The 57,671-nt window shown below is 64.1% G+C and carries 55 protein-coding genes and 1 tRNA gene; 32 read left to right on the top strand and 24 right to left on the bottom strand.

The window, feature by feature from the left end:
- Positions 1–5: 5 nt before the first annotated feature.
- From J1M87_RS11110 to J1M87_RS11070, 9 genes are all read right to left on the bottom strand, one after another.
- Positions 6–785 carry an EAL domain-containing protein gene (locus tag J1M87_RS11110; RefSeq protein ID WP_206489578.1) on the bottom strand — a complete coding sequence of 260 codons (780 nt, stop codon included), beginning with the start codon at positions 783–785 and terminating at the stop codon, positions 6–8.
- A gap of 75 nt (positions 786–860) precedes the next feature.
- Positions 861–2,153 (bottom strand): lipase family protein, encoded by a 1,293-nt coding sequence (locus J1M87_RS11105; protein ID WP_206489577.1) that lies wholly within the window; start codon positions 2,151–2,153, stop codon positions 861–863.
- Between the two features lie 22 nt (positions 2,154–2,175).
- Complete coding sequence (locus J1M87_RS11100; RefSeq protein WP_206489663.1) at positions 2,176–3,768, bottom strand: GMC oxidoreductase; 1,593 nt, start codon at positions 3,766–3,768, stop codon at positions 2,176–2,178.
- 93 nt (positions 3,769–3,861) lie between these two features.
- On the bottom strand, positions 3,862–4,413 hold the full coding sequence (locus J1M87_RS11095) for a TetR/AcrR family transcriptional regulator (protein ID WP_206489576.1): 552 nt from the start codon (positions 4,411–4,413) through the stop codon (positions 3,862–3,864).
- Positions 4,414–4,476: 63 nt separating this feature from the next.
- The gene (locus J1M87_RS11090; protein ID WP_206489575.1) at positions 4,477–5,235 is read right to left on the bottom strand and encodes a 1-acyl-sn-glycerol-3-phosphate acyltransferase; all 759 of its coding nucleotides are present in this window, start codon (positions 5,233–5,235) and stop codon (positions 4,477–4,479) included.
- A 3-nt stretch (positions 5,236–5,238) separates the two neighbouring features.
- The gene (locus J1M87_RS11085) at positions 5,239–5,628 is read right to left on the bottom strand and encodes a hypothetical protein (protein ID WP_206489574.1); all 390 of its coding nucleotides are present in this window, start codon (positions 5,626–5,628) and stop codon (positions 5,239–5,241) included.
- On the bottom strand, positions 5,625–6,782 hold the full coding sequence (locus tag J1M87_RS11080) for an NAD(P)/FAD-dependent oxidoreductase (protein ID WP_206489573.1): 1,158 nt from the start codon (positions 6,780–6,782) through the stop codon (positions 5,625–5,627). The genes J1M87_RS11085 and J1M87_RS11080 overlap by 4 nt, the downstream gene beginning before the upstream one ends.
- Entirely contained in the window at positions 6,779–6,976 is a 198-nt protein-coding gene (locus tag J1M87_RS11075; protein ID WP_206489572.1) for a ferredoxin, read from the bottom strand. Before J1M87_RS11075 ends, J1M87_RS11080 begins: the two co-directional genes overlap by 4 nt.
- Entirely contained in the window at positions 6,976–8,175 is a 1,200-nt protein-coding gene (locus J1M87_RS11070; RefSeq protein ID WP_206489571.1) for a cytochrome P450, read from the bottom strand. The genes J1M87_RS11075 and J1M87_RS11070 overlap by 1 nt, the downstream gene beginning before the upstream one ends.
- Before the next feature lie 154 nt (positions 8,176–8,329).
- Here J1M87_RS11070 and J1M87_RS11065 point away from each other — a divergent pair, with 154 nt between their 5' ends.
- Complete coding sequence (locus tag J1M87_RS11065; RefSeq protein ID WP_206489570.1) at positions 8,330–9,007, top strand: TetR/AcrR family transcriptional regulator; 678 nt, start codon at positions 8,330–8,332, stop codon at positions 9,005–9,007.
- 26 nt (positions 9,008–9,033) lie between these two features.
- Here J1M87_RS11065 and J1M87_RS11060 read toward each other — a convergent pair whose 3' ends face one another.
- A complete protein-coding gene (locus tag J1M87_RS11060; protein ID WP_206489569.1) occupies positions 9,034–11,376 on the bottom strand; it encodes a pyruvate dehydrogenase in 2,343 nt (780 codons plus the stop codon).
- A gap of 218 nt (positions 11,377–11,594) precedes the next feature.
- Here J1M87_RS11060 and J1M87_RS11055 point away from each other — a divergent pair, with 218 nt between their 5' ends.
- Positions 11,595–12,167 carry a hypothetical protein gene (locus J1M87_RS11055; RefSeq protein ID WP_206489568.1) on the top strand — a complete coding sequence of 191 codons (573 nt, stop codon included), beginning with the start codon at positions 11,595–11,597 and terminating at the stop codon, positions 12,165–12,167.
- Here J1M87_RS11055 and J1M87_RS11050 read toward each other — a convergent pair.
- Positions 12,149–12,907 carry a tryptophan-rich sensory protein gene (locus J1M87_RS11050; protein ID WP_206489567.1) on the bottom strand — a complete coding sequence of 253 codons (759 nt, stop codon included), beginning with the start codon at positions 12,905–12,907 and terminating at the stop codon, positions 12,149–12,151. The genes J1M87_RS11055 and J1M87_RS11050 overlap by 19 nt on opposite strands.
- Before the next feature lie 68 nt (positions 12,908–12,975).
- Between J1M87_RS11050 and J1M87_RS28585 the strand changes: the two genes are divergently transcribed.
- From J1M87_RS28585 to J1M87_RS11035, 3 genes are read left to right on the top strand one after another with little or no spacing between them, the layout of a single operon-like run.
- Entirely contained in the window at positions 12,976–14,181 is a 1,206-nt protein-coding gene (locus J1M87_RS28585; RefSeq protein ID WP_206489566.1) for a lipase family protein, read from the top strand.
- The gene (locus J1M87_RS11040; protein ID WP_307830779.1) at positions 14,181–15,035 is read left to right on the top strand and encodes an alpha/beta fold hydrolase; all 855 of its coding nucleotides are present in this window, start codon (positions 14,181–14,183) and stop codon (positions 15,033–15,035) included. Before J1M87_RS28585 ends, J1M87_RS11040 begins: the two co-directional genes overlap by 1 nt.
- Positions 15,025–16,122 carry a M20 family metallopeptidase gene (locus J1M87_RS11035; protein ID WP_206489564.1) on the top strand — a complete coding sequence of 366 codons (1,098 nt, stop codon included), beginning with the start codon at positions 15,025–15,027 and terminating at the stop codon, positions 16,120–16,122. Before J1M87_RS11040 ends, J1M87_RS11035 begins: the two co-directional genes overlap by 11 nt.
- Here J1M87_RS11035 and J1M87_RS11030 read toward each other — a convergent pair.
- The gene (locus tag J1M87_RS11030; RefSeq protein WP_206489563.1) at positions 16,083–17,108 is read right to left on the bottom strand and encodes a LacI family DNA-binding transcriptional regulator; all 1,026 of its coding nucleotides are present in this window, start codon (positions 17,106–17,108) and stop codon (positions 16,083–16,085) included. The genes J1M87_RS11035 and J1M87_RS11030 overlap by 40 nt on opposite strands.
- 203 nt (positions 17,109–17,311) lie before the next feature.
- Between J1M87_RS11030 and J1M87_RS11025 the strand changes: the two genes are divergently transcribed.
- From J1M87_RS11025 to J1M87_RS10990, 8 genes are read left to right on the top strand one after another with little or no spacing between them, the layout of a single operon-like run.
- Positions 17,312–18,178: a BtpA/SgcQ family protein gene (locus J1M87_RS11025; RefSeq protein ID WP_307830778.1), complete on the top strand. Its 867-nt coding sequence runs from the start codon at positions 17,312–17,314 to the stop codon at positions 18,176–18,178.
- A gap of 3 nt (positions 18,179–18,181) precedes the next feature.
- Complete coding sequence (locus J1M87_RS11020; RefSeq protein WP_206489562.1) at positions 18,182–19,078, top strand: carbohydrate kinase family protein; 897 nt, start codon at positions 18,182–18,184, stop codon at positions 19,076–19,078.
- Complete coding sequence (locus J1M87_RS11015) at positions 19,075–20,088, top strand: substrate-binding domain-containing protein (protein WP_206489561.1); 1,014 nt, start codon at positions 19,075–19,077, stop codon at positions 20,086–20,088. Before J1M87_RS11020 ends, J1M87_RS11015 begins: the two co-directional genes overlap by 4 nt.
- Positions 20,089–20,092: 4 nt before the next feature.
- Positions 20,093–20,875, top strand: a complete 783-nt coding sequence (locus J1M87_RS11010; RefSeq protein ID WP_206489560.1) for an ATP-binding cassette domain-containing protein — start codon at positions 20,093–20,095, stop codon at positions 20,873–20,875.
- A complete protein-coding gene (locus J1M87_RS11005; protein ID WP_206489559.1) occupies positions 20,872–21,906 on the top strand; it encodes an ABC transporter permease in 1,035 nt (344 codons plus the stop codon). Before J1M87_RS11010 ends, J1M87_RS11005 begins: the two co-directional genes overlap by 4 nt.
- Entirely contained in the window at positions 21,903–22,931 is a 1,029-nt protein-coding gene (locus J1M87_RS11000; RefSeq protein WP_206489558.1) for a phosphotriesterase, read from the top strand. The genes J1M87_RS11005 and J1M87_RS11000 overlap by 4 nt, the downstream gene beginning before the upstream one ends.
- A 9-nt stretch (positions 22,932–22,940) precedes the next feature.
- Positions 22,941–23,693 (top strand): glutamine amidotransferase, encoded by a 753-nt coding sequence (locus tag J1M87_RS10995; protein ID WP_206489557.1) that lies wholly within the window; start codon positions 22,941–22,943, stop codon positions 23,691–23,693.
- Positions 23,690–24,316: a TenA family protein gene (locus J1M87_RS10990; RefSeq protein WP_206489556.1), complete on the top strand. Its 627-nt coding sequence runs from the start codon at positions 23,690–23,692 to the stop codon at positions 24,314–24,316. The genes J1M87_RS10995 and J1M87_RS10990 overlap by 4 nt, the downstream gene beginning before the upstream one ends.
- 112 nt (positions 24,317–24,428) lie before the next feature.
- Here J1M87_RS10990 and J1M87_RS10985 read toward each other — a convergent pair whose 3' ends face one another.
- From J1M87_RS10985 to dcd, 8 genes are all read right to left on the bottom strand, one after another.
- A complete protein-coding gene (locus J1M87_RS10985; RefSeq protein WP_206489555.1) occupies positions 24,429–25,136 on the bottom strand; it encodes a phosphotransferase enzyme family protein in 708 nt (235 codons plus the stop codon).
- A gap of 222 nt (positions 25,137–25,358) precedes the next feature.
- Positions 25,359–26,474, bottom strand: a complete 1,116-nt coding sequence (locus tag J1M87_RS10980; protein ID WP_206489554.1) for a fused (3R)-hydroxyacyl-ACP dehydratase subunits HadA/HadB — start codon at positions 26,472–26,474, stop codon at positions 25,359–25,361.
- A gap of 48 nt (positions 26,475–26,522) precedes the next feature.
- Positions 26,523–27,491 (bottom strand): Hsp70 family protein, encoded by a 969-nt coding sequence (locus J1M87_RS10975; protein ID WP_241256644.1) that lies wholly within the window; start codon positions 27,489–27,491, stop codon positions 26,523–26,525.
- Between the two features lie 140 nt (positions 27,492–27,631).
- Positions 27,632–27,919, bottom strand: a complete 288-nt coding sequence (locus J1M87_RS10970) for an ANTAR domain-containing protein (RefSeq protein ID WP_206489553.1) — start codon at positions 27,917–27,919, stop codon at positions 27,632–27,634.
- A gap of 150 nt (positions 27,920–28,069) precedes the next feature.
- Positions 28,070–29,164 carry a hypothetical protein gene (locus tag J1M87_RS10965; protein WP_206489552.1) on the bottom strand — a complete coding sequence of 365 codons (1,095 nt, stop codon included), beginning with the start codon at positions 29,162–29,164 and terminating at the stop codon, positions 28,070–28,072.
- Between the two features lie 80 nt (positions 29,165–29,244).
- Entirely contained in the window at positions 29,245–30,687 is a 1,443-nt protein-coding gene (locus J1M87_RS10960; protein WP_206489551.1) for a CYTH and CHAD domain-containing protein, read from the bottom strand.
- 56 nt (positions 30,688–30,743) lie between these two features.
- Positions 30,744–32,360, bottom strand: a complete 1,617-nt coding sequence (locus J1M87_RS10955) for an Hsp70 family protein (protein ID WP_206489550.1) — start codon at positions 32,358–32,360, stop codon at positions 30,744–30,746.
- A gap of 107 nt (positions 32,361–32,467) precedes the next feature.
- Positions 32,468–33,046, bottom strand: a complete 579-nt coding sequence (dcd, locus tag J1M87_RS10950; RefSeq protein ID WP_206489549.1) for a dCTP deaminase — start codon at positions 33,044–33,046, stop codon at positions 32,468–32,470.
- A gap of 140 nt (positions 33,047–33,186) precedes the next feature.
- On the opposite strand from dcd, the gene J1M87_RS28580 reads away from it, so the two are divergent.
- From J1M87_RS28580 to J1M87_RS10925, 6 genes are all read left to right on the top strand, one after another.
- Positions 33,187–33,900: a hypothetical protein gene (locus J1M87_RS28580; protein WP_241256643.1), complete on the top strand. Its 714-nt coding sequence runs from the start codon at positions 33,187–33,189 to the stop codon at positions 33,898–33,900.
- Positions 33,897–36,026, top strand: a complete 2,130-nt coding sequence (locus J1M87_RS10945; protein WP_307830777.1) for an Rv1355c family protein — start codon at positions 33,897–33,899, stop codon at positions 36,024–36,026. Before J1M87_RS28580 ends, J1M87_RS10945 begins: the two co-directional genes overlap by 4 nt.
- Before the next feature lie 117 nt (positions 36,027–36,143).
- Positions 36,144–37,925 carry an EAL domain-containing protein gene (locus tag J1M87_RS10940; protein WP_206489660.1) on the top strand — a complete coding sequence of 594 codons (1,782 nt, stop codon included), beginning with the start codon at positions 36,144–36,146 and terminating at the stop codon, positions 37,923–37,925.
- A 31-nt stretch (positions 37,926–37,956) separates the two neighbouring features.
- Positions 37,957–38,030: transfer RNA gene (locus J1M87_RS10935), tRNA-Gly, on the top strand.
- A gap of 318 nt (positions 38,031–38,348) precedes the next feature.
- Positions 38,349–39,194: a glycoside hydrolase family 16 protein gene (locus J1M87_RS10930; protein ID WP_241256641.1), complete on the top strand. Its 846-nt coding sequence runs from the start codon at positions 38,349–38,351 to the stop codon at positions 39,192–39,194.
- 181 nt (positions 39,195–39,375) lie between these two features.
- Positions 39,376–40,332 (top strand): triacylglycerol lipase, encoded by a 957-nt coding sequence (locus tag J1M87_RS10925; RefSeq protein WP_206489547.1) that lies wholly within the window; start codon positions 39,376–39,378, stop codon positions 40,330–40,332.
- Positions 40,333–40,335: 3 nt separating this feature from the next.
- Here the strand turns inward: J1M87_RS10925 and J1M87_RS10920 are convergent, their stop codons facing one another.
- Positions 40,336–41,523: a CdaR family transcriptional regulator gene (locus tag J1M87_RS10920; RefSeq protein ID WP_206489546.1), complete on the bottom strand. Its 1,188-nt coding sequence runs from the start codon at positions 41,521–41,523 to the stop codon at positions 40,336–40,338.
- A gap of 240 nt (positions 41,524–41,763) precedes the next feature.
- Between J1M87_RS10920 and J1M87_RS10915 the strand changes: the two genes are divergently transcribed.
- The 5 genes from J1M87_RS10915 (at position 41,764) to J1M87_RS10895 (ending at position 47,121) form a co-directional block, all read left to right on the top strand.
- The gene (locus J1M87_RS10915; RefSeq protein WP_241256766.1) at positions 41,764–43,434 is read left to right on the top strand and encodes an aldehyde dehydrogenase family protein; all 1,671 of its coding nucleotides are present in this window, start codon (positions 41,764–41,766) and stop codon (positions 43,432–43,434) included.
- Between the two features lie 30 nt (positions 43,435–43,464).
- On the top strand, positions 43,465–45,051 hold the full coding sequence (locus J1M87_RS10910; protein ID WP_206489658.1) for a GMC family oxidoreductase: 1,587 nt from the start codon (positions 43,465–43,467) through the stop codon (positions 45,049–45,051).
- A gap of 150 nt (positions 45,052–45,201) precedes the next feature.
- Positions 45,202–45,900: a hypothetical protein gene (locus tag J1M87_RS10905; RefSeq protein ID WP_206489544.1), complete on the top strand. Its 699-nt coding sequence runs from the start codon at positions 45,202–45,204 to the stop codon at positions 45,898–45,900.
- A gap of 88 nt (positions 45,901–45,988) precedes the next feature.
- Positions 45,989–46,459, top strand: a complete 471-nt coding sequence (locus J1M87_RS10900) for a hypothetical protein (RefSeq protein WP_206489543.1) — start codon at positions 45,989–45,991, stop codon at positions 46,457–46,459.
- Positions 46,456–47,121 (top strand): methyltransferase domain-containing protein, encoded by a 666-nt coding sequence (locus tag J1M87_RS10895; protein WP_206489542.1) that lies wholly within the window; start codon positions 46,456–46,458, stop codon positions 47,119–47,121. The genes J1M87_RS10900 and J1M87_RS10895 overlap by 4 nt, the downstream gene beginning before the upstream one ends.
- Here the strand turns inward: J1M87_RS10895 and J1M87_RS10890 are convergent.
- Positions 47,108–48,469, bottom strand: a complete 1,362-nt coding sequence (locus J1M87_RS10890; RefSeq protein WP_374222376.1) for a hypothetical protein — start codon at positions 48,467–48,469, stop codon at positions 47,108–47,110. The two genes, J1M87_RS10895 and J1M87_RS10890, sit on opposite strands and share 14 nt — an antisense overlap.
- 33 nt (positions 48,470–48,502) lie before the next feature.
- On the opposite strand from J1M87_RS10890, the gene J1M87_RS10885 reads away from it, so the two are divergent.
- From J1M87_RS10885 to J1M87_RS10865, 5 genes are all read left to right on the top strand, one after another.
- On the top strand, positions 48,503–49,300 hold the full coding sequence (locus J1M87_RS10885; protein WP_206489541.1) for an S-methyl-5'-thioadenosine phosphorylase: 798 nt from the start codon (positions 48,503–48,505) through the stop codon (positions 49,298–49,300).
- A complete protein-coding gene (locus J1M87_RS10880; RefSeq protein WP_206489540.1) occupies positions 49,297–50,355 on the top strand; it encodes an NAD(P)-dependent oxidoreductase in 1,059 nt (352 codons plus the stop codon). Before J1M87_RS10885 ends, J1M87_RS10880 begins: the two co-directional genes overlap by 4 nt.
- Positions 50,348–51,001: a glycosyltransferase family 2 protein gene (locus tag J1M87_RS10875; protein ID WP_206489539.1), complete on the top strand. Its 654-nt coding sequence runs from the start codon at positions 50,348–50,350 to the stop codon at positions 50,999–51,001. Before J1M87_RS10880 ends, J1M87_RS10875 begins: the two co-directional genes overlap by 8 nt.
- Positions 50,998–51,648, top strand: a complete 651-nt coding sequence (locus J1M87_RS10870) for a DUF2064 domain-containing protein (protein ID WP_206489538.1) — start codon at positions 50,998–51,000, stop codon at positions 51,646–51,648. The genes J1M87_RS10875 and J1M87_RS10870 overlap by 4 nt, the downstream gene beginning before the upstream one ends.
- Before the next feature lie 195 nt (positions 51,649–51,843).
- Entirely contained in the window at positions 51,844–52,005 is a 162-nt protein-coding gene (locus J1M87_RS10865; RefSeq protein ID WP_206489537.1) for a hypothetical protein, read from the top strand.
- A 5-nt stretch (positions 52,006–52,010) separates the two neighbouring features.
- Here the strand turns inward: J1M87_RS10865 and J1M87_RS10860 are convergent, their stop codons facing one another.
- The gene (locus tag J1M87_RS10860; protein ID WP_206489536.1) at positions 52,011–52,445 is read right to left on the bottom strand and encodes a MarR family winged helix-turn-helix transcriptional regulator; all 435 of its coding nucleotides are present in this window, start codon (positions 52,443–52,445) and stop codon (positions 52,011–52,013) included.
- Positions 52,446–52,536: 91 nt separating this feature from the next.
- Here J1M87_RS10860 and J1M87_RS10855 point away from each other — a divergent pair, with 91 nt between their 5' ends.
- The 3 genes from J1M87_RS10855 to J1M87_RS10845 all read left to right on the top strand — a co-directional run bounded on the left by J1M87_RS10855 (position 52,537) and on the right by J1M87_RS10845 (position 56,247).
- On the top strand, positions 52,537–53,694 hold the full coding sequence (locus tag J1M87_RS10855) for a DUF4185 domain-containing protein (RefSeq protein ID WP_206489535.1): 1,158 nt from the start codon (positions 52,537–52,539) through the stop codon (positions 53,692–53,694).
- 13 nt (positions 53,695–53,707) lie between these two features.
- Positions 53,708–54,331: a bifunctional 2-polyprenyl-6-hydroxyphenol methylase/3-demethylubiquinol 3-O-methyltransferase UbiG gene (locus J1M87_RS10850; protein ID WP_206489534.1), complete on the top strand. Its 624-nt coding sequence runs from the start codon at positions 53,708–53,710 to the stop codon at positions 54,329–54,331.
- A gap of 80 nt (positions 54,332–54,411) precedes the next feature.
- The gene (locus tag J1M87_RS10845; protein ID WP_206489533.1) at positions 54,412–56,247 is read left to right on the top strand and encodes an acyl-CoA dehydrogenase; all 1,836 of its coding nucleotides are present in this window, start codon (positions 54,412–54,414) and stop codon (positions 56,245–56,247) included.
- Between the two features lie 213 nt (positions 56,248–56,460).
- Here J1M87_RS10845 and J1M87_RS10840 read toward each other — a convergent pair whose 3' ends face one another.
- A complete protein-coding gene (locus tag J1M87_RS10840; RefSeq protein WP_206489532.1) occupies positions 56,461–57,447 on the bottom strand; it encodes a hypothetical protein in 987 nt (328 codons plus the stop codon).
- Positions 57,448–57,671: the final 224 nt, after the last annotated feature.

The following is a 57,671-nucleotide window of genomic DNA, read 5'->3' as shown; positions in this document are numbered from 1 at the left end:
CGCGCTCACCGCGGCTGACTGCACCCGATTTCGCCGCTGTCAGCCGCCGGCTCTGGGCGGCCGGTTCGGTAACCCTGCAGCAGATCGGCCCCGATCATCCTGGCCGTCTCGAGATCCTCGTCGGTCTCGATGCCCTCGAACACACACCTCGCATCGGTCCTTCGTGCGAACTCGAGCACCAGTTCGGCCAGGGCCGACTTCGCTCGATTGCCTTTCATATCGTGCACGACGAACGCATCCAGTTTGATCATCTCCGGCTCGAGCACCACCAGCTGCCGCGCACCGGCGTACGCAGAGCCCACATCGTCGACGGCTATCGACACCCCGCCGCGCCGGAGTTCGGCCAGCACATCGACCACGGCGTCCTCGTCGTCGAGGGCAGCATGCTCGGTGATCTCGATGACCAGTGGTCGACGCGCACCGAAGTCGATCAGCAGATCGACGAATGTCGAATCGTCCAACAGCGTTGCTGCGCTGAGATTCACCGCAACGAAGCGGCCCTGCGGCAGACGCGCGGATTCCTTCAATGCGTTGACGACGGCCGATCTGTCGAGAGCAGGGCCGAGGCCGCAGTGGGCTGCATCGGCGAACCATTCTTCGGTGTCGCCGCCACCGGGAGGAAAGCGAGACAGGGCCTCGTATCCTTCCACGGCACCGTCGTGCCCACGGACGATCGGTTGAAAGACGATACTCGGACCACCGCCGGCAATGACCGCCTCCACCCGCCGCCTCGAGCGCAACAGCGTCGAATGCAGCGGTGTCGAGGCACCCTTAGTCGACAACACGGTTCCGTAGTGCAATGACCGGACTCAGTGCCGGCCCGGCCACCGTGAGAGAGCCCTCGGCGCGCTGCTCGACAGTCAGTCGAGCGAACATGTCGCCATGGGGACGTCGGCGAACCTGTCCATCAAGAACGTCGCAGCCTCGCCGCCGTACCCGTCGATCAACTGCGGGCCGAAGTGGTTGGGTATCACAGCACCCTGCAGTATCGGAGGTAGCGGATTGGTGCGGAACTCGACCGAAGCGCCTCGTCCACACCAGTCCTGGGCCAATTGTCTGGCCTGACCGTACGGAACGGTGTCGTCGTTGAGACCGCTGGTGATCAGCACCGGTGCATTCGGAGTGCTGCGACCGATCCGCTGCGCATCGAGAATGGGTCCCGCCTGTGGGATGGTGGCCAGGTTCGCGAGCATCGACTGACCGTTCGATGTCAGTGTCTCGGTGCGTAGAAACGGATACTTCAGGATGGTGTCGCCGATGCACTGAGTCGACAGATCCGCGAGTACCGCCTTGCCGTGGTCGGTCAACCGCTCGTCCAGTAGAGGCAACAGGCTGGGGTCTCGCTCCACGAAACCGTTGAGCGCGTAGCCGATCACGCCTCCGATCAACGTTCCGTCGACGGTCTTCAACACCTCGAGCAGATCAGCTGTCGGCGCTCCGGCCCAGGTGCCCTTGATATTCAGCCCGGGCGCATACTCCGACGCGAGTTCGGCTGCAGCGGCTGCGGCTCCGCCGCCCTGCGAGTAGCCCCAGATCCCGACCGGTGCGTCGGCGTCGCCGGCCAATTCGTTCGCGGCGCGAGCACCGTCGAGAACCGCATGTGCCTGCTCGACGCGGTTGACGTAGGTATGAATTCCCGGTGTTCCCAGCCCGATGTAGTCGGTGACGAACACATTGGCCCCCATCGACCCCCACAGCGTCGAGGACAGCAGTTCCTGATTGAACGAGATCGACAGTGGTTGCGCCACAGCGTTGATCGTGGTGGGGAAGGCCCTTGAAGGCGCGCACTGATCGCCCTGTCCTACCGTGCCCGGTGCGACGACGATGGTCGGCCGTGGGCCCGCTCCGCGCCACGGCACCGCGGTCTCGATGAACGTTCCCGACACTCCCACCGGCGTATCGTCCTGTGTCCGTGAGGTGTACAGCACTCGCTGGGCCTGGACGGGATAGCCGCCGTCCGGGCCGGGGAGCGCGGCGAACAACGACATCGGCTGTGTCCGCAATACCGCGCCGGGGTCGTCGACGAGCTGGGCCGGAGGAATATAGAAATCGTCGACGGGATCCGCCTGCGCCGCCGAGGCTCCGAGCACGCTCGACGAGCATACGAGGACAGCGGTGGCGGCGACGCCGATCAAGGTGCGATACAGCTGCATTGGAGTCCTTCTGCAGAGGGGATTAGAAAACGGAACCGACGTCGCGGGCGACTATGTTGTCCAGCGCACGCTCGGCCAGCGCAGCGATGGTCATCGACGGGTTGCAGGCCGCGGTGTTGCCGGGCATCAGGGCCCCGTCGAGAACGTACAGACCGGGTTGGCCGTGTACGCGCCCGTCGAGATCGCACACCGGTCCCATGTTCGCCCCGCCCAGTGGGTGCCAGGTGGAGGGGAAAATCGCGTTGGTGTCGGTCAGGATGCTGCCCGGGCCCGCGATGCGCCGAACCGACGGGTCGATGGAACCGTTCTGGATGACCGAGTCTCCCTCGACCGGCCAATGCAACTGAGCGCAATCGCGCGCGGAGTCGTAAGCGAAGTGCCCACGTCCGTCGCTGACGCCGTAGCCCACGATCATGGTGCTGCGAGCATCGAATCCCAACGACGGTATCGATGCCTGAATGACGGTGTGTGCAGTGCGTGGGTCGTCCCAGTTGAGGCTGCCGAACACCACCGGACCACCTTGGGGTGTACCGAATTCCTGCTCGAGACTCGACCACACGTAGATTCGATCGGCATTGGTGCCCCACCCTTGCCCCAGCTCGTCGGGCATATCGGGGATCGAACCGTTGGCTCCGGCTTTGACGAGCAGCTTCGTGGTGTTCAAGCTACCGGCCGCCATGATCAGCGCACCGGTGGTCAGGATCTTGTTCTCCAACACCGTTCCGTCGGAATCGATCCTGTCGACGTGCACGGTCCATCGGCCGTCGTCGGCGCGTTCGACGCTCGTGACATTGTGTTGTGTCGCGACTGTGGCGAGTCCGGTCGCCTCGGCTGCCGCGATGTAGGTGACATCGACCGAATGCTTGCCGCCGTTGTTCACCCCGAATGCACCGGTACCGTCGGTGTACGACGGTTTCACCAGCCCGTGGATCTCGTCGAGGGCGTAGTTCCAGTCGATCGGCATCGGGATCTTCGATACGGGCAGACCCGCTCTACGTGCGTTGGCTGCGAACACTCGCGCCGCTCGGTAGTTGGGTGAATCGATCAGCTCGTCGGGGGCCAGCTCGAGCTGCAGCATCTGTGCCACTCGCGGGTAGTACGTGCTGTGCAACGTGGGCCAGTCCAGACCGGCGGGGAAGAACTCCTCGAACACCGGCTGCGCGGGTTCCAACGTCATTCCCTGGTAGACCAGCGATCCACCGCCGACACCCGCGGCGCACAGTGCAGTCATGTTCTCGCCGGGAACCGCCTCGAGCAGGCCCACGTACGGATCGAACGGGACCGGCTTTCCGAACAAGTTGGGGCTAGAGCCGTACCACAGGACGCGCTTGTCCGGTGCCAGTGGATTGGGAAAGGTGTCGGAGTTCGGCCCTGAGGGCCAGCGACGTCCTCGCTCCAGCACCAGGACGGGAACGCCTGCACTGGCCAGGCGCAACGCCGCGACGCCACCACCGAAGCCGGATCCGATGATGACCACGCGATGGTCCTCGCGGGTCAGTGGAATCTGCGTCCTTGCACCGGTGGCGGCCCGGGCCACGCCGGTACCCGATACCGCGGCGGCCAGACCGGCTGCTGCGGTGGCACCCAGAAACGAACGGCGACTGAAATTCGACAACTTTCCCCCCATGATTTCGGACCGCGCATCGAGACCCGGGTCACATACATGCGCGGTGCAAAACTAGACAGCACAGCGCAGAAGTGTCAAGTTTCAGCCGAACGGCAGGACCGGAACCAGCCAGCGTCGAAGATAACGACGAAGTCCGTCGTCCTCCTGAATGACAGGATCGTCGAAAAGGATCACCGCCAGCCCGTTTCGCACCAGCACCGCTTCGATACCGTCGAACAGGGACGAATCGAATCCCGGATTGCGTTCGATGTAGCCGTCGAGAAACTGACGCACCACCGGCACGGCTCGATCCATCATGTCCGAATCGAAGATTGGGTTCGCGTTGTCCGAGCGCAACAACGAGCTCAGGACCGGCTCACCGCGAATCAGGCTGCGAGCGGCGACAATCGTCTCGACGACGAACTCCGACGCAGTCTCGGTCTGATCGGCCTTGTCCCTGATCCCGCCGATGACGTCGACGACGAGCCCCACCATGGCCTCGGAGACCATGTCCTCGCGCGTGGTGAAGATCGAATACACCGTCTGCCGCGTCACCCCGGCAGAGCGAGCAGCGGCCGCGATGGTGACACTCTCGAAGCCGGACTCGGCAATCAACTCGAGCGTCGCATCCAGAATCTTGCGCTTCGACCGCATGGTCCGATTATGACCCCTCAGGCGAACGGGGCTCACGCACTACGCAGAGCACAGGCGTAGCCATCATCCGATGATGGGTCGCCGATCCTCGGTCATCTCGTCGAGTTCGGCCTGCATCACCACGTGCACCCGCGCGGCGAACTCCTCGACCGTCTCGTCGGCACCCGGACGCATAGGCTCCAATACCGAGGTCGTGAGTTTCGTGGGCAACGGCAGGTACGGCAGCATTCCGACCATACCGAGATTGAGACCCCAGGGAATCGACAACGACAACGGCAATGTCTCGAGCCTGAACGCTCGGTCCAACCCGAGCGCCTTCGCCAAGCGCCTCCCACTGTCGAGTACCAGCAGGGACTCGCCCGCTCCTGCAGTGACCACGGGCACGATCGGCACCCCCGCCTCCACAGCCAACCGGGCAAAGCCCGTGCGCCCGTCGAAGAGGATTTCGTTGCGGTGCCTCCAGTCCTTGAGCGCATCGACATCGCCCCCGGGAAACACCAGTACGTTGTTGCCCTGCTCGAACGCATCGAGTGCCGTCTGCATGCCCGCGAGCCGAGCGCCGAAGGGCTCGATCAATTTCTCGACGTGCAGCGTCCACGCGATCTGGTGTGTCAGCGTGATCAACTCACGATCGACACCCAATTCGTCGTACGCGGCGGCGAACGCGAACACGTTGAGATCGATGACGCCGCCGAACCCATGGTTGGCGACGAACAACACCGGGGTGTCCGGAACCGGGTGCGCCACCGACACTTCGAGTCGGTGATAGAAGCGCACGGCATCGACGCTCGCTGCTCGCAACGCCCGCGCGGCCCAGTGCACTGCCTACCGCCGATCCAGTTGCAGGTCGGCAACGGCACCGGCGATCGCGAAGCCCCCTGCGATCGCACAACCGGCCGTCCTCGTTCGTTGCGGCAGGTGCGCGGTGAGTGCGAATGCTGCGGTGTCCCACACATCGACCGCCACCCCCGCCCGCAGCAGCGGCCGCACCGCCGCCGGGGCATATCGGGTTGCGGCAAAGAGCCCGCCGCCGATGTAGATCTCACGAATTCCGAAGGTGCGCGCGGCAGCTCGGGTGGTTGCCACCGCCGCGTCGGAACCGGCGAGGAGTTCGTTGGCCCTGGTGGGGGCGATCATGTGGGCGATCCCGATCGCAGCGCGGCCCAGCCCGACGATGTCGGGAAGTCGCCGAACAAGTGTGTTGCCGATTGTCATGAGTGAATTCCTTGGTTGGTGGCGGCAACGCTGCCGCGGGTAAGCCGCCGGAGCAGGCCGACAGGTTTCTTGATACCGAAGGCCACGACGGTGGTGCGCCCGTCGCGGTGATTCCATTGCAGCAGGGCCGATCCCTGCTGCACCGAACCTTCGAGCACGGTCGGCTTCCCGTCGAGAGGAAGTGGTCCGACGACTTTGATGGACAATCCGAGGATCTCGGTCCAGAAGTAGTCGTCGGTGGGTGCACACGCGGGCTCGATACCGAGCGCCGAGGCCGCAGCAACCTTTCCCTGAGCGACAGCATTGGACCAGAACGGGGCTCGACCGGGGCCGGTGCGAGAGTAGGCTACATCTCCGGCCGCAAAAACTCCGGAACATGCTGTCGCACAGCGTTCGTCGATAGCAACACCTCGATCGTCCGCGATACCGGCCCCGGCCAGCCATGCTGTTTCCGGCACATCGCCTGCGCAGGTGACCACCAGATCGGCCTCGAGTGTGCGGCCCGCGAACTCGACGCCGGTGACCGGTCTGCCCGACAGCGAAACCGGGCTCTCCGTCCGAACGAACCGGACCGACGCGTCCTCGGCACGCGCGGAGATCGCGTCGGACAGAAAAGAACCCAGCAGGCGCTTCAGCGGCGGGTCGACGTCGACGACGGTGACCTCGATACCGCGGGAAACGCACGCACTGGCGACCTCCATGCCGAGGAAGCCTGCGCCGATGATGATCGCCGTACTCGCCGCCTCCAGCTTCGGGCGTAGCGCCCGCACATCATCGAATGTCCGCAACACCGTCTCGCCCGCCTGATCCGGACCGGCTATGCGGCGTGCGGCCGCTCCGCTGGCCACGATCAACGAGTCGTAGGGAACGTGGGTGCCGCCGGCGGTGGATACCGTGCGCGATTCGGTATCCACCGACACCGCGCGATCGCCGATCGTGGTGATGTCGAGATCAGAGAGATCCCACGTTTCGGCCTCTGCTGCTTCACCTTTGAGCACATGCTTCGACAACGGGGGCCGGGCGTAGCAACCGTCCGCATCCGCACCGATCATGGTGAGCGGGCCACCGTGCCCGCGGGCACGCAGTTCACGGGCGGCAGTGCACCCCGCGATCGAATCTCCGACGATGACGATCCCTCGGCCCGAAGAGCTCACGCCTGTTCTCGCAGTGCCGCAACGGGGCACACGCCGACCGCAGACCGAGCCGAGGACGCCAGATCCTCGGGAATCTCCTTGCCCTCGAACGCGTAGTGCAATTCGCCTTCGTCATCGAGCTCGAACACCTTCGGTGCCTGCTCCGCGCAGATACCATGGCCCTCGCACCGATCCCAGTCGACGTCGACCCTCATCACTGTGTCCCTTCTGCCGCCACCAACTCCAGTGGCAATCGTTCGTATCGATGAATGATGTTGTTGACAGCCCGTTTCGGCGTGCCCGCAGGCACTATTCGGTCGACTCGACGCGCGAGCACCTGCAGCATGGTCTGCGCTTCCAGTCGTGCCAGACCTTGTCCCGCGCAGCCGTGCACGCCGGATCCGAAGCCCAGTTGGCGTGCAGCATCCCGGGTGATATCGAACTCGTCGGGACGATCCCACTCGCGCTCATCACGATTGGCCGACGCGTAGACGACCACGACGCGGGCACCTCGCGGCACTGTCGATCCGGCGATCTCGACATCACGCATTGCTCGACGCGAGAACGCCCTGATCGGCGACTCGTAGCGCACGACCTCGTTGACGGCATTGGGAATCAGGTCCGGGTTCTGCCGTACTGCCTGCCACTGGTCCGGGTGCCGAGCGAAAAGATCCAGGGCACCGGAGATCGCTCCGATAGTGGTGTCGAGCGAGGGACCGAGGTAGTCGACCATCAGCGCAGGGCACGCGGACTTGGCGATCTTGTTCTCGTCGGCGGCCTCGAGGACGTCGGCACCCATGCTCCCCGGAATGACCGATCGTTCTCTGACCACCCGCCTCGAGAACGACAACATTTCTGCGGCACCCCTCGCGGCTGTGATCGAGTGCCGATTGACGGGTCCGAGGGAGTCGAATGTCGCTCCGGCCCATCGAAGCAGATCCTCGCGGCCGTCCTCGGGCCACCCGACCAGATCCGGGACGATCGACATCGGCAACGCCGTCGCAAGATCGTCCACACCGTCGACCGATCGTTTGTGCAGCGCGGCATCGACGATGCTCTCCGCCTTCTCCTCGACCGCCTGCCTCATCTTTCGTACGGCCTTCGGGGTGAGTCGGTGGGCCAGCACCGAACGCTTGCTCGAGTGCTCCTCGCCGTCACTGTTGAGGGTCGTCCCACGGCCCAGCCGGTTGGCCACGGGATTGAGCGCGACTCCATCGCCGGAGATGAAGGTCTCGTCGTCGAGCAGCACCTGCTTGCACTCTGCGTAGCGCGAGATGGCGAACACCTGCTGTTTCGGGAGCCACACCACCGGGCCGAGCGCACGCAGTCGCGCGTAGTGCGGATACGGATCGAGGATCGCGTCGGTGGAGTAGATGTCGGTGGGATACCGCGGTATCGAAACAGTGGTTTTCATCAAGTCCTCGATGCAGCCCGTTGGGGGTGACGGTCTTCGAATAATGACGATATCGTCACCCATGACGCTGTCGACAGTCAAGGACATTGACGAAATCGTCATAATTTCGCGACTAGGCTTTTCCTCAACAAACCTCATCGAGTAGGAGCAGATCGTGGTCGAAGGCAGCCGTGTCGCGCGCCGGAAAGCACGCACAAGGGCCGCGCTGGTGCGAGCTGCACAGGGATTCCTGGCAACGGGAAACACCAACGCACCCGTCCTGGACATCACCCAGGCAGCCGACGTCAGCAACGGGTCCTTCTACAACTACTTCGACAGCAAGGAAGAGCTGTGGCAGGCGGCCATCGACTCCGCCCTGGAATCGGTGGGCGACTACCTCGACTCACTGACCGTCGATCTGCACGACCCGGTCGAGAAATTCACCCAGTCGTTTCGACTTTCCGGACGCCTGTTCCGGCTCGAGCCGGAACTGAGCAGGGTGTTACTCAACTCCGAAGCCGCCGCAGTCGCCGCAGATGGGGGCCTCGCACCACGTTCGCGCCGCGACATCGAATCGGCAACAGCCCAGGGAAAATTCGATGTCGAGGACGCCGATCTCGCGCTCGCCTTGGTGGCCGGTGCCCTGCTGTCCATGGGCCGACTGCTTCTGGAGCAACCCGACCGCGACGAGGAATCGACAGTCGACCGCACCACCCAGCGAGTTCTACGCGCCCTCGGAGTATCCGCCGACGAGGCCGAAACCCTCTGCAGCCGAGAGCTTCCTACCTCGTACACCGGCGGTGTGCATGCCGCGCTCGATCTCACCACGACCGCGGACGGCGCACCCCACTGAAGAAGGTCGAGGAGCGAACGTAGGCGCTACCGACCGGTGACATCCAAGGCAGCGCCAACGATCGAATCCGTGTCGATGTGATGATGCCTGTACACCTCGTCCAACGATCCCACCTGACCGAATGTACTGACGCCCAACGACGTCGATGCCACTCGGTTGACGCCCGCCAGGAATGCCAAGGTATGGGGATGACCGTCGAGCACGGTCACCATCGGTGTCGCCCGATCTGCGGGCAACAGCTGATCGAGAATCCACGATTCGGCGTCCCCGTGACCTCGGCGCGCCTGCACGGCCCGATAGAGTTGGCCGGGGCTGGTGATACACAGGACATCCGCCACGACGTCGATCTGCTCCAAACGTGCTGCCGCGTCCAGAGCTTCGGGCATCAGCGCACCCATCGCCGCGATCGTCACGGTGGCACCGTCACGCCGAACGAGCGGGTAGCCGCATGCCACCACCTGCCGACGCCTGCGTTCACGCGCAGCCGGATCGCTGGGCACGTCGGCGAGGGTCTGATCGACCGGCCGGGTCGACAGGCGCAGGTACGCCGAGGTGCCGTCGGGGCGGCCCAGCTTGGCGATACTCGCCAGCAAGGTCCATTCGACGTCGATGGCGAACGCCGGCTCGTAGGAGATGCATCCCGGCTGCTCCAGACCGATCGACGGAGTTTTGATCGATTGATGCGCTCCGCCTTCCGCGGCCAGGGTGACACCCGACGGCGTACCGACGAGGATCGACTGACCACCGGCATAGATGCCGTACGACCACGGCTCGAGGGCACGTTCGAGGAACGGGTCGTACATCACCCCGATCGGGAACAGCGGCTCACCCCACCGACTCCACGTCGCACCCAGCTCGCCCATCAGCCCGACGAGATTGGTCTCGGCGATACCGAGTTCCATGTGTTGCCCGGAGGGGCCTTCACGCCAATGCATGATGGTTTCGGCATCGTCACCGAACCAATCGTGCCGCTCCGAGGACGACCACACTCCGACCTTGTTGACCCAGCCACCGAGGTTGGTGGTGGAGCTGACATCGGGGCTGACCGTGACAACGCGTCGAGCAGCATCGGGCGCCTCACGGGTGAGGTCGAGCAGCGTGCGACCGAGCGCGGCCTGCGTCGTGGCCGTGCCCTTCGGAGTACGGCCGATATCAGTGGGGACTGCGGGCGGCGTCGCCGAGGGCACCGGCTCACGGCGGAGACGTTCGGCGGTGTCGGCGCACAGCCGACCGGCCGCGGTGCCCTCGCCGAATCGACCCCACGGTGACGCAGCGTCCATGCCGAGAGTCTCTGCAAGAGAGCGATATTCATCGGCTGTCAGCAGCGACGAGTGGTTCTGAGGATGCCCCTGGGTGGGGAGCCCGAACCCCTTTACCGTGTAGGCGATGACGACGGTGGGACGAGTATCGTCGATCTGCGCGTACGCCTCACGCAATGCGTCGAGATCGTGACCACCGAGGTTGCGAATCGCCTCGGTGAGCATCACGTCGTCGAGATCGCCGATGAGTTCGGCGATCGCTTCGGCATCGGAACTCTTGCCGGGCAATCGATCACGTAACTCGGTCGCCGAACAACGCAGCAGCCTCTGATACTCGGGATTGGGCATGTCGAGGATGCGTCGACGGAGGGCGTCACCACCGCTACGTGCGAACAGGTTCTCGAGCAGCCGTCCGAACCTGACGGTGATGACCTGCCAGCCTGCCGCGTCGAACATCTTCTCCAGACGCCGCGCCGCGATGTTCGGTACCACTCGGTCGAGCGATTGACGATTGAGGTCGACGATCCAGACGATTTCTCCCAGTTCGCCGATGCCGGGATCGATGACGGCCTCCCAGACGGCTCCTTCATCCAACTCGGCGTCGCCGACGAGCGAATACTGCCGGCCGCGAAACCCACTCGGGGTGTCTTCGGAAAATGCCGAGTCGACGAAACGACGCGATATCGCACCCCAGATAGGAGCCGTGGCACCGATGCCCACCGACCCCGTCGAATAGTCGACTGCATCGGGATCTTTGGCACGCGAGGGATAGGACTGCAGACCGCCGTACGAGCGCAGCGTCGTCAGATACTTCTCGTCCAGCTCACCGAGCAGGTAATTGATGGCGTGCAGCACCGGCGACGCATGCGGTTTGACCGACACGCGGTCTGCTGCGGTCAGCTGCTCGAACCACAGCGACGTCATGATCGTGACCATCGAGGCGCAGGACGCCTGGTGCCCACCGACCTTCAACCCCGTCGGATTGGGGCGGATTCGATTGGCGTGGTGAATCATCGACGTCGAGAGCCACAGCACGCGTTCGGAGATCTCGTGCAGGGTTTCGCGCCCACCGGCGGCCGAATCGTCTGCGGTCGAGCTGAGACTGGTCATGGCCGAAGACTCCTGAAGTTGGCGACGAAAGGGCCCATCGAGTGGACGAGACAGGACCGGATGTGGCCCCGTCACCCCCTCAGGCGAGCGTTCGGATTGCGAAGCGCCGAGTCGGTCGCGGCTGGGAACGCGGCCGGTTCCAGTCGACCAGAGGCTCACCTGCTGCGCAACAGTGACCGATCGGATTGTGCACCCTGCACACATTGCACACCCATTCGGTGATCGCTTCTTGTCGTCCTGATCATTCGGATCGATCGCTTCGGCGGGAAGCGGACTCGACAACCGCCTCGAACGCGTCGACGATCAACGCCACCAGGGCGTCCAATTCGACATCCGGTGATTCGAAGAAGGCCTCCGCGGTGCGATCGAGAAATCCCGTCCACCCGGAGATCGCAGCACCGACGAGCGCGGGCCTGCCGAAGCGCGCTCTCGACCCCGGCCTCGCCGAACTCTTCCTCGCGGACCACGCCCAGGTACAGCGCACGGTGGTCTCGCAGAAATTCGATATGCCGTCGAACGAAGCCCTCGAGCCGAGTCCGTACGGTCTGCTCCTCGGGCTGCGGTCCCTGAGCCTGGGCCAACTTGCCCAGCACATGAGCCGATCGAGACGACTGCACCCGAACGTCCCCGGATCGACCGAACTGCGGGCCGACATCGCGGCGGCGATACCTCTCGTCCGGCCCGACGGCCATGTCGCCTGGCGCGCCACTGATTCCGATGCGCAGGCGCGCGACTCTCTGTCAAGCTTCCTGCACACGCAATGGGGTCGCTACTACACCGAGACGGTCTGAAACCCACTCGATCGCAACCTCGTTCCCACGGTCGATACCGCGACTATTGCGGCCGCGAGGACTGCAGTCCACCCGACAGTGGCGTCGGTCAGCTCGCCGGACAAACGTCCCTGTGCCAGCCACCCCAGCCCCCACACGATCGACAGCGTCGGGGCGATCGCGCCGCTCGAATACCGGACCAACAACACTCCGACTGCCGCTGCCACAACCAGCACGACGACCGCCCAAACCCTCGCACCGTCGGTGATTCCCAGGCTTACCAACCACGCCGAGATATTCGCGATGGTGGCCACACACACCCACCCCAGATAGAGACCCATGGTGCCGTCGGTGATCACCGCATCGGCGAGACCCTCCGGTGTGCGCTGCTGCAACAGCACGAACACACGGACGAGAACGGCGAGCAACGCGACGATGACCACCACACTGAGCCACACCTGCCCGAGCTGAATTGCGAGAATCCACGCCGCATTGAGCAGCATCGACGCGACGATCGGCGCGCGCAAGGCGTCGTGCCGCGCAGTTCGGCCCGGCAGGAACTGCCAGACGGCGTAGACGATCAGGCCCGTGTAGATCACCGACCAGATGGAGAACGCCGGGCCCGCGGGTGCCACCAACGTCGAGGTAGCGCTCAACGCCCCGCCTGCGGCCTCGGCAATGGGCGTCCCGATCCACGCTCCCGAACCCAGAAACGACACGACCACGGCCGCCACGGCACTGACCATTACCACTGTCTTCATGGGTGAACAGATCCCCGGAATGATTCTGGCGCAAACCGGCGAGAGCTCGATTCTGGTAAACACACGTTGTGCACATCTCCGCTCGCTCACTGTCTGCTGCTGCCCTCTGCTGCGTCGTGGCGGCCGCCGGAGTGGGCTGCAGTTCCACACCGGAGTCCGCGCCGACGCCATCCGACACGTCCACCCCACCGGCTCCTCGGTACGACCTGACGGGGACGCCCGGCACCGTTCTCGAATCCGAGGACTTCGGCGAGCGATCCACCGAGCTCGCCGATACCGATGCCACGCTGTACCGAGTGGTCTACGAATCGACATCGGGTGTCGACAATTCCCCCACCGCGGTATCGGGTGTGGTCGCCGTACCGGCGGGCACACCGCCGGAAGGGGGTTGGCCGATCGTCGTCTACGGGCACGGCACCACCGGAGTGCAGGCCGATTGCGGCCCCACCCTGTACCCGGATCTGCTCGGCTATCAATTCGCCGTGGAGGACTTCACCGCGCTCGGTTACGTGACCGTGTTGCCCGACTACCAAGGTCTGGGCACCGGCGGTGGCACCCACCCGTATCTCGAGCCGCGCACCTCCGGCCACAACATGATCGACGCCGCCCGCGCCGCCCACAACGCGTTGCCCGACACGTCCACGCGCTGGGCTGCCGTCGGCCTCTCGCAGGGCGGCCAAGCAGCATGGGCTGCAAACGAACTCGCCGCATCCTACGGCCAAGGCTTGGATCTGGTGGCGTCGGTGTCGCTGTCTCCGCCGACAGACCTCACGCCCCTGGTTCGGTCCGGGATGGACGGAACACTGACCAGGCCGCAGAAAGAACTGTTGCCGTACCTGCTCTACGGCGCACAGCAGGTGGACCCGACGGTCGATCCGAAGGACTACAGCGGCAGCGTCGCCGAGGCCAACAGCGAACTCCTGCTCACCTGCCAAGGCGGAGACACCGACGCCAAGGAGAGCGCCGTACAGGCGATGGCCCCTGACGAGTTCGCCGCCGACTCCGAGCAAGCCGAGCAGAAGCTGCTCGACCTCGTCGGACGCTACACACTCCCGCAGGTGCCGACCCAGTTCCCGATGTTCGTGGCCTACGGTGCGCAGGACGACATCGTGCTACCGCAGTGGACTGCCGCCGGCGTCGAAAGGGCTTGCGCTCTGGGAGATCCGATCGTCGCTCAAGAGCAGCCCGAACAGGGCCACGATGTCAGCGACAAGGCAGCCATGGAATTTCTCGCGGCCGAGTTCGCCGGCCAATCGGTGCCGAGCACATGCTGATGGGCGGCTCCGATTCGGCGCGGATCACCGAGTACATCCATGACGGTCTGGTGTTCGACGTCATCGACCAGGGACCTCTCGACGGCCCGGTTGTGGTGCTGCTGCACGGCTTTCCCGAACGGGCGGCATCGTGGTCGGCGGTGATGTCCATACTCAACGAGGCCGGATACCGCACTGTCGCACCGGACCAGCGCGGCTACTCGCCGCGGGCCCGGCCCAGGAGTCGGTGGGACTACCGCGTCGGCGCATTGGTGGGTGACGTCGTCGCCCTGATCGACGCCATCGGCCGCCCGGTCCATCTGGCCGGGCACGACTGGGGAGCGATGGTCGCCTGGGTCACCGCGGGCCGGCACCCGGAGCTGGTGTCCTCACTGACTGCGTTCTCGGTTCCGCATCCTGGTGCCATGATGACGGCTCTGCTCGGCTCGAAGCAGATTCTGCACTCCTGGTACTTCGCGTTCTTCCAGTTGCCGATACTGCCCGAGAAATGGATGACACGACCGGGACGCAACGCCGAAAGATGGTACGAGAAGAGCGGAATGACCGAATCCGAGCTGGAAACTACGCAGGCGGACATAATCGACTACGGGGCACTGCCTTTCGCGGTCACCTGGTATCGGGGAATACCGTTCTCGAGTCCCGGCATCGGACGCCTGCGCATCACCGTGCCCACCTCGATGGTCTGGAGCGACGGTGACATCTTCATCGGCCGGTCAGCCGTCGAGCGGACCCAACGGTACGTCGACGCGACATACACGATGACGGTGCTGCCCGGCGTCTCGCACTGGATCCCGACACATGCACCGGATGCGGCTGCCGCCGCCGTGCGGTCGAGTGCCTCCCATGACGCTTGATCCCGCCGCTGCCGTCGGCATGCTCACCGAGCTGGTCACTCAGCGCACTGTCTCCGGCGACCCGAAGCCCCAGCGCTCGGCGATGGATGCCGTCGTATCCGTTCTGAACGCGCGCACGGCCGCGATCACCGTCGACGGGGATCGAGACGGCCCGCATCCGTGGCTGTTGATCACCAATGACGCCCACCCGAAAGCGCAGCGGCTGATGTTCGCCTGCCACGTCGATACCGTTCCAGCGGGCGATCTTTCGAATTGGCAGTTCGATCCGTTCGCCGCCGATGTGGAGAACGGCGTGTTGCGTGGCCGGGGTACATCCGATATGAAGGCGGGCCTGGTGGCGGCAACGGCCGCTGTGCTCGACGCATTCGAAGGCGGCGTTCCCGCGGCACTGTTGCTCACCAGCGACGAGGAGATCGGCTCGCTCGGAGCTCTCGCCGCGCGGCACGCCGTCGAGGAGTGCTCGGTGGGCGCGGTCGTCGTACCCGAAGCAACAGGCAACCGAGTACACCTGGGGCATCGCGGTGCACTGTGGCTCGATATCACCACCAAAGGCGTTGCTGCACATGGCAGTACACCCCAGCGCGGCGAAAGTGCCATCATGAAGCTCGTCGACGTCCTGGCTCGAGCACGTGACGAGCTCCCCGTGGCGACCGACGCATTCCTGGGCACCGAGACGTTCAATGTGGGTTTGATCGACGGCGGGTCCGCCCCCAACATCGTTCCCGATACCGCGCACGTCGTCGTCGATCATCGAACTGTCGGCGACGGCTCGGAACTGCTGTCGTGGTGGCGCGAGCAACCCGAGGTCGATCGGGTCGACGCTCGAATCGACCTGCCGGGAGTCCGGACCGACGGCGGCAATATCTGGATCTCCGAATTGCCGCATTCCGTTGCGCGCGAGCCGGTCACCTATTTCACCGACGCCTCGATCATCGCTGCAGCCGCTCCGGGCGCACCGATCGTCGTATGGGGCCCGGGCACACCGGCCCTGATGCACGCCGCAGACGAGACAGTGGCTATCGACGAGCTCGATGCAGCGATCGCCGCCTACAGTGCGGTGACTCGGGCCTGGCCGACCGTCGATTGACGGATCACCAACTCCGGCTGCAGAGCGATGTGTGCGGTCCCGGTCTCGTCACTGTTCATCGCCTGATCCAGCAGCCGAGTAGCCTCCGCCGCGATGCGCTCCTGCGGCTGACGGATGGTGGTCAACGGCGGATTACTCAACGCCGAGAACGGAATATCGTCGAATCCGGTCACCATGACATCGGCCGGAACCGACAGCCCGAGCGCCTGACAACTCTGCAGGACACCGAGCGCGATCAGGTCGTCTGCGCACACCACCGCATCGGGTCGTGACGTGGCCTCGAGTATCGACCGGGACGACTCGCGTCCCCAGTCGATCGAGTAGTCACCCAACAGCGTCCACTCGTCTCGGGTCTCGATACCGACCCGCTGTGCATGTCGAAAGAACCCAGCTCGCCGCAACTCTGTCGACGAGTTCGTCAACTCGGAGCTGATGAAGGCAGCACTCCGAACTTCCAGCGCAACGAGGTGATCCATCAGTAGGGCCTGTGCGGCGTCGTCGTCGACGCCGACCCAGTCGGTGTGGGTGTCGAGCGCGAAGCGGTCGAGCTGAACGACAGGAATGGCACGCGCGGACGTGCGCACGGCCTCGGCGGACCGCTCGCCGTGGCACGGGCTGATGATGATGCCGTCGACCTGACGCGATACCAGACTGCGCAGCCGTTGTGCTTCGACGTCCGGATCGGATCGAGAATCGCAGAGGAACAACTGCAGTCCACGCTGCGAGAGGACGTGTTCGACGTTGACGACGAGCGAGGTGAAGAACGGGTTGGCGATGCTCGGCACCACCATCCCGATGGTGTCGGTCCTGTTGCGGCGCAGAGAGCTAGCGATGATGTTGCCCGAATAGCCGAGCTCCTCGGCTGCCTGCCGGATGGTCGCGGCGACGTCCTCCGAGACTGGACGTGAGCCCGAGAGCGCCCTGGACACTGTGGCCGTCGAAACGCCCGCGCGCTCCGCAACGTCGCGAATGGTTGCTTTACGCATCCGACTCCTACTCTCACTGTGGACCCGAGGCTATCGAACCGTTCGGTCGCTTGCGGCGCTGTTTACACAATAGAGGTAATCGTTTACATAAACGAATTGAGAATTCCTTGACACGGACCGGTGTCGATCCCTTACGGTGCATACATACAAGGCAATCGATTACATCGCCTGTCGCCGAGGTCTACACCCGAGGAGCCCCCTACGTGAGCACGTCCCCGTCGGACCGAAACCCAGCCCCCTCGCTGGGTGTCTTTCCGAGCAAGCCGTCGGCACTGGCCGAGATGTTCGCCTCGACACCGGCGCTCATCGGTGCCATCCACCTGCCCGCACTGCCTGGCAGCCCGCACTACAAGGGCCGGCCGGTCGACGAGATCTCCGAGTTCGCCCTGGCCGAGGCACACGCCTACATCGACAACGGGTTCGATGGCGTGATCGTCGAGAACCATTGGGACATACCCTTTCTCAAGCCGGGCGAACACGGTTACGAAACCGCGGCCAGCATGGGTGTCGTGACTGCCGCCGTCGTCGGCGATTTCGGCAGCCGCGTCGGCGTGAGCATCCTGTCCAATGCCGGTGAATGCGGCGTGGCCGCAGCATGGGCGGCAGGCGCAAGCTTCGTCCGGGTCAACCAGTGGGCCAACGCCTATATCGCCAACGAGGGATTCATCGAGGGCCAGGCCGCCAGAACCACGCGCTTCCGGCACCGTATCGGTGCCGACCCCGTCAAGATCTTCGCGGATGTGCACGTCAAACACGGTGCGCACGCCATTGTGGCAGACCGCACCATCGCAGAACAGACCGAGGACGCCGAGTTCTTCGACGCCGATGTCCTCATCGCCACCGGTTCACGCACGGGCGACGCCGCCTCCGTGGACGAGGTCTCGGTGATCAAGAACAACACCACACTCCCCGTCATCATCGGATCCGGCATCACCGCCGCCAACGTGGGCGAGCTGATGAAGGAATGCGACGGGGCCATCATCGCCTCCTCGGTGAAGGACAACGCCCGCTGGTGGGGTCGCGTCGCAGGCGAGAAGGTCCGCGCCGTCGCCACCGCCGCAGGGAAGTAGCAGATGATCGTCTTCTTCGGCTACGCCAACAACGATGTGACGGTTCACGTTCCCCATGTACCGGTACTCGGAGAGCGGGTGCAGGCAACCGCCATCGACGCCATCGACGGCGGCATGACCGCAAACGCCGCGGTCGCTGCAGCCCGCATGGGTGCCCGCGTCGCCTTCGCCGGCGCAGTCGGCCCCGATGCCAGGTCCAGCGAATTCCTCGCCGGCCTCGAACGCGACGGAGTCGATACCAGCTGGTCACCGCGCGATGCATTTCTCTCCACCGCAGTCGTTCTCATCGCCGACGGTGGCGACCGTTCGATCATCAGCCAGGACGATCCCAACGACACTCGACGCCTGGCCTCCGTCCTGACCACGCTCTCCGCCGACGGCGGACGGCTGTTCGTCGACGGCTACCGAGCGGCGATGCTCCCACCCGAGCTACCCGACAATGTCAGCCTGGCCATCGACCTCGACGGATGCGACGATCGCGATGCCGCATTGCATGCCTTCGCCCTCGCCGATCACGTCATCGTCGGACGCAGCCTGTGGCAGAACAGCTTCGGCATAGACGCCGAACGGTGGTCGACGCTGACCGCCCAGTACGACACCCACCTCGTCGTCACCGACGGCGAACACGGGTGGACGCTGGTGACACCCTCGGGTGAGACGATCACCGAACCCGCTGTACCGGTCGACGTCGTCGACGCCGTCGGTGCCGGAGACTGCTTCTGCGGCACCTACATCGCCTTCATCGACGCAGGCGAACCCCCGGCTCGGGCAGCCCGACTCGCCGGAGTCTCGGCAGCTCTGGCCTGCGCGACCGCCGGACCACGCGGATGCCCCAGCATCACCGAACTGAACAATTTCACCGCCACCCCCGCCACTGTCGACCTTCAGGAGATCCGATGATCAAACGCGCACTCCCCCTCGTTCTCGGTGCAGCACTCGCCCTCACCCTCACGTCCTGCGACTCCGCCTCCACCAGCGACACCACGGGCGGCACTGACTCGGCCGCGTCCTCCATTCCTGGGCCTTCTCGGGTCGCTGACACGTGCGAGGGCAAGACCGGCAGCCTCAAGGTCGGCCTGGTGACGATCAATCTGCAGGCACTGTTCTTCAACCAGATCAACAGCGCTGCACAGAGGGTGGCCGACGAAGCCGGCGTCGACCTCCAGATCATCAGCGGCAACGACGATTCCGTCACGCAGGCCAATGCCTTCGACAACCTCATCGCCTCCGATGTCGACGCCATCATCGTCGCCGCGATCGACACCGACGGCATCAAGCCCTCCGTCGCCAAGGCCGCCGCGGCCGGAATCCCGGTGGTGGCCGTCGATGCCATCGTCGATGCACCTGGTATCTCGACCCAGGTGGGCACTGCGAACGCCGAGGGAGGTGCTCAGATCGGCGACAAGCTGGCCGAGCTCGCGAACGACACCGGGACCGTCGGCATCGTCAGTGCGCTCAACAGCACCATCCAGCTCGAACGCCAGAAGGGCTTCACCGACACCGTCACCGCCGCCGGCATGACCGTGGGAACCGTGGTCGACGGCCGCAACATTCAGGAAAACGCGCAGACCGCAGCGGAGAACCTACTCACCGGCAACCCGGACATGGAGTACGTCTATGCCACCGGCGAACCCGCGCTGATCGGCCTGGTCGCCGCAGTGAACAGCCAAAACGCACAGGACCGAATCAAGGCCGTCGGCTGGGACCTGTCGGATCAAGCCGTCGCTGCACTGCAGGCGGGTTGGCTCGAAGGCGTCGTACAGCAGAACACCTTCGAGTTCGGATACGAAGCAATGAACTCCGCCATCGACCTGAGCTGCGGAGGCACCGTGCCCGCAGACATTCCGGTCCCGACGCAGATAGTCACCCCAGCCAACGTTGGCGACTACATGTACTACCTGGAGAAGTAGCTCTATGGCACAACATGATCCGACCACACCACTGATCGAACTATCGGGAATCACCAAATCGTACGGCCCGGTGAAATCGTTGCAGGGAGTCGATCTTCGGCTCTCCCGCGGCGAAGTACTCGGAGTCGTCGGAGACAACGGCGCCGGCAAGTCGACGCTCATGAAAATCCTTGCCGGCGCCGTTCAACACGACGGTGGTGAGATGCGAGTCAACGGACAACCGGTTCGTTTCTCGACGCCACTGGATGCACAACAGCAGAAGATCGGGATCGTCTATCAGGACCTGGCGTTGTGCGACACCCTCGACGTCGCGAGCAACCTGTTTCTCGGACGGGAACCTCGCAAAGGACCGTTCCTGGACCGTCACGGCATGCACGAACGCGCCGCGAAGATCCTCGCGGACCTGCACGTGAAGGTGAAGTCCACGTACCAGGAGATCGGACAACTCTCGGGCGGACAGCGGCAGACGGTCGCCATCGCCCGCGCCGTGTCGTTCCGACCCGACGTGTTGATCCTCGACGAACCGACCGCCGCACTGGCTGTCGCCGAAGTGGAATCAGTGCTCAAACTGATCACGGACGTTGCCGCCCAAGGCGTCGGCGTCATTCTGGTGACGCACCGCCTGCAGGATCTGTTCCGAGTCTGCGACCGCATCACCGTCATGTACGAGGGGCAGAGCGTGGACGACGAACCGATCGGGGATCTGAACATCGAGTCGCTCGTCGGCTTGATCACTCGCACTCCGGTTCCCCAGCGTTCACCGTCCACGACGGAAGGCCGACCATGATCACTGTCGACAAGACCGCCCAGCCGAGCGTCACGAAACTCGCTGCGCGGCCCTCACTGTGGCAGCAAACCAACAAGCCGACGCTGGCCATGCTGGCGGTCACGGTGGCGGTCGCCATCGTCTTCTCGGTCACGACGTCGTCGTTCCTGACGTTCACCAACATTTCCAACCTCGCGACGCAGATCGCACCGGTCCTGATCATCGCCGTCGCGATGACGTTCGTGATCACCACCGGCCAGATCGACCTCTCCGTCGGTGCAACAGTCGCCTTCGTCGCCGCAATGAGCGCCGAACTCATCTCTGCCGGCGTCGACTCCTCGGTCGTTTTCGTCGCAGCACCGCTGATGGGCGCGGCATGGGGACTGGTCAACGGTTGGCTCGCGGCGTATCAAGGTATTCCGCCGTTCATCGTCACCCTCGCCACGCTGTCCATCATCCGCGGCATCGCGCTGTATCGAACCGAAGGCTTCTCTGTTCCCATTCCCCCGAGCACTGCCTTCGCGAAACTCGGGACCGCATCCTGGCTGGGATTCTCGGCGAGTGCTTGGGTTGCGCTGGCCGTGGTGATCATCGGCGCAGTCACTCTGGGCCGCACCCGTTTCGGCCGCTACGTCACTGGCATCGGCTCCAACGTCGAGTCCGTTCGACGCTCCGGTGTCAACACCCGCCGAGTGCTGATGATGACGCTGGTGTTCACCGGTCTGGCTGCCGGTATCGCCGGCCTGCTCATCGCCGCACGGCTCGGATCCGGCTCCGCCAACTCCGCCAACGGTTTCGAACTCACCGTCATCACAGCGGTTGTACTCGGCGGCACCAACCTGTTCGGCGGGCGGGGCACTGTGATCGGTACTGTGATCGGTGCCGTTCTCACCGGCATCATCGCCAACGGACTGACCCTGCTGGGTGTCAGCCCCTTCCTGACCCCCATCATCACCGGAATCGTTCTGCTCGTGGCCATCTGGATCAACATGCGTGGGCAGTCGCTGGCGTCGCTGTTCAAGCACCTACAGAACGCACCGGGTAGACAGTGATAGTCCAGACGGTCACCGGATCGGTCGATTCCAGCGAACTGGGGCTGGTTCTGCCGCACGAGCATCTGCACAACGATGCCTCGGTGGCCTACTCCGAATCACCCGATCCTACGGTGGCGCAGCTACTCTCCGGACCGATCTCGGCCCAGCACGCCTGGCTTCTGCACGACAACCCGTATCACAGCGCAGACAATTGCCGAGTGGACGACGCGGTGGCCGTGCTGTCCGACCTGAAAGCGTTCGCCGACAACGGTGGCTCGACGATCGTCGATCTGACACCGCCGGGGATCGGGCGTCGACCCGAGATCTTGGAACGGTACTCCCGCGAATCGGGCGTCCGAGTCGTCATGGGCTCGGGGTGGTATCTCGAGCCCACACACCCCGCCGAGGTCGCATCTCTCGGCGTCGACGATCTCGCGTCGGGGCTGATCGCCGAGTTCACCTGCAATGACGGACCGAGACCCGGCGTGATCGGAGAGATCGGGGTCTCGCCCTCGTTCACCACCGCCGAGGCGAAGGCGCTGCGCGCCGCATGCGTCGCCCAACGAGAGGTCGATGTACCCCTGTTCGTTCACCTTCCCGGCTGGCAACGGCGTGGGCACGAGGTGCTCGACATCGTCATAGACGAGATGGGTGTCGAGCCGAGTGCCGTGGTGCTCTGCCACATGGACCCGTCGGGCAATGATCCCGATTACCAATGCGCACTGGGTGATCGCGGGGTGTACCTGGAATTCGACATGATCGGCATGCCCTTCGAGTTCCCCGGCGAGGGGCAGTCTCCCTCGCCCGCCGACACCGCTCTTGCGGTCGCCGGTCTCATCGGCGGAGGGTACCGGCGGCAACTACTCCTCAGTCACGACCTGTTCCTCAAATCGATGCTCCGCGCTTTCGGCGGCAACGGTTTGGCCTACGTACCGGTCTCGTTCGCGGCACGACTGGTGCGCAGCGGAATTGATCCACAGCACGTCTCCTCGCTCATGCGAGACAACCCCAGGTCGCTCTTCGAGAGCGCCGGAAAAGGATAGAGAACCACCATGGGCAAGAAAGTTCTGATCGCCGGTGAAAGCTGGATGACCACCTCGACCCACGTCAAAGGCGTCGACGAATTCACCGTGCATTCCTACGTCGAGGGCGTCGGGCCGCTCAAAGATGCTCTGATCTCCCGCGGCCACGAGGTTGTGCACATGCCTGCGCACCTGGTACCGACCCAGTTCCCGGGCAGCGCAGAGGCCCTGGCCGCCTACGACGTCATCGTGCTCTCCGACATCGGAGCCAACTCGATTCAGCTCGCACCCAGCGTCTTCGACCGCTTTCAGGCCGGTGACGATCGACTGGTCGCGCTCCGAGACTGGGTGCACGGCGGCGGTGCGCTGATGATGATCGGCGGATACCTCTCGTTCTCGGGATTCCAGGCCCGAGCAGCGTTTCGACAGACCGCACTCGCAGACGTACTGCCGGTGACGATGCTCGCCGAGGACGATCGCGTGGAGACCCCCGGCGGCATGGTGCCCGTGGTGGTCGATGGCACGCACCCCATCGTGAGCGCAAGTGGTACCGAATGGCCCGCACTGCTGGGCTACAACAGGGTGATTGCCAAGGAGGGAGTTGCCGTACCCGCCACCATCAACGGTGATCCGCTCGTCGCGGCGGCCTCCTACGGCCAGGGTCGCTCGGCCGTCTTCACCTCCGACTGCTCGCCGCACTGGGCACCGCCGGAGTTCTGCGAGCAGTGGCCTGGATACACCGATCTGTTCGACGGCCTGATCTCGTGGTTGTCCCAGAAGTGAGTCGATCCACCGAACTGATTGCGCGGCAACAGCACAACCTCGATGCCGCGCGATCGGTCCGCTTCGTCACCGACTCGATCGACGGCACGTTGAGCGAGGACCACTTTCGGAGATACCTGGTGATCGAGGAAGCGTTCGTGCTCACCGCGGTGCGCATCCTCGGCCTCGTGGTTGCGGAATCGGAATCGCTCGACGAGGCAACCGATCACGTGATGTCGCTGTCGAACCTCGTCGGCGAACAACGCACATACTTCGCCGGGTTGCGTGCACAGTTTCCGTACGACGGTGACGCGCAGACGTTGATCCAGAACTCATCGGTGCTGTCGAACTACGCACTGGGTCTCGCTCGGCGAGAAGGCAGAGCCGCCGCTCTGGTGGCGATGTTCGCCGCGGAGACCCTGTACCTCTCCTGGTGCCGCACAGCACTCGACAACTCGGTCGATCGCGAACCGGCACTGCAGGAGTGGATCGAAATGCACACCCGCCCCGCCTTCGTGGCGCAGGTCGACGCCCTCGCCCGCGAGGTCGACCTCATGGACGGTGTGGACGATGCAACACTGGACGAGTGGTTCGCAGGGATGCTGGCCGCCGAGAACGACTTCCACAACACTGTGAGTGTATAAAGCGCTGACTCGATGGAGTACGGCGTCGTTTCACGGGCAATCGCTTGTCTTAGGAGGTCTCCCGTGCGCCACGATAGCGTCGGCAAAGGTCGTAACGTGTTGCAGAGGGGGACTATTGGATAAATCCTTCGACGAGAGACCGTGCATAAGTCGGCTCGACCGACCAGCAGGTGGCGATCTCCCAGGCCAGCGCCGCCCGCTTCTGCCTATCGGATTCGGGTAAGTCGAACAGCGGGTCGTCGACTCGGGCTTCGTCCCAGTCGATCAGCACGCAGCGGCCCCGTGTATCGATGAGTGCGTTTCTCGAACCGAAATCTCCATGGACCACCGATGTGGACTCCCTCAGATGTAGCACCGACGTCCATGCCCCACGTACTGCATCGACGAGCACATCTGGCATACCGTCCAGGTTCACCTCACCGCCCGCCGAATCGACGAGCAAGTCCCGCGCGCTCGCAGAGCCCGGGCGTTGCGGCCAGCCGGAAGTGGCCCTGTGGACTCGACCGATCGAGCGCACGAGCCGAGGGTCCTCCGCCGACGGCTCGCGCCCGTCGATGTAGTGATAGACGTGCCAACCGTCGACGTCGACATCGCCACCAGCCGATGGAATCAGGTCCGGTACCTCGATGCCCATATCTCTCAGATGTCGAAGCAGTGCCCACTCCCACGCGCGCGATGGCTGAGATCTGCGTGAGCGTCGTGCGATGACCTTCCCGACATCCTCGAGGTGCCCCGTCCATACCTCGGTCCGCGCACCGTTGGTCTCACGTCCACCGATACTGATTCCAGGCCAGTGCATATGGAGCTCGCCGACGTCCACCCCACACCTCCGATTCGACGGTCGAGAAGTTTTCCAACTCGACCATCGCACGTGCGACGACCCCGAAGAACCGATCCGAATCTACGCTGATCCTGCGGGCCACCCGTTCTGCATCTTCGTGGGGGCGTGAACGCGCCACATCCACGCCCCTCGTCGCAATCCGCACCGACCGACCGGGGCGTGAAATCCCGACTCACCTGCGCATCGGCCGAGGAGTTGAACTCAGGCCAATTGAACTGTGGCCGTTGCGCGGTGACCGAAGATTCGCTTGCCCTCGAACGTTGCGCCGATCGAGACCACGGCCGTACGGGACTCCTCGTCCTTCGACTTGATCTTGCCGCTGAAGACGATCTCGGCGGGCTTGTGAGTGCCGACCGGAATGGGGGTGGTGAAGCGAACCGTGTAGTCCTTCACTGCACCTGGGTCGCCGAGCCACTCGCTGATGAAGCCGCCGCCTACGCCCATCGTGAGCATGCCGTGGGCCAGCACATCCTCGAGGTCGATCAGCTTGGCGAAACCTTCGTTCCAGTGAATCGGGTTCGCGTCACCGGCGACGCCCGCGTAGTTGACGAGATCGCCACGGGTCAGACGTACCGTACGGGTGGGTAGTTCGTCCCCGACATTCACCTCGTCGAACTTGGGCGTCGGCTGACCACGGTATTCCTCCACGATCAACGGCTCGTGTTCCTGCGGAGTGGAGAGTGTGTCGTGCTCGCTGGCATTGGCGACAGCGGCGTCCATCGACGCACCGAACATCACCAGGTTGCGTGCTGCATCGGCGATGGCCGGATCGACTTCACCGGATCGCCCGACGAGCAGGGTGGTGTAGGTGGTCTGCACCAGTTCGTTCTTCTGATTCGACACGACGTTCTTGGTCACCATCATGTCGCGACCCATGACGGTCTTGAACGAATCGAGCGAGACGTCACACGTGAGCTGGTCGCCGGCCAGGATCGGCTTCTGAAACACCAGCACCTGATCGGTCTGCAGAATCTGGCTGAGGTCGTAACCTTCGGCAATGGACTCGAGCAGCTTCTTCTGCGCGAGGGTGCCGACCAGAGACATGAACGTCAGAGGTGCGACGAGAGCGCTGTGCCCCAGCGCAGCCGCAGCGTCGCCGTCCCAATGGGCGGGGTGGAAGTCCTGGACGGCACGGGCGTACTCGCGAATTTTCTCGCGTCCCACCTCGTAGTAGTCCTCGGTGCGGTAGTGATAACCGACCATGCTCCGCGCGTGCTCTGCCGGGTCGAATGCTTCTTCGTCTGCTGCTGCCGCGCCGGACTCCGTTACCTGCTCTGCCACTGTCGTCCCACCATCTCGTCCCCTGATGTTGATCATTACCCGAGCAACCTACCCAACAACGGCGCTGGTTGGGTAGGTTGGGTGTCAGGCTGAACGGTGTCGCGGGGCGTCACGATAGCCCACCATGCCCACCATCGCGCCGTGCTGTGACGGGCCACCGGCCCGACTCATTGCGCCCCGCGGGTGATGTTGTCGCGCAGCGACCGCATCGACGGCCATCAGGGCAGCACCGTGCGCAGTGAGCGACTCCGGGTTGGCAGGTGCAAAGACCGGCAACAGCAGATCGCGACGAAAGAACCGACGAAGCGACGGGAGATTGGCACAGCCACCGACCATCACCAACGCGTTCACAGCGCAGGGCGCGTCGACTATGACGCTGGCTACCCAATCCTCCAACGAGCGGATGCTGCGCTCGAGAATATCGTCGAATGTATTGCGCCACAACCGGACCGGTCCGCCGACGAAGGGCCCTGCCACCTCGGTCACCCGCAGCCTGGACAGCTGCTCACGCGCCGTCCGAATGGCGACCATCAGGTCGGCTCTGGCACGCTCGGATTCCAACTCGTCCGCTCCGTACGTCGAGAGCAGGTAGCGCGAGATCTGCTCATCGCACCCGATGCCTCCGAACAATGTGGTGCGCACCGAGCTGAATACTCTGCCGTTGGCCGGATCTGCGATGGACATCGTCGTGCCGGACGCACCGATGTCACAGATGGCGACGGTACGAGCACCCTCCAGCTGGCCCGAGCCTCGGAGATACCGCAGCTGGGCACCGAGTTCCGACGCGACCAGCAGACGATCGGCCTCGTACATGGAGAATGCGGACGTTCGGCCGCGGGCACCAGGATCGTCGGGTACAGCCAACACGATGTCGGCTCGCTCGACCGACTGATCGCGTGACATCGAGTCCACCAGATCGAGGGCCACCTGGAGGTGATCCCCCGGATCGAACGAATGGACGATGTGGGCAGACCGCACGGATTCGTCGATCGCATCGACCGCGACACCTCGAGCAGTGGCAGAACCCACCGAGACACCAAGGACTGTTTTCATGATTCCTCGACTCGATTGGCTACTCCGACCAGCCGATAGTAACCTTCTAACCACCCACAAGACAGCAATATGTCGATTATTATGAACTAACGGTTTGTTTTATGAGATCCCACAAGCGGTAGACCGAAATTCGGTCGAAGTCACGCGACGTGATCGAAGGGATCACGGCGGACGGCCAGTAACGATCCCCAATCCTGCTGGGCCGATGTCATGGCCGCACCTGCCACGCCACTGGCCGAGTCCAGACCGCGAGCGGCAGCGACGATGGAACGGGCCGACTGCACCAGCGAAACATCGAAACGGAAGCTGTGCGCCGCCAACTCGGCGAACGCATCCTCGGGGCTACAGCCACGCAGCGCGATGAGGACACCCACCGCCCTGTCGATGGTCGTGCGGGTCGCCAATTCTGCTGCGGGATTGTCGGTCATCGAATACTCACCGTCTACTGGTCGATGCCTCGATGGTAGCGACGCTCGAGCAGAAGTTCAGATGCCGGAGCTGAATTCACACACCTGTCATATGGCCGACTTGTCCGAGTATCAAAATCGCTTGCTCGCAATGAAATAGACGAATCCGAGTCACTCGACCGGGTCCTCCGACGGTTCCGAGACCGTAGAGGTGGCCTCGGTGGTGGCCGGAACATCGGTGGTCGTCGACGGTGGATCGGTGGTCGGCTCCTCGGTCTCGGGTTCCGGATCGACCGTCGGCGTTTCGGTCTCCTCCGAACCACCACCCGAATCGCCACCGCCCGCATCACCACCGCCCGCATCACCACCGCCTGCATCGCCACCCACCGAACCGCCACTGTCCTCACCGGAGTTGCCGTTGTTCGAGTTGCCGCCGCCGACACCACCACCGGGTTTCCGACCACCACCGGACTGACCACCGTCCGATCCACCGCCACCGGCCGAAACCTCCTCGGCCGGCGTCGGGACCGGAGCCGCCGGTGGGGCCTCGCTCCACGAGGCCACCGGAACCGGCCCGAACACAGGTGACTCGAACAGCTCCGTCTCGACAGGCGGGACAGTCGACGGGTCTCCAGGCGAATGCATAACACCTGCTACCGCCTGCGTCGACGACGGCGTTATCGCAGTGCTACCGCTCCGCGGAATCGCGCCAACATCGGTGGTGTCCGCGGTGCCGACCACAGAGTTCTCCGCCGGACCGATCGACGTCAGCGCCCAGACCGTCGCACCGCTGAGCGCAGCGAGAACCGCGACGCCCAATCCGATCACCGCCAGCCGCGCTCCGCGTGCAGGTTCAGCCGGAACGGAATCGGTCGAGTCCCCGTCGTCGGTCCACTCGGACGGCGCTACCGCGATACCGATCAGAGCCGCGGCGGTTCCCAGCGGAAGCTCGCCGTCCAGCCGCGGATCTCCGGCATCCACCACGAGCACGTCGCTGATCTGATGGGCCGTCAATGCAGCGCGCACGATGCCGCACACCAGCAGGCTGTCGCAGACGATCGCCGAGCGAGCGATGAGTAGGTCCTGCTGCGCGGCCTGCACGCGCATGATGCCGAGCATCGTGGTCGCGGCGTCACCGACACCGCCGGGCACCGACGCAACAGCCGCGGTGCGGGCTGCGACCGGTCCGAGTTCGGGGAGGTCGGCCTCGATGAGAACAGCCGAAATCTCGTCGACACCCACGTGTACGCCGAGTGCAATGGACATATGCGTCGACTCCCCCGAATCCGATTCGGACCGAGAGTACACTTCGAGCGCCGAATCGGGCGATCGAACTGTTTTCGGCGTCAGAACTCGAGGTTGCCGGCCTGCTCTCGGGCAGACTCGGCGGCGCGGCGCTCGCGCTCGAAGAGCAGACCGAAGGTGAATCCGTTCTCACCAGCCGTCGAACCGGCCCGCGCGCCGAGCCTGCGCACGATGTCCGCTGCGATCACCGCATCCTGATGCTCGCCGAGAACTTCCTGAATTGTTCTGTAACGCTTGATGTTCGCCTTCGAGACCTTCTTGTCCACGGCCGGGGCGACCAATTCGGCGGCATATCTGGCCCGCTTGGATGCCTTCCTGGCACTATGCAACGCCTCGTCGTCGGTGCCGCGCACCGCGCGTCGAGTGCGATCGATCGCCTTCTTGCCTGCCTTCCGCGCGAGGTTGACCAACACCTTCTCACTGACCTCACCGTCGATCGGTAGCCCACGCGACCATGCCGACAACATCGTCAGCAACGCGAGATAGCGGTCTCCGTCGAGTTCGGCCATCGCCGATTCGCGATAGCGAATCTGTTCGGCCAACAGATCGTTCTCGATACGTGCAGCCACCGGCCCCAGCACCCATTCGGGTGGAAGTTCGCGCAGCGCGGCCGCGAACCGAGCGCGCTGCACCTGGCGGTCTCGAACCTCACCGAGAAGATTTGCGTACCAAGATAGTTCGCTCTCCAGATGAGCCGCCGCCTCGTCCTCGAACAGGCTTCCGAAGACCCGAAGAGTGCTGCGGTACCGCCGGATGGCCACCCTGGTCGAATGGATCGGATCCAACCCTCGGCGCAGATACACATCGCCCGCGACGATCGCCTGCACCTGCTCGTCGAGATAATCCGTCAGCAACCGAACACCGGCATCGGCCGAAATCTCACGCACCACCGAGAGCGCGCGGTGCAATTTCGAAGGATGCGCCGATGGGCGAGCACCGGCGGCACGCAATACTTTGCCCGCCTTCTTCAGAAACGACTCCGAGCCGGCCAGGCCGAGTTCGACTTCGACCTCCCTCCACCGCGGCCCCGTCGCACCACCGATCAGCACCACCGACACCTCGTCATCGGCGATCTCCGCGACCACGCCGCCGTCCGCGTCCGACACGGTATGCACCATGCGACGCGTCGTCAGGGTCGCGACTGCGGACAACGCACCGCCGATCACCGCGCCGCGAAGCACCTCGATCAGCTCGTCCGGCACTGCAGTGTGCACACCACCGCCGAGAGGAAGTCGAATCTCCGTTCGCGCCTTGTCAGCCGGAACCTTTGCGTGCCAGCCGTTGTCGGCATCCCCGGTGCGTCGTCGCACGGTGATTCCTCGGCGCAACAGATCCTGCCCGGTCGTATCGAAGTACTCGCTGACGAGGTGGGTTTCGCTCGTCACCACTGCGCCGTCGGCGGGCACCAGCGACGTGAGCGCGGGCAACTGGAAATCTTCGTCGACGTCGAATTTGTCTTCGCGCTCGGTCTGAATCGACTCCATACCGACTATCCTGCCTCGAGCACCGGTGCCGATGGTGTCGGAAACCCGCAGACCGCTCAGCCCCCAGGCAGACCCAGTTTCGGGAGCGGGAAGTCGAACGTCCGAGTGGGTCGTGTGGTGGTCGTCGATCGTGTCGTCGTTGTCGTTGTCGGCTCGGGCGTGGTGGACGGAGCCGTCGTGGTCTGGACCGAGGTCGTGGTGGACGGAGCGCGCGTGGTGGTCCGCGGCGCCTCCGTCGTCGGCACTGTCGTGGCCGGCCCTGGGGCGGGCCTCTCGCGAACCGTCGAATCGTCTCTCCCCGAGGGTGAGCCGGACGGCGTGAGAGGCAGCGGCGAGGTAGTGGTGGCCACGTCGGTCACCGTGGTGGCCGCCGGAGAGGGCGCAGGGCGACCGTCCGACGTGGGGGCAGCCGTCACGGTCGGGGCCGGCAACGAGGACTCCTCTGGACCGGCTGGCGAACCGTCCGCAGCAGGCACCACCGACTGGGAGCGAGTGGCCTGTGTGGACGGGGTCGGGCTACTCACCACGGGTGACGCGTCCTCGCCGGTGCTCCGCGCCGCGGCAGCAGCGACAGTTCCGGCTGCGCAGAGAACAACCAATGCGGCCAGAGCACGACCGAGATGCCGCGACTTGTGTGCCCGTGCCATGCGCGTGGCCGAGGTTCCGCTGTGCCGCGGGCGCTTGGAGGCCACCGCACTCGCGGTGACAACCGCGGACACATCGGCATCATGCCCGACGGCCGCGATCTGCTCGGTGCGCGCGTCGTCGGTCGACGGCGCAGGCCGGACGCCCAGCATCCGAGCGATCCCAGCGGCACCACGCGCCGCCAACAATTCCGGCTGTTCGGGCACGTAGACCGGTATCGAGACCGCGTCGAACAGTACTTTCCGGACGATCTGCATGTTGGCACCACCACCCACGGCAACGATGGCGTCGACATGTGCGCCGCGTGCTCGGACCTCGTCGAGCACATCGACGGCCATCGAGACGGCCCGGTGTACGGCGTCGCCGATGAGCTCGTCGAGATTGCCACGCCACAAAGAGGCGCGTCCGCCGACGAACGGCCCCCGCACAGAGACACTGCGGAGCAGAGAAAGTTCGTGTTTGCCGACTCGAACGTCCGACACGAGCCGACGGCGCGCGTCCACCGTCAGCGCCTCGGCCGCACCGAACATGCCGATCAGGTGATCTCGCAGTAGCCGATCGCATTCGTCACCGCTGAGTTCACCGGTGCGTCGCGAGGCGAGAACCCGACCGCTGCCCACCTCCACCACGGATACGGAGGTACCGGACGCGCCCACGTCGAACAGTGCCACGCAGAACTCACCGGCCAGCACGCCCGTCTGCTGGAGCGCGACCAATTGGGCACCGAGCTCCGAAACGAGCACGACGCCGTCCGAAAAATCCTGGTCGTATGCCGTCCTCGGCTCGCTTTCGCGCAGCGCGAGTACCGGATAGAAGTGTGCAGAGGCATACTCGTTCGCCAGGTTGTGCACCGAGGTGATGACGGAGTCCCAGGGATCGGGCGCAAGACCGTTGGGTGCAGGCTGCAACGACACTGGTTCGTGCACTTCCAGGACCGCGCCGGAGTGAGCGTCGTCGCTGATCACGCTACGAACACCGCTCGATCCCAACGACGCACCGAGTACGGATGCACCGGTAACCGCGGACATGAGAAATCCTCGCTCTGGTCGACCCCAACCCACGCTGGACGTCCCAGAGTACCGCTACAACCGTCTACAGATCATGTTTTCTCGACAAAAACAAACCATGAGACCAGTTAGTCGACGCTGGACCGTATGAAGTTCAGGTATGCCTTCGACGGCGTCGGGCCGCGCTGCCCCTGATACTTCGAGCCGACGGCGGAGCTGCCGTAGGGATTCTCGGCTGGTGACGAGAGCCGGAACAGACACAGTTGGCCGATCTTCATTCCCGGCCACAGCGTGATCGGGAGATTGGCGACGTTGGACAACTCCAGTGTGATGTGGCCACTGAATCCGGGATCGATGAAGCCCGCCGTCGAGTGAGTGAGCAAGCCCAGCCGTCCGAGCGAACTCTTTCCTTCCAGTCGACCGGCCAGGTAATCCGGCAATGTCGTCAACTCCAGCGTGGAGCCGAGCACGAACTCACCCGGGTGCAGAACGAACGGCTCACCGGCCGCGGGCTCGACCAACGACGTCAACTCGTCCTGCTGCAACGCCGGATCGATGTGCGTGTATCGAGTGTTGTTGAACACACGGAAGAGCTTGTCGAGCCGCACATCGACACTCGACGGCTGAACCATCGACGGGTCGAAAGGTTCGATCGCCAGGTTGCCCTGGTTCACTTCGGCACGGATATCACGGTCGGAGAGCAGCACCACTGCAGGCTACTGGTCCGCCACCGCCTTCCGCGACACACCCGAGTCCCGGAGTCGAGGGAGCGCCCGACAAAAGAAAAGCCGGACAATCGAGCGGTACCACCTTTCACATTCGGGCAACTCCTAAAAGGAAGAGTGAAATGAGAATTCCGTTCGACGTTCCGTCGTACCTGGATCATCGATCCCAATGCCGCATTGTTGCGACCACACCAGAAAAAAATCCGGTGTTGTGGGAACAATTTCTCGACGGCGCGCAAGAAAGTTATACGCGACACGGTGTCACCGCGGCACTGGAAATGTCAGCAATCCGGGACGGAAACACCACCCGGCTGTTCTTCGCGGCACTCGATCGCTCCGGGACGATACTCGGCGGAGTGCGCGTGCAGGGCCCGTATGCCTCAGTCGATCAGGCACACGCGCTCGTCGAATTCGACGAACATCCCCACGGTCGACGCCACGTCCACGCCATGCTCGACGAGCGCATCGACCACGGAGTCGTCGAACTCAAATCGGCGTGGGTCGCTCCCAACGCACCCCGCGGCCGCGCGATCACAGCGATGATCGCCGAATCTCCCGCATACAGCACGGCCCTGCTCGGCGCACGGTATGCATTGGCCACGGCGGCCTCCCACGTTCGTGCTGCCTGGCTGGAAACCGGCGCAGTCATTGCCACACAGATCGAACCGATCCCCTACCCCGACGAGCGGTACCGAACAGAGGTGTTCTGGTGGGACAGGAAAACTCTCGCCTTCGAGGCCGAACTCGCCACCTGGCGTCGGATGCGGCGCAACACCGCCTCGCTGCTCGCCCACCATCGATCGGCAATCGTGCTCCCGCAAGCGGTGGCCTCGTGAGCGAGAAAACCACGATCGATCACCAGTGGCAGCCTGTGATCTTCGACGAGACGGACACCACACAGCGATGCGCACTCGAGGAACTCAGGCGCGACACGAGCCTGACATTCCTCGACGAGCGTGAGACTCAAAGAAATGGTTTGCGGGATCTCCTGCCCAGCCCAGAGCAGAGCCTGCTCGACGAAACAGACCGTTGGATCTATTTTCCCTGGCGAAAAACCGTCGTCGCCGTACTCGGGCCTCGCTCGTTCAGACACCTGAGACTCGACAGAAACAGAAACAAGATAACGCTGGACGAACAGAATGATTTGGGAGATCTCACGATAGGAATCATCGGCCTGAGCGTCGGGCATGCCATTGCCCACACGTTGGCACTCGAAGGAATCTGCGGGACGCTCCGACTGGCAGATTTCGACGAGATAGAACTGTCCAACCTCAATAGAATTCCGGCCTCGATCCTCGATCTCGGCGTCAACAAAGCGATCGTCGCCGCCAGACGCATTGCCGAAATCGATCCCTATCTACGGGTGGAGGTCGTCGAGGAAGGGCTCACCGAGAACACCGTCGCCGAATTCTTCGACGGCCTCGACCTGCTGGTGGAGGAGTGCGACTCACTCGACGTCAAGGTCCTTGCCCGCGAAGAAGCCAGGTCGCGTCGAATCCCGGTGCTGATGGAGACCTCCGACCGCGGGCTACTGGACGTCGAACGCTTCGACCTCGAGCCCGACCGACCGGTGTTCCACGGCGTACTCGGAGAGATCGACTTCTCGAGCCTGCGCGGACTCGGCACACGCGAGAAGATCCCGATCGTGCTCGACCAGCTCGACGCCGCACTGCTCTCGGCCCGCATGGCCGCCTCGATGGTGGAGGTGGGCGAGACGATCGAAACGTGGCCCCAGCTCGGCGGCGACGTTCAACTCGGTGGTGCCACCATCGCTGCTGCCGTTCGACGCCTCGGCACGGGAGCGCACCTGCCGTCCGGGCGGATTCGCATCGATCTCGACACCCACCTCGATGCGCTCGCGACGCCTGCACCGACACGGCGGACGGAACCGGCTCCGCCCGAGCCCTCGGCCGCTGTTCGGCCGAGCTTCGTCGATCCCGACGCACTCGTTCTCCACGCCGCCCAGCGCGCGCCGTCCGGCGGGAACAGTCAACCGTGGACGATCGAGATCGTTGGACGCACCGTCAGGATCGGCGTCGACACATCCCGCACCTCGACGCTCGACATCGCCTACCGAGGTAGTTACGTCGCGGTGGGCGCTGCAGCCTTCAATGCGCGGGTGGCAGCGACCGCTCAGGGCAGATGCGACAGCGCCGAGATCACCGAGCGCGGAGTCGACATCTCGCTGGGTGACGGGCAACCAGGCCCGATCACCGACCGAGGTCTGCTCGACGGCGTCCTCGGCCGCTGCACCAACCGGGAACTGGGCACCGGCGAGCCCCTCGGTACAGACGTCGTCGCCGACCTCGTCGCTGCGGCTGCGGCCGAAGGCGGGCGGCTGGTGTTGCTGAGCGCGCGCGAGGCCGTGGCAGAGGCGGCCGAGATCCTCGGCGAGGCCGACCGCATCCGGTATCTCACCCCGCAACTGCACCGGGAAATGTTCTCCGAGTTGCGCTGGCCAGGAGACCGGGATCCCGATCAGGGGATCGAGGTGTCCAGCTTGGGGATCGACGACGCGGATCTGTCCAAGCTCGAGATCGTCAAACGGCCGGAGGTCATGGCACTGGTCGATGCATGGAACGTCGGTGCGGCATTGGGCAGCGACATGCGTGATCGGGTGCTGTCGAGTTCGGCACTGGCCGTGGTCGTCGTTCCCGGATCGACTGCAGAACATTACATTCGGGGCGGATATGCAACGGAGAACGTATGGGTAACTGCACATTTGCACGGTGTGGCCGTGCAGCCGGTTTCGCCCGCGTTCATCTACGCCCGCACTCCTGAGGAACACCGACAACTGTCCGTTCATCACGCAGAAACGTTGCAGCAGTTGACATCGAGGTTTCGTACGCTCTTCGACCTGAGCGAATCGGAATCGGTCGCGCTGGTGTTGCGGCTCAGTTGCGCCCCGAAAACCGGGATATACAGTCGCAGACTGCCTGTTTCGGCACCCGGATCGGGGTAGAGTCCGGCAAAGACCAGGGGGAACAGTCCTGCCTTGTGTCTGCGAAGAGGCGGGAGTGAGGCACTGCAGAACACACGGACGCTCGAGGTCCTCGTCACCGGCGTCGCAACCGATCTCATGGGAGTCGATGCGGCGACGGTGCGCGAGGCCTACGAATCCGTGCTGCGTCAACTCGTCGACCACCTCGGCATCGACTTCAGCTTCCTCCGACACAACGACTTCGAAGCCAGGGCCACTCTGCTGACCGCAGAATGGCCACCTCGATTGAGCGTGCCGGATCCGGACCCGTTGGCCGTGGTCAAGTTCGAAGACGCCGACTCGGTGTTCAAACTGGCCGAAACACTGACCGAACCGGCAGTGTTTCGGCCGAACCCGGAACAGGAAGGTTACCGCCTTCGCGTCGAGCAGGGCTCGGGACTGTCCGCGACGTCGATGTCGGTGGTGCCGCTGCTGCACTCGGGCCGAACCACCGGAATCCTGGGTTTGATCAAAGTGGGCGACCGAAGCTGGTCCGAGGAAGAACTCAACGCCCTCAAAGCAATTGCGGCGCTGCTCTCACAGTTGCAGTCACGGGTGATCGCCGAGGAACAACTGCGGTTCGCTGCCCTGCACGACGATTTGACCCAGCTACCGAACCGCACTGCCCTCACCCAACACATCCACAACCGACTCGACGTGTCCATGCCCGGCCCTGTCGCCGTGATGCATATCGACCTCGACCGCCTCAAAGCCCTCAACGACTTTCTCGGACACGCTGCCGGGGACCGTTTCCTGAAGACCATCGCCGATCGGTTACGGACCTTCGTCGGCACTACGGCAGGCATCGTCGCCCGACTGAGCGGCGACGAATTCGTCGTCGTACTCGCCGGGCCGTGCTCGGCCCGCGTCGCGACACACCACGCCGAAGTGATCGCCGACGCCATCACCGCCCCCGTCACCCTCGGAGTAGAACGGATCAGCCGCAGCGCAAGCATCGGCCTCGCCTTCGGCGAACCTGGCAGACACACTGCGGAATTGCTTCTGCGGCAGGCCGATCAAGCGGCATTGGTGGCCAAGCGCGCAGGTGGCCACGATATCGCCCTGTTCACCGACGAGATGCACGCCGATTCCAGACTTCGCAACGACGTCGAAATCCACCTACGCGACGCCATCGCAGGCGACTCGCTGACGCTGTACTTCCAGCCCGAGGTGGACCTCGTCTCCGGACGTGTCACCGCGGTCGAAGCGCTGGTTCGGTGGCAGCACCCCACCCGCGGCCTCCTACCCCCGTCCGCATTCATCCCGGTGGCCGAGGAGACGAACCTCGCAGGCGAGCTCGGCCGCTGGGTCCTCGACCGCGCCTGCCGCACGCTCGCCGACTGGCAACGAGAAATACCCGAACTCGACATCTCGATGCGCGTCAACATCTCGCCCGTGCAACTGGTGACCAACGGCTTCGTCGCCACCGTCGCTCGAGCACTGACAGAGTTCTCGATAACCGGTCGACGACTGTGCCTGGAGATCACCGAAGTAGCAGTGGTGCAAGATCTTTCGCGAACCAGGGTGACGCTTCGCGAACTTCGCGAACTCGGCGTGCAAGTAGCCATCGACGACTTCGGCACCGGATACAGCTCACTGTCGCATCTGAAAGAACTACCCGTCGACGCACTCAAGATCGACCGCGCCTTCGTCGCCGAACTCGGCAACGGAGCCACCGGCGACCTCGCCATCGTCCAGTCCATCATCGGCCTCGCCGACGCCTTCGGACTGAACATCATCGCCGAAGGCGTCGAAACTCAGAGCGCCAGACAGACCCTCATCGAACTGGGCTGTACCCGCGCACAGGGATTCCTGTTCTCCAAACCAGTATCAACCGACGCCGCCCTGGCGATACTGCACGGCGTGCGCATCGACATCTGAGCGCCCTGCTAATCTGAACACCGCTTCACACGCCGGTGTAGTTCATTGGTAGAACGCGACCTTCCCAAGGTTGAGAGGCGGGTTCGATTCCCGTCACCGGCTCCACCGCCCGCCCACGCGGGTCGCCCCTCCTGACATCCCCTACCGGCATCCTTCTGCCGGCACCCCTCTGCGGCGCCGCCGCGTCCGCCACGCCCGGATCACGAACACCCTGCCGTCACTGTGGTCACTCCTGAAACAAACCGACCACCGACGAATTTCGGTCGATACCCTTGCTACCGACCAGTAGTGCAGACAAATTCATTCATTGTATTCGCAAGAATTCCTGCATTTGAGAAGAAACTTCTGTCGCCTTCTTTGTCGTGCTACAAAACATTTGTCGACATTTGTTCACACGACATATGACCTGACAGGAACCCCCTCATGCGATCTTTGATGACAATTATTGCGGTCACCCTGACAACGATGGCCGTTGCCGTTTCGTCAGCCACCGCAGCGCCCGCACTCGCAGCACCCCCGAGAACCCAAGCCGGGACACTCCTGTGGGAAGACCAGTTCAACGGCTACGGAGGCCCAGACCCCTCGAAGTGGGGGTTCCAGACCGGACGTTGGGGCGCGAGTTCTGGTGAGCAGCAGTACTATACAAATTCTTGGAACAATGCCAATCAGTTCAACGGAACTCTGAACATCACCGCACGCCGAGAAACTCCACCGGATCGCAAAAGGGCACCGTACAACTTCACCAGCGCCCGCGTGGTCAGCATGGGCAAGCAGTCGGTGAGCCCACCCGTTCGCATCGAGGCCTCGATCAAAATGCCGAGCGCCCAGGGCCTGTTACCCGCATTCTGGACCCTCGGCCTGCAGCCCGGCGGCGAATATTCGTGGCCGAGCCAAGGCGAGATCGATGCAGTCGAAATTCCGGGCACGAACGGTCCGTCATTCAATTTGCACGGTCCGTCGAAATGGAATCCGAATCAAGATGTCAAGACCGGCGGTGGAATGGGCCCGGTCGGCAATGGGTTCCACACCTACCGAATCGACTGGTTGCCCACGAGCATCACCTGGTTCGTCGACGGAATTGCGCGTTACTCCCTGACTCAGGCGCAGTACGAGGCAAAAGGCGGGAATTGGAAGGCATTCTCGGGCGCCTGGCCGCATTACATCCTGCTCAATGTCGCCGTAGGCAACAACTGGGTCGGCAAGACCCTGAACAGCACGCCGTATCCACAGACGATGAGTGTCGACTGGTTGCGTGTGAGCCGGCTCTGACCTGCACGTCGGCCAGTACACATGCCGAGGGGCTCAGCCGCGCCGGCTGAGCCCCTCGGCATGTGTGGCTGCGGCCATTACGTTCGGCACGGTTTGAGCCCGAAAACCACGATTGTGACTTTTATCAATAGAACCGATGCCATGCAGGGATATTTCACAGTTTCAGGAATATGGTCGACGCATGCGCAGACCACGGTGGAGTCTGATAGCCCTTCTTGTCGCAGCTACTCCTGCCCTGTTCGCACCGGTGGCACACGCCTCACCACTGATGCCCATCGCCGCGGCCCCGACGCAACCCGATCACGCGGACGCCATCCGCTACGCAGCAACCAACCGTGACGCCGCTCCTCCCGGATCCAACGACATGAGCTGCACTCCCACTGCCGCACAACCCAACCCCGTTGTCCTGGTGCACGGCACCGACTCCACCGCATACTCCGACTGGGCCGGATTCTCACCGATACTCCGAGCAGCCGGGTTCTGCGTGTTCGCCATCAACTACGGAACGTCTCCGGACGGGACGAGCAACGGTTACGGGGCAATCGAAGACAGTGCAGCACAACTGAAATCGATCACCCGATCCATCCTCGACGAGACCGGTGCCGCGGCCGTCGACGTCGTCGGATATTCACAGGGCGCTGCCGTCGCTCGATACTTCGTCAACCGGCTCGGCGGAAACCGCATGGTGGATCGCTGGGTGGGCATCGCGTCGCCGACCTACGGTGGCACCATGTACGGAGTGGCCCCACTCGTGCAGGCCGTACCCGGCGGAACCGGCTTGGTGGCAGGCGAATTCGGAACCGGTTTGGCACAGCTGATGGCCGGATCGGACTTTCTCGAGCGGCTCAACGCGGGCGGCGACACCGTGCCGGGCGTCGAGTACACATCCATCGCGACCAAGGTGGACGAAGTCATTCAGCCGTACACCAACGCGCTGCTTCGGGACCCGGGCGCGCACAACATCGTGGTGCAAGACGTGTGTCCGCGCACAGAGGTCGCGCACTTCACCTTCACCTACGATCCCACCGCACTGCGCCTGGCCCTCAACGCCCTCGACCCTGCGAATGCGCGTCCTCCGAACTGTGTCCCGGTGCCGCTCGGGGCAGGGATCCTCGACGTCGTCCTCGCCAGCAATTGACCCTCAGGTCAGCAGTTGGTGCGCCCGGAGCCCCACGTACAGCTCTGCAACCTGCGCAGGATCGCGAAAATCGCGTCCGGTCAGCTCCGCGATTCGGCGTAGCCGATACAACACCGTATTCCGGTGGTAGTGCAACGATTCGGCAGCCGCCTTGGTAGAACCGCCGCAGGAAAACCACGCGTCCAGCGTGGCCATGAGGCTCTGCCGCTCGGGCCGCGGCAAGGTCAACAGATCGCCGAGTATCTGGCGAGAGGCGATGCGGCCGGACTGTGGGTCGCGCACCAACAACAGCGGCACCGGTACAGAGTCGTATCGCACCGGCATCGAGGGGGATGAATCGAGCGAACTGCACTGACGCGCCAACCGCGCCTGACCCACCGCATCGCCGATACCCGACGGCGACCGAAAGATCGAGCTCACCCCTACTCGCCCCGGACACAACTCACTCAAAGTATCCAGCGCGGAGTCGAGCTCCGATTCGGTTGCGGCGCAGATCAACCCGACACTGCCGTCCACTTCTGCATCCCACACCGATTCGGTGCCGTCCGCGCGAAGCCGGGCAATCAGCCCGTCGATCGACGCTGCCGTGGCCAGCGGCTCCTGCGAGACCACCGCGAAGTATCCGTGGTCTGGAATACGAAATGCCCGTAGCGCGTCCGCTGCCGCTGTCGGGTTCGCCGCGTGATCGGCGAAGAGCACGCGGATCAGCCGTCCGCGGGCTTCGGCGCTTTCGCGGGCACGCACGTCGGCACTTTCGCGATAGGCCTCGGCGGCCTCGTCCGAATACACGTCGACCAAAGCCCACACCTGGGCAGCCATATCGAGCAATGCGTGGCTCGCACGGCCGTCCGAGCGCACCATCAACTCGTCCCACACCAACCTGCCACCGAGTCGAAAGGCATGAAGCAGGGCCGCCAGCGGCACTCCCTGCTCGGCCTTGAGTCGGCCGGCGGCCTGTGCAGACTCGAGCCGGATGGGTGCGCGACCGGACAACTTGCCCAACATCGACGCCAGATTGCTCCGCGACGCCTCGTGCAGTTGCTCGGGGGTGAGCAGAGTCGACTCGAGATACGCGTGCTCGGCCCCGAGTATCCGTCGCACCAGCTCAGTTGCCAGGTCGTCGACCTCGTCGAGCATCGCCGCCGCCAGATCGGTCGGTGAGGGATGCAGCTCGAACTCGGTAGCAGTCATGCCTGAACTCTAACCGCCTCGATGTTAGCCACGCCACACCGAAACTGTGCACCGGCACAAATCACCCCGCCCGATTGAGAGCAGCGGCCCATAGCCCCGCGCCCTCGAATGCGACGACAATCACACTTCTAGCCGTGTACCCGAACGACGAGTGGAGCCGAGAAGTTGACCAGCGAAGCCACCCCACGCCTACAGCCCGCTACGAACACCGAGTTCGACCCGGCGTCGGTAGACGCCGCCCTGGCCGACCTGGCTCAGGGCGAGACGACCTGGGGGCGGCTCTCCTTGGCCGAGCGCCGGGCCCTACTCGAACGCATGCACGCACTGACCTCGACGCACGCGCAAGAATGGGTGAACGCGGCCATCTCGATCAAGGGACTCGATCCGTCCTCCAGCCTCGTCGGTGAAGAGTGGTTGTCCGGTCCGTACTCCTTCCTGGGCGGACTCGCCACCGTCGCGCACTCGCTCGCTGCCCTCGAGGCCGGGAAGAGCCCCCTCGCCGACGCGAAGTTCGGCACCGCTCCCGGTGGACGCACCACCGTGTCGGTATTGCCGCTCAACAACTTCGAGCGGCTGCTCCTGAGCGGCTTCAGCGCCGAAGTGTGGCTCGAGCCCGGCATCGACGGTGCAACTGCACAGCGCACCGCAGGCCTCGCCCAGCTCGATCCCACTCGAACCGCAGGCATCGGGGTAGTGCTCGGAGCGGGAAACATCACCTCGATCGCACCGCTGGATGCGTTGTACGAACTGATCGCCTTCAACCGCGTCGTCGCACTCAAGCTCAACCCGATCATGGACCCGCTGATGCCGGTCTTCGAGAAAGTGCTCGCACCGCTCGTCGAGATCGGTGCACTGCGGCTACTGAGCGGTGGAGCCGACGTGGGAACGTACCTGGTCAATCACGATCGCGTCGACCACGTCCATATGACCGGTAGCTCCATCACGCACGACGCCATCGTCTTCGGTCGGGGCGCCGACGGCATCGCCCGCAAGGCTGCCAACGACCCGATTCTCACCAAAGAGATCTCGAGCGAACTCGGTGGCGTCTCGCCCACGATCGTGCTGCCCGGGCAGTGGAGCCGCGCCGATATTCTGTTCCAGGCCGAACACGTCGCCACCCAGCGCTTGCACAACAGCGGATACAACTGTGTCGCTTCGCAGGTGGTGGTCCTGTCCTCCGAGTGGAAGCAGCGCGACGAGTTCATCGCCGCGTTGCGCGCCGCACTCGACCGCGCACCCGGACGCACTCCCTACTATCCCGGCAGCGACCAGCGCGTGTCCGACGCCACCGCCTACTATCCGGCCGCCGAACGACTCGGCGACGGTGGCGGCCGCGTGCTCATCACTGATCTGAACCCGGGCGAATACGCACCACTGCTCCGAACCGAGTACTTCGCACCGGTCATGGGAGTTATCGAATTGCCTTACAGCGGAGCCGAATTCGCCGCCAAGGCCACTCAGACCGCCAACGAGGACTTCGCGGGAACGCTCGGCATCAACATCATCGGCACCCCGAGCACCATCAAGGAGCTCGGAGGTAAGTTCGACACCATGCTCGCCGAGCTGCGTTACGGCACCATCGCCGTCAACGCCTGGACCGCACTCGGTTTCCTCACCGCGGCCGCCACCTGGGGTGCCTACCCTGGCCACACGATCGACGATGTGCAGAGCGGTATCGGCATCGTGCACAACGCATTGCTCATCGACGGAGCCGAACGGACGGTGGTGCGCGGACCGTTCCGACCCCTCTCGCGCTCCCTGATCAACGGCGAGATGTCCATCTCCCCCAAGCCCCCGTGGTTCGTGACGAACAAAACCGCAGCTTCTACCGGCAAGCTGCTCACCGCATTCGCAGGGGCACCATCCTGGACCAAACTGCCCGCAATCTTCGCCTCTGCCATTCGCGGCTGACCACCACTCGAGAGCGATCGAAGGGACATGATGAGCACAGCGAACAAGACCGTCGACTACATCGTGGTCGGTGCAGGTTCCTCAGGAGCCGTGGTGGCCAACCGCCTCAGTGCCGATCCACGAAACGAGGTGGTCCTGCTCGAAGCGGGACCTGAGGACAAGAACAAGTTCGCCCACATACCGGCGGCATTCTCCAAACTCTTTCGTAGCGAGGTGGATTGGGACTACCTCTCGGAGCCGCAACCCGAACTGCGCGATCGCAGCATCTACTGGCCGCGCGGCAAGATGCTCGGCGGATCCTCATCGATGAATGCCATGATGTGGGTGCGAGGTTTCGCCGCCGACTACGACGAGTGGGCCGCACAGACCGACGACTCGTGGGCGTTCGAGAACGTGGTCGGCTACTTCCGGAAGATCGAGAACATCGAGGGCACAACCGAACTCGATGCAGGAACCGACGGCCCGCTCGTCGTCTCCCACCAGCGCAGCCCCCGAGCTCTGACATCGTCGTTCCTCTCCGGAGTCGAAGAGGCCGGCTACCCGGTGGAAACGGCCAACCTTCCCGAGCCGAAGGGCTTCAGCCGCACCGTGGTCAATCAGAAGCGCGGAGCGCGATGGAGCACCGCGGACGCATACCTGCGGCCGGCGAAGAAGCGGAAGAACCTGACCATCCTCACCGAAGCACAGGCGACGAAGGTGATCTTCGAGGGCAAGGCCGCCGTGGGAGTCGAATACACCTCCGGCGGAACCACCCACACCGTGCGGGCACACAAGGAAGTCATCCTCTCCGGAGGAGCGGTCAACACCCCGCAACTGATGATGCTCTCGGGCATAGGCGACCAGGAACACCTCCGATCCCACGGCATCACCGTCCAGCACCACGCGCCCGGCGTCGGGCAGAACCTCCTCGATCATCTCGCTGCACTCATCGGCTGGAAGACCGAATCGGACTCCCTCTTCCACGCCGAGAAGATTCCCGAGCTGCTGAACTACCTCACCCGGCGACGCGGCATGCTCACCTCCAACGTCGCCGAGGCCTACGGATTCATCAAGAGCCGCGAAGACCTCGCCCTACCCGACGTCGAACTCATCTTCGGCCCGGCCCCATTCTTCGACGAGGGACTCATCGCCGCAGACGCTCACGCAGCCGTCATCGGCGCGGTACTGCTCAAGCCCGAGAGCCGCGGCGAGATCACCCTCCGCTCCGCCGACCCCATGGCCAAGCCCGTCGTCCAACCGCGCTACCTCAGCGACCCCGACGGTGCCGATCGCCAAGCCATGCTCGAAGGCCTGCGGGCCTGCGTCGCGATCTCCGAGACACCCTCGCTGAAGGGAATGCTCGGTGACATCGTCCGACCCAGGGTGCCGTCGAACATCTCCCCGGCAGACCTGCTCACCGAGGCACTGGAACAGAACGCCCACACGCTCTACCACCCGGTGGGCACCGCACGCATGGGCAGCGACGCCAACAGCGTCGTCGACCCCGAACTGCGAGTGCGAGGCGTCGAACGCCTGCGTGTCGCCGACGCGTCGGTCATGCCGAGCATCATCCGCGGCCATACTCACGCACCCTCGGTACTCATCGGAGAAAGGGCAGCCGATCTGATTCTTCGGTGACCGCCGTGGGCCATTCGGTTTGACAGTCCGATTTGCCGGGTAACAGGTCTGCACGCTCCCTTGAGCGGTTCGAGACGGAACCAATCCGCTCGGCAAGCAGCGCCGAATGACCCACAACGCTCGAGAGACGAGCACGGAAGGTTGACCGACATGTTCACAGTTCGTAAAGCTTTGGCCGCCACCGCAATTGGTGCAATGACGATCGTCCCGCTCGCTGCATGCTCCAGCGACGACGCCTCCACGGCAGTCGACAACGCCACTTCCTCGGCCGCGTCGGCGATGGAGACCACCGAGAGCACCCCCGAGCCCGCAGCAGAGGTATCCGACCTCAGCAACGGCATCGACACCTCGGTTGCCCTCGATCCCGGATTCCTCGAAGCTCTGACCACCCTCGGCCTCACCCCCGGTGTCGTCGGAACTGCAACTCTCGCAGACGGATCCATCAGCTTCCCGATCACCGGCGGCAACGTCAAGTACTGGGAGCCCGGCACCGTCGACCCCTACGTACAGGGCGAGATCATGCACGAGGGAAGCGGACTTTCGCTCACCGCGGGTGACACCGTTGTCGAACTGACCAACTTCGACATCGACCCCGGCACTTCGGTTCTGACCGGTGATGTCTCGGTCAACGGCGAATCCGCCGCGACCGGCGCAGTGCTGTTCGATCTCGACGGACGCACCCTCCAGCCGTTGCGGACCGGACCCGACAACACCGCGATCCTGCAGGGCACCGAGGTCAAGATCTCGGAGACCGCTGCCGGACTGCTCAACGAGACGTTCAACACCGATGCTGTGACACCGGGACTGCTCGTCGGAGTTGCGACCATCACCATCAAGACCTCCGCGTAACAGTTACCTGAGCCCTCTGCGCGAGAGTCACCGTGAAAGCGGTGGCTCTCGCGCACAGGTGTTTCCAGAGCACGGTCAGGAGCCTCGGATGAGAGCGTTCACCAAGATCTATGGCGGACACCCGCTACACGCGGTCGGGCTGCTGTTGTCGTTCGCGTTGGTCGGCTACGTCGTGGCGATCGCGGGCCCGCGCACGCTGTGGAACAGCGACGTGTGGTGGCAATCGATCATCGTGTGGTTCCTCGGATCGGTACTTCTGCACGACGCCGTGCTCTATCCCCTGTATTCACTTGCCGACCGCGTGATATCCGGTATCCCGCGCCGTCAGTGGGCCGTCTCACCGGTGAACTTCGTTCGCGTTCCCGCACTCGGAACCGCACTGACGTTTCTGATGTTCTTTCCCGGGATACTCTCGCAGGGCGCGGAGTCGTACCGGGCCGCAACCGGTTCGACGCAAGAGCCCTTCCTCGGCCGATGGCTGATGTTGACTACCGCGCTGTTCACGGTGAGCGCAGCCGCTTACTTCATTCGATTGATCCTCGTACGGAGCCGAGCATGAGCGTAACCGCCGATACACTCTTTCACCGCGCAGCAGCTGGATTGCCCTGCTGGATCGGCGATTCCGACGGCAGCAGGCAGCAACTGCCGACCGCGCGTTGGATGGGCGGCACCGCCTCGACTCCGGAGGACAGGCGAGCCGACCAGGCGATGATCAATCGATGCACCGGCCCCACCATCGATCTCGGCTGCGGACCTGGCCGACTGACCGAAGCGCTCGCTCGCCGCGGAGTATCGGCCCTCGGAGTCGACACCTCCAAAGCTGCGGTCGACCTGACCATCGGTCGCGGTGGAAACGCCGTCCTGAGAGACCTTTTCGATACCCTCCCCGACACCGGTAACTGGTCCTGCGTGCTACTGGCCGACGGAAACATCGGCATCGGCGGAGACCCCGTACGTCTCCTGCGCCGAGCGGCCGACCTGCTGGCACCGCACGGTGCCGTCATCGCCGAGGTTGATGCCCCGAGCCACTACGGAATTCGCAACCGCACCGTGCGTTGGGAGACCGATACCAAGGTCGGAGACTGGTTCGCCTGGTCCAGCGTCAGCGCCGACGCCACCGCCGATCTCGCCCGCGCCGCAGGCCTTCGAATGGTCGACGTGGCACCGATCGACGGCCGCTGGTTCGCCCAGATGACGCCCGCGCCACTCACCAATTCGTGAAGAGCAGATGATTGATCGCCAACGCGGCGATCACCTGCAACGCCAACCAGAAGCGATGCGTCCGCAACGGAAGCACCGCGGGCGCGATGAGCATCCACATCGCGAACGGCAACCAAATTCGCTCGGTCTCTGCTTTGCTCAACTGACTCAGATCCGCCATCACCACTGCCGCGAGGCCGCCGATCACCAGCAGGTTGATCGGCTCGATGCGGGTGAAGATCCGAGGAAACGCCGCGGGCACCGCGACACCAACGGCACAGAACAAGGCGGCGAAGTTCGCCCAACCCCAGTACTCGAACGGGCGATCCTTCGCGATGCCCTGGTAGTAGCGCTCTTGCACCAACTCGTAGCCGTCGAACCACCAGAATCCGTACGCGGTGAAGATCGCGGTCACGATCGCCGCACCGATCACCGCGCCCACGAACGGCATGATCCTGCGGCCGGCCACCAGAACCGCAACTGCAGGCAGGCCCATCAACACCAGCCCGTAGTTGAGATAGATTCCGAACCCGAGGAGCACGCCTGCCGCGATCGACGCCGGCCACAGGTATCGCTTGGTGGAAATGGCCAGCAGCGCGATCCCCCACGCCGAGACACCGGCGTAGAACGCATCGGCCGACACCGCAATCCAGATCGCCGCCGGGGCAATGGCGACGAACGGCGCTGCACGCCTTGCCATGTCCTCGTCGCCCAACACGCGCAACGTCAGGACGACCGCAACCGCAGCACTGGTACCGACCAGCACACAAAGGGTCGCAGCCCACGCTCCACCGCTCAGACCAAGCCGGTCGAGCCAGACGAATGTCAGCAGCGCCCCCGGCGGATGCCCCGAGACGTGCGTGGTCCACGAATCGGCCTGAAAATCCAAGATGCGCTCGGAGAATCCACGCAATGTCGCGGGAATGTCGGTGATGCCCGGCACCTCGTGCAGGTACTCGTCGGTCGAGGCCAACCGATCGACGAAACCTCGTTTCCACCCGTCGACCATCGCCAACGACATCGCCCAGGCCGCGGACGCACCCCAGACGACGAACAGCAACCGCGTCCACGACAGGCGTCGAGCCACCGTGGGACCCCACAGCACGGTGGCGACGGCAAGCAGGACGGCGAACGGGGTTCCCCACCCGAAGTGGATCTCGCGGAAACCGAACAGCGGTGCTGCGTCGGCGAAATCGCGTACCTGCTGCGGAGTCCTGTTGATGATGGGGGTAACCAGATCGTTTCCCACATAGGGCACGATGAACGCGACGACGACGAGCGCGACGGCCAGCGTACCGGCGACGGCTTCTCTCCAGTAACGGATAGTGTTTTCTCCCTGCGGAATTCTGACGGACGCGACTGAGAACAAGCATATCGACCGACGGTGATAGAGGATGAACAGATGAACAAGGACGTGCACGGACGGGCAGAAATAGCCGTCATCGGCGGTAGTGGCTTCTACTCGTTCTTCGCCGACGACGCCGAGGAGATCGAGCTCGACACCCCCTACGGTGCCCCGAGCGCCCCGATCACGTTGGGCGAGGTAGAGGGCAGGCAGGTCGCGTTTCTTCCCAGACACGGCCGCGCCCACGAGTACTCCCCGCACACGTTGCCGTACCGGGCGAACATGTGGGCACTACGGATGCTCGGTGTGAGCCGAGTGTTCGCCCCGTGCGCTGTCGGGTCACTGGTGCCCGAGTACGGCCCGGGCACAGTCGTCATTCCCGATCAGCTCGTCGACCGCACGTCCGGGCGGGCACAGACGTACTTCGACAAGGGCGGAGTTCACGTCGAATTCGCCGACCCGTACTGCGCACACCTACGCGCGGCCGCCCTCCAGGACACTGCGAAGGACGGTGGCGTCATGGTGGTCGTCGAAGGTCCGCGATTCTCCACCCGCGCAGAAAGCCAGTGGTTCGCCCGCCAGGGCTGGACACTGGTGAACATGACCGGTCACCCCGAAGCCGTTCTCGCTCGCGAACTCGAACTCTGTTACACACCGATAGCGCTGGTGACCGACCTCGACGCAGGCATCGAATCCGGTCAGGGCGTCAAAGCCGTCGACGTGTTCGCGGAGTTCCAGAGGAACATCGAACCGCTCAAGAGCCTCGTCCGATCGGCCGTCCGCGATGCGCCCGACGGCGACTGCCCCACGTGCCGCGTGCACGCCGGAACGACATTGCCGATCGAGCTGCCATGACACGGATACTGCTCACCGGCGCAGCCGGATTCATCGGGGGCCATGTACTCGACGCCGCACGGGGTGCCGACCTCGACGTGGTCGCCGTCGACGCGATGCTCGAATCGGCCCACGGCTCCGGTGCCCACGCGGACGGCATCATCGATCTCGATGTGCGAGACAAGGCCGCACTCGTCGAGGCGATGCGCGGAGTCGATGTCGTCTGCCATCAGGCAGCGGTCGTCGGAGCAGGCGTCGACGCGGCAGATGCACCCGCCTACGCCAGCCACAACGATTACGGGACCGCGGTGCTGCTCGCAGCGATGTACGAGGCAGGCTGCTCGCGACTGGTGCTCGCTTCGTCGATGGTGGTCTACGGCGAAGGGCGTTACGTCGATTCCTCCGGCAACACCGTGATTCCGGGCCCCCGCGCCCGCGCCGACCTCGACGCCGGGGTGTTCGACAATGTCGATCCCGATACCGGAGAACCGCTCGATTGGCAGTTGGTCGAGGAGGATTCGAGACTCGACCCTCGGAGCACCTACGCGGCAAGCAAGCTTGCGCAGGAAAACTACGCCTCTGCCTGGGCGATCGCCACCGGCGGCTCGGTGGTCGCGCTGCGCTATCACAACGTGTACGGCCCCAACATGCCGCGCAACACCCCGTATTCCGGTGTGGCAGCGATGTTTCGGTCGTCTCTCGAACTCGGGCGAGCCCCCACGGTCTACGAGGACGGCAAACAGGCCCGCGATTTCGTGCACGTGCACGACGTCGCAGCGGCGAACATCGCCTCCATCTCCGCCGAGTTGGACGGCTTCACCGCACTCAACGTGTGCTCGGGCCAACCGATCACCATCGGCGAGGTCGCCACCGTTCTCGCCGAGGCGCGCGGCGGGCCGGCACCCGAGATCACCGGACAGTACCGAGCGGGCGACGTACGGCACATCGTCGCCAGTGCGCAGTTGGCCGAACAGACCCTCGGATTCAGCGCGCAGATCATGCCCCGCGAGGGTCTGACCGCGTTCGCCGACGCACCTTTGCGCGACGCCGAGGGAACGGGCCCGCCCCGTGTCTGAGCAAATATCGGTGACGGTCGTCATCCCCTGCATGAACGAAGCTGAATCCCTTCCTGCAGTGCTCGATTCGATACCACAGGGCTATCGGGCAATCGTGGTGGACAACAACTCGACCGATGCCACCGCCGACGTCGCCACAGCCCACGGAGCAACAGTGGTCTTCGAGACCGTGCCCGGCTACGGGGCCGCCGTACACGCGGGCGTCCTCGCCGCGCAGACCGATATCGTCTGCGTTCTGGACGGCGACGGCTCGATGGATCCCCAAGACCTGCCGACGCTGGTGGCCGCGCTGAACGGTGCCGATCTGGCGGTCGGTCGCCGCCGTCCGGCAAAGGGAAGCTCACCGTTACACGCCAAGATCGGCAATGCCGTACTGTCACTGCGGCTTCGGACCAAATACAAGTTGCCGGTGCACGACCTCGGAGCCATCCGCGCGGTACGACGCCAGGCCCTACTCGATCTCGACGTCACCGACCGCCGCTCGGGCTATCCGCTGCAACTGCTCGTGCTGGCAGCCGAAGCCGGTTGGACCGTCGTCGAACACGACGTGCAGTACCGACCGAGAACGGCAGGCACGTCCAAGGTTTCGGGCTCGGTCAAGGGCACCATCGTCGCCGTACGCGACTTCTGGAAGGTGCTCTCGTGATCGTCACCGCGCTCGTCGTCGCCAAAGCTCCGGTACCCGGTCTGGCCAAAACTCGCCTCGCGGCAACGATCGGAGACGCCGCTGCAGCCGATCTGGCGGCGGCGTCACTACTGGACACCCTCGATGCCGTCGCCGCCACCGAGGTCGATCGCCGCGTCGTAGCCCTCACCGGCACCCTCGCGGACGCGGCCCGCGCCGAGGAACTGACCCAGGCTCTGGCGTCGTTCACGGTCATTTCACAACGCGGCGACGGACTGGGCGAACGGCTCGCCCACGCGCATAACGATGCGGCAACCACCGGTGCCGTGCTGCAGATCGGAATGGATACCCCGCAGGTGACCTCGCGGATGCTCGGCGACGCGGCCGCAGCACTGACCGAGAGCGATGTGCTCGGAGCGGCCGAGGACGGCGGCTGGTGGGCGCTGGGCCTGCGCGACCCGTCCATGGCTCAGGCACTGCTCGGTGTGCCGATGTCGGCACCGTCGACAGGCGTCGACACCCACGCCGCCCTCGCCGCCGCCGGAGCGTCGCTGACGATGCTCGCAGTTCTGCAAGACGTCGATCACGAATCGGACCTCGCCGCCGTATCGCAGCTGTGCGACCCGGCCAGCCGCTTTCGCATTGCCGTCGAAAATATTCGAAAATAACCGGGGCCGATGGTCCGTTCGGGGAGGTCGGTTCTTTCTTTCACTTACGCACCAAGAAACCTCCACAAGTGTTGTGGAACAACCGGCTTCGATCTGTCCGAATTGCCGGACCGCACACGACCCTTATCGAATTGAAATAGAGCGAAACCACCGTTTCACGGCGATTTCACAGATACAGGTGCTAGAAAAGGGGACATGACCGGGTTGTGGATCGGCGTCACCGCATGGATGGCGTGTGCGACAGTTGTCGCCACGGTGTTCGGTCGCGTCGCGCGCCGGGGAGATTCCGAGGAATTGGGATCCACGCAGGACTGGGACATCGCCTCACTCGATCACGAGGTTCACCACGAGAACTGACCGGTTCAGTCGGCGTTCTCGACGATCTCGGTCAGGATCCTCGCCGCCGCGGCCAGCGCCTCGCGCTGCTGCGGTGTCAACCCCTCCAACTGTTCGGCAAGCGCCACTTCTCGGGCAGCGACCTCGTCTCGCGCTACTGCCGTGCCGGAATCGGTCAGCTGCAGTACCACCTGCCTGCCGTCCGTCGGGTGAGCCACCCGATAGATCAGTCCCGCCTCCTCCAGCGCGTGCGAGGACCTCGACACCGATGGTGGCTTGATCCGCTCCCGTACAGCCAGCTCCCCCGTCGTCATCGGCCCTTCGCGCAGCAATGTCGTCAAGATCGACAACTGCGCGACGGGCAACCTGTCGTTGGAATCATGCAACCGCAGCCGCCGAGTCAGCCGCATTGCACTGACGGACAGATCCCTCGCCAGGCGGGAATCGGATGTATCGGTCACGCACTCCAGGTTACGACACCGAGGTGCATTCGCCCGATTCGGCAAAAACAGCGGTTCACTCAATTTATCCACGCTAGAACAAACCGCTGGTATGGTATCGCCCATCGCTGGGGTGTGGATTCGAAATCGGGAGAACGTCTTGAATCGCGTGGGTTCCAAAGTATTGACCGTTGCCAGCCTGACTCTTGCAGCATCACTGCTGGTCACAGGCCCCAATGCTCTCGCAAACCCCAATGCGGTCAACCCCATTGCCGGCCTGAACGGCACCTTCGGACTGCCGCAGCTGCACGGCCCGGCTCAGGCCGTCGCGCAGGTGACCGGCATGTCGAGCCCCAACAACACTCAGAACGTGAACATGCTCGGCACCGACCTCGGCATCATGTGGGACAACGGCCACGGCGAGGTGTTGACCGCCTTCGGTGACACGGCCGGGCTCGGCATTCCGAACCTGCTGCAGGGCAGCCTGTGGTCCTGGCGCAGCAATGCCATCGTGCGCAGCAACGACCACAACCTCGCCGACGGCATGAACTTCGACAGCGTCGTGCTCGATCCACTCGGCCAGACCAAAGAGGTCGTCACCAGCCCCAAGATTCCCTTCGTCGAGATCAGTCGGATCCCGACGGCAGGCGTAGCCGTCGGCGACAGCCAGTACCTGAACCTGATGTCGGTGAAGAACTGGGGCCCGCCCGGGACCTGGGAAACCAACTTCTCCGGACTTGCGGTCTCGAACGACAACGGAGAGAACTGGACGCCGCTGCCCGATACCCAGCGACCCAACGTCGGCGGCGATCACAATTTCCAGCAGAGCGCCTATCTGAAGGACGGCGGCTACGTCTACCAGTACGGCACACCGCCCGGCCGGTTCAACCTCGGCTACATCGCGCGAGTCAAGGAACAGGACATCACCCGGCTCGGCGAATACGAGTACTGGACCGGCCAGGACTGGAAGAAGGGCGATCCCGCTGCGGCCGCGCCCATCGTCGACGGGGTCGGCGAACTCTCGGTCGCCTACAACGCCACTCTCGGCCAATACCTGATGATGACCACCGACAACGCCAACTCGATCGTGCTGCGCCGCTCACCGTCGCCGGTCGGCCCCTGGAGCCCACCCGAGGTTCTGGTCGACACCCGCGAGGTCAGCTCGATCTACGCCCCGTATATCCACCCGTTCTCGACCGGACGCGATCTGTACTTCCTGGCAACGGTCTACCAGAACTACAACGTCTTGTTGCTGCACGCGACGCTCTGATTAGGCTTTCCCAGTGGATGCTGCAGACTGGGATCGTAAATACCAAGGCCGAGAACTCGTGTACGGCGAGGCCCCCAACGCCACGCTGGTAGAGACAGCGACGACATTGCATCGTGGTCGCGCACTGGATCTCGCGTCCGGACAGGGCCGAAACGCCATCTGGCTGGCGACGCGTGGCTGGATCGTCGATGCCGTCGATTTCTCCTCGGTGGCACTGACCTCGGCCAGTCGGGTCGCCGCGAGGGCACCCGCATCCGTGCGTGAGCGGTTGACCTGGATTCATGCCGATGTGACAAACCTGTCAACCGAGCCGAACTATGACCTGGTCCTCATGTTCTACCTCCACCTTCCCCCGCAGGAGCGCCGCAGGGCAGTTTCGGCCGCGGTATCGGCGCTGAAACCTGAAGGAATCCTCATGATTCTCGGGCACCATACGGACAACATCGAGGCAGGCGTCGGCGGTCCACAGGAAGCCGAGATCCTCTACAGCCCAGAGGATTTGGCGTCGGACATCGGCTCTCGCTTGACCGTCCTGACCGCCGAGAATCGGTACCGAAACGTGAGCGAGGGCACAGCCATCGACGCGCTACTACTGGCGAGTAGGCCTGGCCTTGGCAGCGAGGCGGATCGGGGGTAATATCGCCCAAGTTACCGACGAGTAGCTAACTTGGGCGGTACTCACGAGACCGCACCACCGACTGGGAGAGCGAACGAGCAATGGGCCATTACAAGAGCAACCTTCGGGATCTCGAGTTCAACCTCTTCGAACTGTTCGGCCTCGACGAGACACTCGCGGGCGACAACTACGGCGACATGGACGGCGAAGTAGCCCGCGACATGCTGCGCGAAATCGTGCGCCTCGCCGAGGGCCCGCTGGCGGAGTCCTTCGCCGACGCAGACCGCAACCCGCCGGTTTTCGATCCCGAGACTCACAGCGTGAAGCTGCCCGAGTCCTTCAAGAAGTCGTTCAGGGCTCTCTACGACGGTGGCTGGTGGCGCGTCGGCCTCGACGAGGAAGTGGGCGGCACCGCAGTGCCCCGCAACCTGCTCTGGGGAATGAACGAGATGCTCCTCGGCTCACAGCCGGCAGCGTTCATGTACTCCGCAGGCCCCGGATTCGCAAACATCCTGTACCACAACGGAACCGATGAGCAGAAGGAATGGGCGAAGGTCATCGTCGAGCGCGAATGGGGCGCAACGATGGTCCTCACCGAGCCCGACGCCGGATCCGACGTCGGCGCAGGACGCACCAAAGCAATCAAGCAGGACGACGGCTCCTGGCACATCGAAGGCGTCAAGCGCTTCATCACCTCGGCCGTCTCGGACGACCTGTTCGAGAACATATTTCACCTCGTCCTCGCCCGTCCCGAAGGCGCAGGCCCCGGCACCAAGGGTCTGAGCCTGTTCTTCGTACCGTCCATCCTCTTCGACTTCGAGAAGGGCGAACTGGGCGAGCGCAACGGCGCATTCGTGACCGGCGTCGAGCACAAGATGGGCCTCAAGGCCTCCACCACCTGTGAACTCACCTTCGGTGGACACGGCGTCCCCGCCAAGGGTTGGCTCGTCGGCGAGGTCCACAAGGGCATCGCGCAGATGTTCGACGTCATCGAGCACGCTCGAATGATGGTCGGCACCAAAGCAATCGGCACCCTGTCCACCGGTTACCTCAACGCACTCGAGTACGCCAAGGAACGCGTCCAGGGCGCAGACCTGACGCAGATGACGGACAAGACCGCACCGCGCGTCACCATCACCCACCACCCCGACGTGCGCCGCAGTCTGATGATGCAGAAGGCGTACTCGGAAGGCCTCCGCGCGGTCTACCTGTACACGGCCGCACACCAGGACCCGATCACCGCAAAGCAGGTCTCGGACGCCGACGCAGACATCGCCTACCGCGTCAACGATCTCCTGCTGCCCATCGTCAAGGGCGTCGGTTCGGAAATCGCCTACCAGGTACTCGCCGAGTCCCTCCAGACCTTCGGTGGCTCCGGCTTCCTGCAGGACTACCCCGTCGAGCAGTACATCCGCGACGCCAAGATCGACTCGCTCTACGAAGGCACCACCGCCATCCAGGCGCAGGACTTCTTCTTCCGCAAGATCGCCCGCGATCGCGGCGTAGCCCTGGCCCACGTTGCCGGACAGATCAAGTCGTTCATCGACAGCGAAGCAGGAAACGGTCGCCTCAAGGCCGAGCGGGCACTGCTCGCCACCGCACTCGAGGACGTACAGGCCATCGTCACCTCGATGACCCAGCACCTCATGGGCGCTCAGGATCAGCCCACCGAGCTGTACAAGGTCGGCTTGGCATCGGTGCGCTTCCTGATGGGCTTCGGAGACCTGCTCATCGGCTGGATGTTGTTGCGCCAGTCCGAGATCGCGATCACCGCACTCGACAACGGTGCAGAAGGCAAGGACAAGGCATTCTACGAGGGCAAGGTCGCAGTGGCCTCGTTCTTCGCCAAGAACATCCTGCCGCAGCTCACCGCCACCCGCGCGATCCTGACCAACATCGACAACGACATCATGGAACTGGACGAAGCAGCATTCTGATTCCCTGACCAGCAACGGCCGCACCTGATCGCAGGTGCGGCCGTTGTCGTGTTTCGGGGGCTGGGTCGCCCGTGCTGGGGCGCAAATGCGCGCGCGTTTGCCAGGTGCGGGGTGAGGGCCGTCGACCAGTGCAGGGCGCAGGGTGGGCGGTGGCCCGTGCTGGGGCGCAAATGCGCGCGCGTTTGCCAGGTGCGCGCATATTCTCACCGATACTCATACTATTTCGCGCGCGCCTGACAAATCCGCGCGCGGCTGTGGCGGACACGAGGTACTTCGCACGCTCCCCAGCGGTGCAGGCAGGCAGGCGGCACGCTCCACCGCTCGACGGATTCGTGCCGTCAACTCCGCCGGACGGGCCAGATCGGCCCAGGTCCAGCGCACCACCGGATAGCCCAGTTCGCGCACGGCGTCCTCTCGTAGCTTCTCCCGAAACACCACGTCGCCTGGGCTCTCGTCCGGCCGGAGATACTCGGTGTACTTTGCCTTGCCATCGAACTCGGCGGCGAGCACTCCGTTGACGAGCCAGTCGACGCGGGCAACGAATCGTCCATCGACGTCCAGGATCTCAACTTGAGGTTCGGCATCGAATCCGGCTTCGCACAAAATGATCCGACTCTGTGATTCACCGGCATTGTCACTGCGCCCGTCCATCAGATCCACAGCTCGTCTAGCCCGGGCAATACCCTTCCACCCGCGGGCGCGCTGCACTTCCCCGTCGAGTTCCTGTGGATCACAACGCTTCAGTGCCACATCACCGGCAATGACCGCCGTGAGGAGCGTTTCGGTTCGGGCAAGATCGACCACCGTCCGAGCCAACGACGTCACGGCTATACCGTCGACCTTCACCGTCGGCACCCATGCCGCGCGGTGCACCATCGCCGATGCGTTCTTTCGACCTCCACCACGGCCGTGCCGGGTGACGTGGACTTTGTCGAATCCTGTTGCGGGCAATGGTAATCCGTGCAGCAACGCGGCCGAACGATGACTGATGACGCTGCCGTCAGCCATCATCGGCAGCATGGCGTCGATCAGCAATCGATGTCGCTCCTGCCCCGAGAGCTCGACCAACCTCGACGACGGCACGTAGACACCGTTCACAAATCGATCCCAGCCTCCGCGTTGATACAGCGCGCGTAGCTCGTGGTCGGCGTTCCCGGCTGCCAATGCTTCCGAGCGTCGCACCATTCGGTCATCCTTCATTCTTCGAGTCTCGGCTATGCGCACCGTGATTCCGACGCAGATGCGGTCGCCTGTGGACGGTTTCGACCCTGTGGATGAATACAGGTACGGATGTACCAGTTCTCGGGGAGCCAGCCTCACCGCAAAAGCGCGCGCGTTTGCGAGACGCGCGCAGAATCGCCCCTCGTGCGGGCACCAATCCGCGCGCTTTTGGCAAGTGCGCGCGCGTTTGCGCGAGGTGGGGC

Origin of the sequence: Rhodococcus sp. KRD162 (genome assembly GCF_017168335.1) — a bacterium.
Lineage (GTDB): Bacteria > Actinomycetota > Actinomycetes > Mycobacteriales > Mycobacteriaceae > Rhodococcoides.
This window is presented reverse-complemented; position numbering and strand designations above follow the sequence as displayed.

Coding starts and splice junctions, on each gene's coding strand:
- J1M87_RS11105 (WP_206489577.1), bottom strand. CDS start 2,153: ATGCAGCTGTATCGCACCTTGATCGGCGTCGCCGCCACCGCTGTCCTC.
- J1M87_RS11095 (WP_206489576.1), bottom strand. CDS start 4,413: ATGCGGTCGAAGCGCAAGATTCTGGATGCGACGCTCGAGTTGATTGCC.
- J1M87_RS11085 (WP_206489574.1), bottom strand. CDS start 5,628: ATGACAATCGGCAACACACTTGTTCGGCGACTTCCCGACATCGTCGGG.
- J1M87_RS11075 (WP_206489572.1), bottom strand. CDS start 6,976: ATGAGGGTCGACGTCGACTGGGATCGGTGCGAGGGCCATGGTATCTGC.
- J1M87_RS11070 (WP_206489571.1), bottom strand. CDS start 8,175: ATGAAAACCACTGTTTCGATACCGCGGTATCCCACCGACATCTACTCC.
- J1M87_RS11060 (WP_206489569.1), bottom strand. CDS start 11,376: ATGACCAGTCTCAGCTCGACCGCAGACGATTCGGCCGCCGGTGGGCGC.
- J1M87_RS11050 (WP_206489567.1), bottom strand. CDS start 12,907: ATGAAGACAGTGGTAATGGTCAGTGCCGTGGCGGCCGTGGTCGTGTCG.
- J1M87_RS11040 (WP_307830779.1), top strand. CDS start 14,181: ATGGGCGGCTCCGATTCGGCGCGGATCACCGAGTACATCCATGACGGT.
- J1M87_RS11035 (WP_206489564.1), top strand. CDS start 15,025: ATGACGCTTGATCCCGCCGCTGCCGTCGGCATGCTCACCGAGCTGGTC.
- J1M87_RS11030 (WP_206489563.1), bottom strand. CDS start 17,108: ATGCGTAAAGCAACCATTCGCGACGTTGCGGAGCGCGCGGGCGTTTCG.
- J1M87_RS11020 (WP_206489562.1), top strand. CDS start 18,182: ATGATCGTCTTCTTCGGCTACGCCAACAACGATGTGACGGTTCACGTT.
- J1M87_RS11015 (WP_206489561.1), top strand. CDS start 19,075: ATGATCAAACGCGCACTCCCCCTCGTTCTCGGTGCAGCACTCGCCCTC.
- J1M87_RS11010 (WP_206489560.1), top strand. CDS start 20,093: ATGGCACAACATGATCCGACCACACCACTGATCGAACTATCGGGAATC.
- J1M87_RS11005 (WP_206489559.1), top strand. CDS start 20,872: ATGATCACTGTCGACAAGACCGCCCAGCCGAGCGTCACGAAACTCGCT.
- J1M87_RS10995 (WP_206489557.1), top strand. CDS start 22,941: ATGGGCAAGAAAGTTCTGATCGCCGGTGAAAGCTGGATGACCACCTCG.
- J1M87_RS10980 (WP_206489554.1), bottom strand. CDS start 26,474: ATGATCAACATCAGGGGACGAGATGGTGGGACGACAGTGGCAGAGCAG.
- J1M87_RS10975 (WP_241256644.1), bottom strand. CDS start 27,491: ATGAAAACAGTCCTTGGTGTCTCGGTGGGTTCTGCCACTGCTCGAGGT.
- J1M87_RS10970 (WP_206489553.1), bottom strand. CDS start 27,919: ATGACCGACAATCCCGCAGCAGAATTGGCGACCCGCACGACCATCGAC.
- J1M87_RS10965 (WP_206489552.1), bottom strand. CDS start 29,164: ATGTCCATTGCACTCGGCGTACACGTGGGTGTCGACGAGATTTCGGCT.
- J1M87_RS10960 (WP_206489551.1), bottom strand. CDS start 30,687: ATGGAGTCGATTCAGACCGAGCGCGAAGACAAATTCGACGTCGACGAA.
- J1M87_RS10955 (WP_206489550.1), bottom strand. CDS start 32,360: ATGTCCGCGGTTACCGGTGCATCCGTACTCGGTGCGTCGTTGGGATCG.
- J1M87_RS28580 (WP_241256643.1), top strand. CDS start 33,187: ATGAGAATTCCGTTCGACGTTCCGTCGTACCTGGATCATCGATCCCAA.
- J1M87_RS10940 (WP_206489660.1), top strand. CDS start 36,144: ATGGGAGTCGATGCGGCGACGGTGCGCGAGGCCTACGAATCCGTGCTG.
- J1M87_RS10930 (WP_241256641.1), top strand. CDS start 38,349: ATGCGATCTTTGATGACAATTATTGCGGTCACCCTGACAACGATGGCC.
- J1M87_RS10925 (WP_206489547.1), top strand. CDS start 39,376: ATGCGCAGACCACGGTGGAGTCTGATAGCCCTTCTTGTCGCAGCTACT.
- J1M87_RS10920 (WP_206489546.1), bottom strand. CDS start 41,523: ATGACTGCTACCGAGTTCGAGCTGCATCCCTCACCGACCGATCTGGCG.
- J1M87_RS10910 (WP_206489658.1), top strand. CDS start 43,465: ATGAGCACAGCGAACAAGACCGTCGACTACATCGTGGTCGGTGCAGGT.
- J1M87_RS10905 (WP_206489544.1), top strand. CDS start 45,202: ATGTTCACAGTTCGTAAAGCTTTGGCCGCCACCGCAATTGGTGCAATG.
- J1M87_RS10900 (WP_206489543.1), top strand. CDS start 45,989: ATGAGAGCGTTCACCAAGATCTATGGCGGACACCCGCTACACGCGGTC.
- J1M87_RS10895 (WP_206489542.1), top strand. CDS start 46,456: ATGAGCGTAACCGCCGATACACTCTTTCACCGCGCAGCAGCTGGATTG.
- J1M87_RS10885 (WP_206489541.1), top strand. CDS start 48,503: ATGAACAAGGACGTGCACGGACGGGCAGAAATAGCCGTCATCGGCGGT.
- J1M87_RS10880 (WP_206489540.1), top strand. CDS start 49,297: ATGACACGGATACTGCTCACCGGCGCAGCCGGATTCATCGGGGGCCAT.
- J1M87_RS10865 (WP_206489537.1), top strand. CDS start 51,844: ATGACCGGGTTGTGGATCGGCGTCACCGCATGGATGGCGTGTGCGACA.
- J1M87_RS10855 (WP_206489535.1), top strand. CDS start 52,537: ATGGTATCGCCCATCGCTGGGGTGTGGATTCGAAATCGGGAGAACGTC.
- J1M87_RS10845 (WP_206489533.1), top strand. CDS start 54,412: ATGGGCCATTACAAGAGCAACCTTCGGGATCTCGAGTTCAACCTCTTC.
- J1M87_RS10840 (WP_206489532.1), bottom strand. CDS start 57,447: ATGAAGGATGACCGAATGGTGCGACGCTCGGAAGCATTGGCAGCCGGG.